This window comes from Anaerohalosphaeraceae bacterium (assembly GCA_035378985.1).
Taxonomy (GTDB): domain Bacteria; phylum Planctomycetota; class Phycisphaerae; order Sedimentisphaerales; family Anaerohalosphaeraceae; genus JAHDQI01.
On the sequence record DAOSUR010000008.1, the window covers coordinates 1 to 57,671 of the forward strand.

Genomic DNA, 57,671 nt, shown 5'->3' on the forward strand with positions numbered 1-57,671 from the left:
AGAGCTCAATCAGGGCATCACAAATCGTCACCGGCATTTGGCCCATCTCCATCAGTCGGGCCGTCTCTGCCAGTACACCTGGCGCGCTGCGGGAGGCAATCTGTTCCGCCAGTTTCAGCAGGTGCCGGCGGTCCGGCCGCCCCATGCACTCCATCAGCATTGCCGCCGTCAGCGGCCGCTGACCGACGCTGAGCAGCTGATCCAGCAGACTAAGCGCATCCCGCATCGAACCGTTGGCCAGCCGTGCCAGATGAACCAGCAAATCTTCTTCGTACTCGACCTGCTCCTGCTGTAGGATTTTGCGAAGCTGCGCCGTGATGGTCTGGGCGTTCATCGCCGCAAAATCAAACCGCTGACAGCGGGACTGAATCGTCGGCAGAACCTTATTGGGCTCTGTCGTGGCAAAAATGAATTTTACATAGTCCGGCGGTTCTTCCAGAATCTTCAGCAGCGCGTTAAAGGCATTGGATGTGAGCATGTGCACTTCATCGATGATGTAGATTTTGAAGCGCGCCCGGGCCGGCCGGTAAATGGCGTTGGCAATCAGCTCCCGAACATGCTCGACCTTGTTGTTGGAGGCCCCGTCAATCTCAATCACATCGATATCATCGCCGGTATGGATTGACCGGCAGCTGTCGCACTCCAGACACGGGTGAACCGTCGGCTCCTTGGATTTCAGGCAATTCAGCGATTTGGCCAGGATGCGGGCCATCGTGGTTTTGCCCACCCCCCGGGTGCCGGTAAACAGATACGCATGGGCCACCCGCCCGGACAAGATGGCGTTTTTGAGGGTTTGCGCAACGGCTTCCTGCCCGACTACATCGTCAAAGGTCTGCGAACGGTACCGTCTTGCCAAAACCGTATAAGCCATACAATTGATTAATGATTATGGATTATTGTTTCTTCGACTGACTGGTTTTCCTGGAGGCGATGAAAATGGCGGTCAATTCGCCTGCTTCTTTTAAGAGCGCCTCACATTTCTTCAGAGGTATTATACCTTCTTCAATTAGAAATTCTATCCAAAAAGCTGTTTCATCCGTTTCTTCGATGACAATACCGAGTTTTGAGGAAAAGGCCGCTTTGGAAGGTGCTGCACAAACCGCCCTATAATTGGCTGCAACAGATGTACTGGAGCGGATAAGTTGTTTTTGGACATGCCGACAAAGAGAAGTATCTGGAAGCGAAGAGGCCAATTGTACACAGCGATGGGCAAACTGTTTGGTCCGTCTCTTTAATTCTCCCGCATCCATTCACGCTCCAGCTCCCCCCAATATTCAATAAACACTAATCACTAATCAATAAAAAAGGTGGCCGGGTTTGCCATACACAGCCCCGCTGCCGCTTAGGGCTGCTCGGTTCCCCGCCTGACCCGGTTCACGCGCGGTGCTTGCATGGGACCCGACCACAAAAAAACATTTTTGGAAGAGCCCCTTCCTGGTTCAAGGGCCCTTCTACTATAAAGACCCGACAGCAAAATTTCCACAAAAAACAAGTTTCCCGGAACACTTTTCCGGACTACAATATCCTTATTCGGAAGCTGATGGGCAGGGAGGTTGAAAAAACCCCGGAAAACTGGAGGTGTTTTGGTATGAAAGTTCGAATTGAAGACAATTGCACGGCGTGCGGTTTGTGTGTCAATACCTGTCCGGAAGTCTTCACAATGGGACAGGACAAGGCGGAAGTCCTGGTCGAGACAGTGCCGCCGATGTATGAAGAGGCGGTCGAGCAGGCCGCCGACGAGTGTCCCGTCGAAGCCATCATTGTCGAATAATCTCCGCTTTCAGGCCGACAATTCTCTGGAACGCCGGGCCGCCGCCAAAAGGGCCTGCCGCACCATCGGACCGAAAGAATACTCCCCGAAAACCTTCAGGGCCGCTTCCGTTGTCCCTCCCGGTGAAGTCACCTTTTTTCGCAGGATATCCGGTGTTTCCCCCCGGCCGGCGGCCTCCTCCGCCAGAAGTGCCGCCCCTTTGGCTGTCTGAAGAACAAGGGTTCGGGCGGTCGCCTCATCCAGCCCCAGCTCCGCAGCGGCCTTGAGCATCTCCTCCATCAGCAGGAAAAAGTACGCCGGCCCCGACCCGCTGACCGCCGTGACGGCATCGAGCAGCTCCTCGTATTCCGCCACAACCGTTTTGCCGACCGATTCAAATATCCGCAGGACATCCTGCATCTGCTGCGGCGAAGCTCCGGCATTGTACAGGGCGCTGGCGCCTGCCGAGACCATCGCGGGGGTATTGGGCATCACCCGGATAATCGGATTCTGAGACAGAAACGAGCGGATTTTGGCCGTTCGAACTCCGGCGGCAATCGAAATCACAAGCGCTCCGCGGCGGATACTGCCGGCGATTTCCTCCAGAACAGCGGCCATCTGCTGGGGTTTGACGGCCAAAATGACAATGTCGGCCTGTCCGGCCGCCGCACGATTGTCCGCTGCGGTATGAACACCATATGTCCGGCGGAGAAACTCCAACCGTTCTGCAAGGACATCCGAGACCCAAATCTGCTCCGGCTGATAAAGCCCCTGCTGCAAAAGCCCTTTCAGAAGGGCCTGTGCCATATTTCCGCCGCCGATAAATCCGAGTATTTTATTCTCCATTGTGTCGGCCTTTCTGAATACGGACCATTTTTTGGGCTATTGTATGCATCAGCCGGTCAGCAAGTCAAACTGTTCCGGACTAAGCGTCCGCCGGAGCTTCTGGAGTGCCTGAAGTTCAATCTGGCGGACCCGCTCCTTGCTCAGCCCCAGCACATCCCCGATTTCTTTGAGCGTCTTGGGCTTGGGGGGAATGACTCCCTCACTGAGGGGAAAACGATTCATCACGACAAAGCGTTCGCGTTCATCCAGCTCCCGTTCAATAATATCCAGCAGACTGCGCTGGGCCTGTTCGACGGCCCCAAAATCCGGCGCAGCCTTCCCTTCCGACGGCTGGGCCACGCGGGACAAATCCGACCCCCCGGCCCGGTCCGGACGGGCGGTCTCAGCGGGGATGCGGCGGGCAAAATCCTTGGCAATCGCCAGAGCCGCATACGTGCTGAAACGATAGCCCTTGGTGTAATCAAATTTTTCCAGAGCCGCAATCAGCGACAGATTCCCCTCTCCGACCAAATCCCCGACGGAAGCCCCGAACTGACTGTGTCTGCCCGCCACACGAATCACCAGCGGCATATTCACCTGCAGGAGGAAATGCTGCGTCTGCTCCGCCATTGCCAGATAGGTTTCAATTCGGCGCAGCTGCCGGCTGGACGGATGAGCCGGCTGAATCTGCGACCGTTCCGTGAATGCCAGGTATTTCAAATAATTGTATCGTCGAAACAGCGCCGTCTCCTCCGCACGGCTGAGCACCGAAGGAGGGGCCGCCGAAAGGTCTTTCAAGAGAACATCCGTCGATTCAACGATTGCGCGGTACGCATCCGGAGCGTGAAAGTCCGGGCTGTCCACATACTCCAGTTTCAGCCCGAGCAGTTCTTTGGCCCGCTGCTGATTAATGATTCGATGAACAGAGCTGCAGCTTAACCCAAACCGCTCCATCAGCTGCCGAACCGGCGTCTTCTGCTTATAAAGTTTGTACAGGGCGGCACGGTCTTTGGGACTCAGACGGCCGAACGGTCGGGCAAATACGGCCTTTTCCGGAAACTGCCGGTCATGTTCAGCCAGAATTAACCGCACCGTCTCCCGGGCCCGACCGAGACGTCGGGCAACCTCCTGCAAAATCGGCTCTTTCGCACGGGTCGGCCTGGCCTTCTGCAGCTGGGCCGCCATCTCAATCACAGTTTGCTTTTCTTTCTCACTAAGACGGGAAAATCCTTTTGCCCTGGCAAGCCGCTCCGGATGAGAGGAAACAAACTGATTGACAGCAGACTCCAGAAATGCCAGTCTTCTGCGCCCGTCCGGAAAAAGGCAGTGTTTACCCAGAAGCCCCTGCTTCTGCCAGCGCCGAACCGTTTTGCCGGAGACGGAAAACCGCTGGGCCAATTGAGAAACGGTATAGAGCGGCTCGTTTTGTTCGGCAGCGGACAGCTCCATCCGGCGGCTCAGCTGCATCGAAAAAACCCGCAGGTCATCCAGAAGCCGACGTCCGGGAATCAAAAGGTCCGCAAGAGCCCCATGAACTCGTCGTCCCCTAAGTCGAAAAACAATGAAATCGAATGGATACTCTTTACGCGGGTCCAAAAGTAGAAGAAGTTTTTCTATATTATCCAGAATTTTTTTCTGTTCCTGGCGGGAAACCTTCTGAAAAGGTTCCAACAATTGACGCAGGGCTGGGTGTTGAATCTGTATTGCCATAAAGGGATTATGGAGTCTGAAAAGGAACAAGGCAAGGGGTTTCCTCAGCAAGCGACACGAAAACCTTAAGCTGTTTTTAATTGACCGAAAAAACAAAGTTGATAAGATGAGGCGGCTTTTGATTTGGTCTTTGAGGTCAGTGATAACGGGGATTCATGAGCGACTATATCGTTTTAGTCAAACAAGTACCGGATGTTTCTCAGATTACGGACAATGCCTTTGACCCCAATACAGGCAATCTCATCCGAACCCGCCTGCCGAGTGTAATTAATGAATTAGATGCCCAAGCCCTTGCCTTTGCCCGCCGAATGGCTTTCCTGGCCGGTGACCAAAACGCCCGGATTATCGCCCTGACAATGGGTCCCCCAATGGCCGCAGAGGTCCTTCGCTACTGTCTGGCCCGCTGTGCCGATACCGCTATCCTCCTGACGGACAAGGCATTAGGCGGGGCTGACACCTGGGCCACAGCCAACCCGCTGGCCTGGGCCATCCGAAAAATCGCCAAAGAAATGTTTCAGGACTCGCCGGACTACTATATCGTAGCCGGTATGCAGTCCGTGGACGGCGATACAGCCCAGGTTCCTCCCCAAATTGCCGAAGAAATGAATATCCCCTGTGTTTCTTATATTACCGATGCTCACTTTCAGCAGGGGCGGTTCACTTTTACACGAATCATCTCCGGCGGCAGCCAAATCGTTCAGCTGCGGCGGATGCCGGCGGTTTTGACAGTCGCCAAATACGAATATCCCCTGTTCGCCTCCTTCCAAAGAACCCGTCAGGCCTCCAAAATCCCTCTGATTCAATGGGATGCCCGAACCATTCAGGCCAAGGCCGTCGGTGTGGAGGGCTCAAAAACCCGGGTGATTCGGGTCTTCCCGCCCGGAAAGACAACCCGCAAATGTCAGCCGGTTCATTCCGCCAAAGAACTCGCCCAGGTCATTGCCCAATCCCTGCGGCAGGCCTCCGCCGGCGAACAGGCCCAGGAAAAAGGCCGGCCGGTCTATCTTCTGCCCGCCAGACGAAAAAGCCCCTTTGACCGCTCCTTCGAAGGAACCGTCAAGGAATTGGAAGACTTCCAGGTCCTCTCCCAAATCCTTCAGGAAATGAAGATTACCCGCCCGGAAGAAATCACAGACCAGGTCTGCGAAAGAATCCTTCAGGACCCCCGCGTAGATTTTCACAAAAAAGCCCTCGAGGATATGCTGGAGGGATATCGTCAGACCGAACCGACCTACAAAGGAGAGGTCTGGGTGGTTGCCGAGCAGGACGAAAACGGCATCCATCCGGCGGTTTTCGAACTGCTGGGCAAGGCCCGCGAACTGGCGGATTCTCTGGAGGTCCAGACCGGCGTCGTGCTGGCCGGCAAATCCGTCCGGGCTTTGGCCGATTCGCTGATTGCCGCCGGTGCGGACAAGGTCTATCTGCTCGAACACCCTCTTCTGGAACCCTTTGACCCCTTTGTCTGGCGAAAGGCCGTCGCGGACGTCTGGGAGAAATACCGCCCGCAGATTGTCCTGTTTGCCGCCACCCCGCAGGGGCGGGTGCTGGCCCCGATGGTTTCCTACCGAACCGGCTGCGGGCTTACGGCCGACTGCACCGGTCTGGATATCCGCGACAGCAGCCGCAAAAAACAAATCGCCATCCTTTTCCAGACGCGTCCGGCCCTCGGGGGCAATGTGATGGCAACTATCTGCACGAAGGATTCCCCCTGCCAGATGGCCACTGCCCGCCCGGGTGTAATGCAGCGGCTCAAAGACAATCCTTCCCGCAAAGGAATCATCCTCCCTCATCCGCCGGCCCTGACAACGGAAGACCTTTCCCTGGAGGTTCTGCGGACGGAAAAAGGCACCGGAAAGGTGCATTTCGACAGCGACTGCATCGTCAGCGGCGGCAAGGGAATGCAGAACCGGGACAACTACGACCGGCTTCTGAATACACTTTGTACAGCCATTCGTGAACGCTTCGGTGTATCCGTAGAAAAAGGGGCTTCCCGCACAGCAGTTGAACAGGGTTTTGCCGAGCGGATTTATCAGGTCGGCCAGACCGGTACGGCCGTCGGTCCAAAACTGTATATCGCCGTCGGCATCTCCGGAGCCATTCAGCATATGATCGGCATCGCCAATACCGAAACAATCGTGGCGATTAATACAGACCCGCACGCACCGATTTTCAAGCAGTGCGATTATTACCTTATCGGCAGCGCTGAACAAGTGATCCCTCAACTGGCGGAAGAATTGAGGACAATGGGATGAGCACACCGCAGGCAAATCCTGTTTCGGTTTTGATTATCGGGGCCGGACCGGCGGGCCTGTCGGCGGCCATTCATCTGAAAAAGAACCATCCGCAACTGGATGTGGTTGTCATTGACAAGGCCGCCGGGCCGGGCCATCACAATCTGTCCGGCGCCGTGGCAGAATCCGCAGCCCTCGAGCGGCTGCTGAACCCGATTGACCCAAACTGGCAAACCTCCGAACAGGCCAAAAAAGTGCTCATCGGGCAGGTTCAGCAGGATGACCTGCTCTTTATGGCCGGACAATGCGCCGCATTCAAAATCCTGCCCGCCGTGTATCTGGCCAAAACCCTGGGGCTGGGATTCGGCCAGCTGAGCCATCGCGGAGACTGGATTTGTTCACTGAGCCGCCTGACCGTTTGGCTGTGCGAATTGGCGCAAAAGGCGGGCGTCGAGGTCCTGCACGGCTTTGCCGCCGGCGAAATCCTCTGGAACGAGCAAACCCATCTGGCCGAGGGCATTCGGCTGGTGGATCAGGGACTCGACAAAGAAGGACATCCGCAGCCCAACTTCCTGCCCGGGGAAATCATCCCGGCCCGGATGATCCTGATTGCCGAAGGTTGCGACGGACAAATCGCCGAGCAATTCATCCAAAAGGCCGGACTGCGGCGGCAATGCCCCCAGCTGTTTTCGCTGGGTGTTAAGGAATTGATTAAGGTCTCGCCGCAACAGTACGAGGCATTCGGCTCAGGGCGCGTCGTTCATGCGATGGGCTATCCGCTCTGGACACCGCTGATCGGCCCGGGGATGTTCGGCGGCGGGATTATGTATCCGATGGGAGCCGAACAGATTGCCGTCGGGATGATTGTCGGGCTGGACTATCCGTATTACGATTTTAATCCGCAGGACGCCCTGACGCTCTTTAAGGAGCACCGGTGGGTGCGGCGGTTTATCGAGGGCGGCAAGGTCGTCGAAGGCGGCGCCAAAATGATACCCGAAGGCGGCTTTTATGCCCTGCCGCGCTGCCCGCAGACCGGCTCCATCGGCAAAAGCAACGTCTGCCTTCTGGGCGACAGTGCGGGGTTCGTGAATATGCTCAAAATCAAGGGCATTCACAACGCCGTCTATTCGGGTCTGGCCGCCGCGGAAGCCGTCGGGGCCAATCTGGACACACCGGCGGCCGTCGCCCGATGCTACACACGGCTGCTGGAGGAAAACGGCGTCTTAAAAGAAATGGCCTCCGCCAAAAACTTCCGCCAGACCGTCGCCAAATTCGGCCCGCTGCAGGGGCTGCCTTTGTCCGTTCTGGGAGACTGGCTGCCCCGATTTTCCGTTGAACCCGACTGGCAGGCCATGCGCCGGCGGCGCTATCGGCTCAAACCGCCTGTGCGGTTTGACAAAGACACCTTCACGGCTGTCGCCGGCACGGCTCATCGGGAGGAACAGCCCTGCCACCTGACGATACGCGATGCGGCCGTGTGCAAAGAGAAATGTCAGCCGACTTTTGAAGCCCCCTGCATCACCTTCTGTCCGGCGGGCGTGTATGAATCCATTCAGGGCATCGTCAAACCGGCTAATCCTTCCAATTGTCTGCACTGCAAAACCTGTCAGAGGAAATGCCCGTTTGACAATATCCGCTGGCGGTGTCCGGAACCGACCGGCGGCCCGAAATACAAAACGATGTAGTCGGATGTTCGACCCCTGTCAGGGCCAAAACGCCGCCGCCGCAATCAAAAGCCAAATCAGAACCCCCATCAGGATTTTCAGGAACGCCCCAGCCGCCGTGCCCAGACCGGCTCCGATGCCGGACTGGATGGAAATCTGTCGGGGCTTTCCGGAACGGCGTTCGAACGCCCAGGCGGCCAGACCCGCCCCGATGCAGCCGCCCAGCAGCGTGCCCGCAAAAGGAACGGGAATGAAAATCGTGCCCAACACCGCCCCCGCCATCGCTCCGCCGACAGCTGCCAACGAGGCCTTCCAGCCCGCCCCGGCTCTTCTCGCCCCTGCCAGACCCGCCCAAAACTCGGCCAGCTCTCCCAACAGGGCCAGCACAGCCGCTGCCGCCAGTGTCCAAACGGAAAAAATTCCGCGTTCCGCCTGCCACCAGGCAAACCCCGCCGTCGTCAGCACCATCAGCCAGTTGCCCGGCAGATAAAAAAAGCCCAGCACCAGCCAGAAGGCGTTCACCAAAATCAGCAATACCAGATAGACATAAATCATAACGGTGGATTGACCTTTTTTCCGTACACGATTACGCTGACTATCAGCATACGATAAAAAGAGCGATAGAGGAAACAAAAACCGATGAAAAGCCGGTTGGCCGAAAAAGCGAAGATTCTTCAGGACAATCTGGGCCGCTGCACGCTTTGTCCTCGCCGCTGCGGCGTCAACCGATTGGCCGGTCAGAAAGGGTATTGCGGGACTGGGGCCCGGCCGGTTATCAGCAGTTTCGGGCCGCATTTCGGTGAAGAAAGCGTGCTCGTCGGACACGGCGGCTCCGGCACGGTCTTTTTTACCAGCTGCAATCTGCGGTGTGTCTATTGTCAAAATTATGACATCAGTCAGCTGCATCAGGGCGAAGAAATCACCATCGAGGAACTGGCAGAGATTTTTCTGCGGCTGCAGGCAAGAGGGTGTGTCAATATCAATCTGGTAACGCCCACGCATCAGATTGCGGCGATTGTGCCCGCCCTCCTGAAGGCCAAAGACGAGGGACTGCATCTTCCGATTGTTTACAACACCGGCGGATACGACCTGCCGGAAACGCTGGCGATGCTCGACGGTCTGATTGATATCTATATGCCCGATATGAAATATGCAGATTCCTCGACTGCTGCACGCTATTCAGATGCACCGGATTATCCCCAGGTTAACCAGGCGGCCGTCCGCCAAATGCACCGGCAGGTCGGCGATTTGGTCATCGAAAACGGGCTGGCTGTGCGGGGCCTGCTCATTCGGCACCTGGTCCTGCCCGGCGGTCTGGCCGGCAGTGAACAGATTTTTGACTTTCTGGCCGAGCACATTTCCCCCCATACAGCCGTCAACGTAATGGACCAATATCACCCCTGCTTCCGGGCCGATGAGTATCCGCCGCTGAACCGCCGCCCGACAAAACCCGAATACGAAACCGCCCTCGCCTGCGCCAGCCGAAAAGGCCTGCGGCTCATTCAATAAATCCTTTTTACCGCATCTAATTGATTGCTTTGAAGGGCTTCTTGCCCTATACTTAGTTTTCCGACAAAACAGAGCGTCATTCCCGCGCAGGCGGGAATCCAGTACTTCTGCTGAAGTTTTGTGGGATGTTTTCGTATATTTGGCGGAGAAACACGATGGATTTTGTAAAGATGCATGGGCTGGGCAACGACTACGTGTATGTGGACTGCTTTCGGCAGCGGGTGGACAATCCGAGTCAGCTGGCGGTGCAAATCAGCGACCGCCACTTCGGCGTCGGCTCCGACGGGCTGATTCTCGTGTGTCCCTCGGAAAGGGCGGATGTCCGGATGCGGATGTTCAACGCCGACGGCTCCGAAGCCCAGATGTGCGGCAACGGTATTCGCTGTCTGGCCAAATATTTTTACGAAACCTATCACCCCCATACAGCCGACCACGAAATGTCGGTCCCCGGCCAGCGAACCTTTCCGGCGATGCTTCGCGTTGAGACCGGACGCGGCATCCTGACTGTCGGCCTCGAACTGGATGAACACAACAAGGTCAGCCGCGTGTGCGTCAATATGGGCCAGCCGATCCTGAAGGCCCGCGAGATACCGGTGGCACTCGACGCCGAACAGGTCGTCAACGTCCGGATGCCGGTACACGGACAGGAACTGTCGATGACCTGCGTGTCGATGGGCAATCCGCACGCCGTCTTTTTCTGTGAAGACCTCGATGCCATCGACCTGCCGCTGATCGGCCCGCTGATTGAACATCACGAATTGTTTCCGCAGCGGGTCAACGTGCATTTTGTCAAAAGCGACAATCCGAACGAGTTCACCATGCGGACCTGGGAGCGGGGCAGCGGCATCACACTGGCCTGCGGCACCGGCGCCTGTGCTTCGCTGGTAGCAGGCGTTTTAATCGGACGCTGTCAGCGGCTGGTTCGGGCCCATCTGCCCGGCGGCGACCTGGACCTGAACTGGTGCGAAACGGACAACTGCGTCTATATGACCGGCCCGGCTGTGGAGGTCTTCCGCGGCGTCTGGCCCGACTGAAAGCATCGAATAACACTTTGCCGAAAGATTTTGGATTCCCGCCTGCGCGGGAATGACAAAAAACACGCTTTCAGAGGTGACAAGGCAATAGAAAGGAAGGCACGTCCATCGCAAGGAACTCGGCAGGCTGCAGAAAACAACTGTGCATTTTTCAGGTACACAAAATACCCATCTCCGGTCAGCCCAGAATAACCCGGACCTCATTGCGGTCTTTCATCTGCTCGGGGCGAATCAGATTGCCGTCAACAGTCTGGCCGTTCACAATCAGCTGTTTGACCCCTTTTTGGACCCCCTTGTCATTTCGGATTTCTATGTCGAACCATTTCTTGCGGAAACGCCGGCGAAGGCGAATTTCTTTCCAGTCGGCAGGCACACACGGGTCCAGACGCAGCCCGTCATAATCCGGCTGCACGCCTAAAATATACTGAACCGCCGCATAATAGGACCAGGCCGCCGCCCCCGTCAGCCACGGCAGACGCGAAGCCCCGAAGCGAGGGCTGTACTTGCTGTGCGTAAACTGACAATAGACATAGGGTTCAATCTGGCGAATGTCCGCCCGGCTGTTATACACCGCGGGCAGATAGGCCCGAAAATAGCGATAGGCCTTTTCGCCGCGGCCCAGCATCGCCTCGGCAATCACCGCCCAGCCCTGTGTATGCGAAAAAATGGAGGCATTCTCCTTCATCCCCTGATTAAAGAGAGAGGCCTTGATGATGTGATGATCCGTTTTTTCATAGGGCGGGTCGCAAATCATCAGGCCGTACTCCGTCGCCAGATGCCGGCCGACCTCTTCCATCACCGCCAGCGCCCGCGGCCCCTGCAAATATCCGCTCAGGACCGCCCAGGTCTGCGGGTTGAGCCAGATGCGGCCCTCCTCATTCTCCTGCGAACCGAATTTCATCCCATCCCATCGATACGCCCGCAGGAACCAGCGCCCGTCCCAGGCATGCCGTTCGATGTTCTTATCCAGCCGCGTTAAGTGCCCCTGTGCCCAGCCGGCCTCATCCCGGCGTCCGAGCCGTTCACAGATTTCGATATACGTCTTCAGCGCATACCGCAGCTGAAAGGCCGCAAAGACGCTTTCGCCCTTGTGTCCGAGCTGCAGGCAGTCATTCCAGTCCGCCGACAGGCCGCACGGCAGCCCGTGCGCCCCGCTGCGCTCCAGCGAAAATTCAATCGCCCGCTTCAGATGCCCCAGCACAGTATCCTCCCCCCGGTCGGCATACGGCAGAACCTTGTCATAAAACGCCAAATCGCCTGTTTCCTTGACAAACGCCGGCACGGTGCAGAACAGCCACAGGCAGTCATCCGAACGGTATTCCTCCTCTTTCGGAGGGCACTCCTCTCCCGGGCGATGAGCAAACGGCTTGACCAGCGGCATCGCCCCGCCGGTGGAAACCTGACCGGTGAGCATCAGTTCCAGCCGCCCGCGCGCCTCCTCCGGAATCAAATGCATCACCCCCAGCAAATCCTGCACGGTATCGCGATAGCCCAGCCCATCCCGCTCGCCGCAGTAAACCAGACTGGCCGCCCGCGACCAGGCATACGTAATCAGGCAGTTGTAGGGGCTCCACATATTCAGCATGCTGTTCAGGTCCGCATCCGGAGTCTGGACCGTCAGGCCCTTCAGCCGGCTGTGCCAGTACTGTTTGAGCTGCTCAAAGGCCTGATGAACCTTCCGCAGATCGCTGTATTCCTGCACGGTTTTGCGTCCCTCGACGGCGGCCTTGCCGATGCCCAGAAAAACAGCCAGCTCCTGCGGCTGCCCCGGCTCCAGAACGACATCCATCTGCAGCACCCCGCAGCCGTTGTCGCCCCAGGCCAGTGACTGCGTGCATCGGCCCTGCTCGACAACCAGCGGATTGCGGTACGTGCGGTACGGCCCCAAAAAGACATCGCGGTCCGTATCAAACCCGGTAATCTCCGCACCGACCGCTGCTAAAAATGTATGACGGTTGCCGTCGTGATGCGGCAGACTGCCCGTACTGTCCGGCAGCAGCACATTGATGCCGTGGTCGATGATGTTGTCCACGACCTGCATCCGCACAATAAACTGCGTGTATTGCAGATTGATAAAGTCCTGCCAGACATGCCAGTTGTTGGCGTACTCGACAAACGTAAACAGCCGCAGCCGCCGGCGGACCTTGTCCAGATTCGTCACCTTCAAAAGCCAGCACTCCAGATGCCTGCCCAGCGGAACAAAATAGGTCGTCTCCGTGCGGATTCGGCCGTACTCTGACTCGATAATCGTATAGGCGGTGCCGTGCCGGCAGACGGATTGGTACTGCTCGAGGGGCTTGCCGACCGGCTGCCAGGAGGCCGACCAGTAGTCCCCGCTGTCCATATCGCGCAGATAAAGGTAGCGTCCGGGCTGATCCATCGGAATCGCATTAAAGCGAAGCCGCAGGAAGCGGCCCTGGGCGGCCGAATGAAAAAAACTGTAGCCGCCGGCGTTGTTGGTGATGATGGCCCCGTATTCGGTCGAGCCCAGATAATTGCTCCACGAACGGGGCGTGTCCGGACGGGTGATGACATATTCTTTCCGCTCGTCGTCAAAGTATCCGTACCGCATATCTCCTCCGCAAACCGTTTATACCCTGCCGCGCCGCGCCTCCAGCGCCGCCCGGATTTCCGCGCATTTCTCCCGCGACAGCGGCACCTGCAGCACAAAGAAAATCACCCCGAGCAGGCCGAGAATCGGTATCAGCGCCAGCATCGCCCGAATCCAGAAAATGGTCTGGGGACTCTGCACATCCACCCGGCGGTCAAAGCCGGCCCAGTCCAGAATCAGTCCAGAGACAAAATATCCGCCGGCATTGCCCAGTTTGAGCAGATAGGAACCGCAGGCGGTAAAAGACCCCTCCCGCCGCGTCCCCGTCTGCCATTCGTCATAATCAATCACGTCCGCCCCGATCGAACCATGCAGCATCCACAAGCCCGCCGCGGCCATTCCCATCAGTCCCGCCGCCAGGGTCTGAAGCCAGGGAACCAGCGGCGTGTACAAAAACCACGAGCCGCCGTAGCCGAAAATCCCGATGGCCGCCGCAGCCGCAACAGCCCTGCGCTTCTCCGTCCAGTACGCAATCCGATTCAGCACCGGACCGCCCAGCAGTCCCCCGACCATAAAGGCAATGCCGTTCCAGAAGTTCCAGTTGTCCCCTTCAATTGTATTGCCCCGGCAGACATAATAGACTGTGGCATAATACCCCAGCGCCCCGACCATGCTGGTTCCGAGGGTAAAGGATGCGCCGAATCCCATCATCAGCCGGAAAGGACGGCATTTGAGCGTTTCATAAAAGGAACTCCGCAGAGGAATCCGCCGTGCGGTTTTGACCACCACCTTCTCGTAATACCGCTCCGGCACCCGCAGGAAAATCACAAGGGCAAACAGGGCCATCAGCGTACCCAGAATCGCCGTATAGACCTGCATCCCCAGCAGCGTATTCTTTTTGTTCACCTCCGGCAGCAGAAACCACGACAGATTCGTAAAGCGAAGGGCATAAAAATTGCCGACTTCGAAGATTTTCTGCATCACACTCCGATAGGTCATCACGGAGGTGCGCTCTTCATAATCCGGCGTCATTTCCGCCCCCAGACTGTTGTAAGGAACGGAAAACGCACTGACAATCGGAATATAAATCAGCGAAGAAAGCATCATATACCAGAACACCGCCGACAGCCCCAGAATCGTGACTTGCGACCAGGAAGGGGAAACCCAAAACAGCGCCGGCAGTCCCAGCCCGCTTGCAATTCCCGCAATCAAAATAAAGGGCCGACGCCGTCCGTGCCGGCTGCGCAGATTGTCCGAAAGCCACCCGGCCAGCGGGTCCGAAACGGCATCATAAATCCGAATCAGTGTCAGCGCCAGTCCGACCAGCCAGGGGGGCACCCCCAAATAGATATTGAACACTGCATAGGCCACCGCCGGATAGAGCCAAAACCCCCACATATCCAGGGCCGTACCCAGTCCATAGCAGACTTTGGTCAGGACCGGCAGCCGGTCTCGTTCGGGTTTGTGCGGACTGGCTTCCAACAGGGTCTCCAAAACCGCATCAGACAGCATTAAAAGACTTCGGAATTGTTCCGGATATAGTCAATCAGCTCATCGACCTGCGCAAAGGCAATCGCCGTGCAGGTATCGGCGGCTCCGTAGTAAATGGCGATACGTCCGGTGTCGGCATCATACAGATTGGCACAGGGGAAAACCACATTCGGCACAAAGCCTACCGTTTCATAGGGCTTCTCCGGCGTAAGCAGATAATCGCGCGTGCGGTAGAGCACTTTGCCCGGGTCGTTGAGATCCAGAATCGCCGCCCCAAAACTGTACACAAAGCCGTTGCAGGTATTCGAGACGCCGTGATAGAACAGCAGCCAGCCGGCCGTCGTCTCAATCGGCACCGGGCCGGCACCGATTTTGGTGTTCTGCCACCAGCCCTGACCGCCCCGCCCCATCACCCAGCGGTGACGGCCCCAATGAATCAAATCCGGGCTTTCGCTGAGGAAAATATCGCCGAACGGCGTATGCCCGCTGTCGCTCGGACGGCTCAGCAGCAGGTATTTGCCGCTGACCTTGCGCGGGAACAGCACTCCGTTGCGGTTGTACGGCATCAGCGGATTGGGCATCCGGATAAATGTCTTGAAATCCTTCGTGCGTCCCAGCCCGATAGACGGCCCGTGCATATCATCGCACCAGACAATATAGTACGTGTCCTCAATCTGCACAAACCGCGGGTCATAGCCGAAACTCAGCGGGCTGGGTTTGCCCTCTTCATCCACCCAGTCAATCGGGGCCGGACCAATCGTCCAGCGGATTCCGTCCGGACTGCGTCCGAAGAACAGCGTGGCCCGTCCGTTCCGCTGGTCGCCGCGAAACACGCCGACAAACTCATTCTGATACGGCAGAACCGCACTGTTGAAAATCCGCGCAGCCCGCGGAATCGGATTCCAGTTCAAAATAGGATTGCCGCTGTAGCGCCATACAACATCCCGGCACCCTTTCGGCTTGTCTTCCCAAGGGATGTTCGGCAAAGCAGAGCCGAGAATTGTTTTTTTCATACCGCTGTGTCCCTTTCCCATACCAAAGATGCCTGTATTAATTTTCTACAGAAACCAAAGACATTTCCTGCCGTCTTCGCTCCTGAAGTTCAAGACCGATTTGCTGAAGTGTCTGCTCATCCAGATTGTAAAAACACATAATCACGATGGAAATCAGGCCCGCCAGACCGGGGATGATGCTCATCAGCAGACGAAACCCGAAGATGACCCGTTCCGGCTGTTCCATATCGGGCTGATACCCAAACCAATGAAGCAGCCAGCCGGTCAGAAGAGCCCCGAAGGCCCAGGCGAATTTCTGCGCCATCGTCGAGGCGGAAAAGACCAGCCCCGTGGCCCGACGCCCGTTCTTCCATTCCGAATAATCCGCCGCATCGGCATACATCGCCCAAATCAGAGGCGTTAGGGGCCCGCCTGCAAACGAACCGACAAACTGCGCCGCCAGAATCAGGAAAAGATGCTTGGGCGTATAAACGAAAAAAGAAATCGTTAATACATTGGCAAGGAGGAACAAAACAATGAATGCTTTTTTCTTGCCGAGCAGACGGGCAAACCCGCTCACGGCCGCCACACCGGCCAGACTGCCGACCATTCCGACCGTATTGAAAAACGAAATCCATTTTTCATACTTGCCGGGAGCGATGTAATACTTGAAATAATAGTTGATAACCCCCAGCCGTATCGAAACCCACAGAAGCATCATAAGCGTGGCAAAAAGCAGAAGCAGCCACGGACCGTTGGTCAGGAGGTCCTGAATATCCTGCCGGATGGACGTTTTCTGGGAAGCCGGCGGCGAAACCCTCTCCCGTGTGGACAGAAACGTAACAACAAAGAACACAACGGCCGCCGCTCCGAAGATGCGCATCGCAATCTTCCAGCCGTCGGGAGAACTGCCGGAACCGCCGATCCATTTGACCATCGGCATCAAAAATGCAGACACCACCAAAGCAGCCCCGTAAGCCCCAAAATACTTAAAGGAAGACAGCACGACTCGTTCCGACGAATCAGGCGTCAGCACCCCCAGCATCGCCGAATAGGGAATATTAATGACGGTATAAAGCATCATAAAAAGGTTAAAGGTGACATAGGCATAAATGAGTTTGGCAGTCGGGCCCCAGGAAGGAGTTGTAAAAGTCAGAACAGCCGCGGCGGCCAGCGGAACAGCCGTCCAGAGCAGATACGGTCTGAATTTGCCCCAGCGGCTGGACGTGCGGTCTGCAATCAGCCCTACCAGAGGATCATTGATACCATCCCACAGACGCGACAGATAAATCATTGTACCCGCCGCAGCGGCACTGAGGCCGAACACATCTGTATAAAAGAAAAGCAGATGCAGAGAAATGGTCTGCCAGAACAAAACCGAGGCAAAATCCCCGCAGGCATAGCCGATTTTTTCCCAAAAACTCAATTTTCTGCTCGGCTCATCCATTTAGTCGCTCCACCTTCTGATTCCCGACAGATCTTGGCTTCTTATTCCGGCAGGGCAAAAAAACTCCCTGAACGGGTTATCCAACTCCATCAAACCCCTGCTTGTCAAGGAAAAATTTTTTAGCAAAAACCCTATGCAAATATTTTCGAAAATGAAGAAACAGATTTAAGACATTCAGGATGTGCTAATGGTTTTATCGTCTAAAAAACAGGAAAAGACCCTTGTGGAACTTTTGGGGTTACCGTTCGGGTCTCTTCCTTGGAGGGGAGAAAACATTTTATCAGTTCATAGATTTATACGTAATATTACCGAAGCGGGTCTTCCATTACAACCTTTTTTTAAAAATTTTTATATATTTCATAAGTATTTTTGCACAAATTGGTTACATCCCATTATGAGAAATTATTTAAAATTCACATCGGTATATATACTGATGTCACTCTAAAGATTTCTCTATATTAACCAACACCTTTCCCAGAAATTCGGCTTACAAAACAGTTGATTAGCCCCTTCCTTGCTTTTATGATACCCCCCCAGAAATGTATCGGAACGGAGTGATGAACGATTATGGACGATAAAGGGTTTACTCACCTTCACTTACATACACAATACTCCCTGCTCGACGGTGCCATTCAGCCCGATGCTCTTTTTGAAAAATGCCGTCAAATGGGGATGGATACCGTCGCCATTACCGACCATGGCAACCTTTTCGGGGTTCTCGATTTCTACCTTCAGGCCCAGAAATACAGCATCAAGCCCATTTTGGGAATGGAGGCCTACATCGCCCCCGGCTCCCGCTTTGAGCGTCAGAAAGGCGGCGGCGTCAAAGACAATACCTATCACCTGCTCCTGCTGGCTGAAAATCTTAAAGGATACCAGAACCTTCTGCAGTTGAGCAGCATCGGCTATACAGAAGGGTTTTACTACCGCCCGCGAATCGACAAAGAGGTCCTGGCCCAGTTCAGCGAAGGGTTGATCTGCACCAGCGCCTGCATTGCCGGCGAAATCCCCACAGCCCTCGTCCGCGAAGACCGACAGACAGCTCGCCGAGCTGCCGAAGAATACCTGAAAATATTCGGCCCCGAACGATTCTTCATCGAAATCCAGCAGCACGAAAATGATGAACATCCGCACCTCCTGCCGGCCCTGGCTGACTTGGCCAAGGAGCTTGGAATCGGACTAGTTGCCACCAACGACGTTCACTTCCTGAACGCCGATGATTATGAGGCCCATATGGTCCTGTGCTGCATCAACACCGGCAAAAAAATTACCGATGTGGACAAGATGGAGTACCCGCCGGATGTCTATTTAAAAAGCCCTCAGGAAATGAGAACCCTCTTTGCGGCCTATCCGGAGGCCTGCGACAACACACTGGCGATTGCCGGCCGCTGTCAGGTCGAACTGAACCTGAAAACACGCCATGCCCCGCGTTATCACACTCCGGCGGGCAAAACCCCCGAACAAATGCTCACGGAACTGGTGCTCGAAGGGGCCAAAAAACGCTACGGACACATCACCCAGCCGATCCAGGACCGAATCAACTGGGAGCTGGAAGTCATTAAAAGCAAAGGGTTTGCCAGCTACTTCCTGATTGTCTGGGACTTCTGCAATTACGCCAAAGAACAAAACATCCCCGTCGGGGCACGCGGCAGTGCCGTCGGAACCATCGTCGGATACTGTCTGGGCATCTGCAACATCGACCCGCTCCGCTATGACCTGCTGTTTGAGCGGTTTATGGACCCCGAACGCAACGAGATGCCCGATATCGATATCGACATCTGCCAGGACGGCCGGGAAAAAATCCTCAATTACGTCCGGCAGAAATACGGGCACATCGCACAAATCATTACGTTCGGAACGATGAAGGCCCGTGCGGTCATCCGAGATGTCTGCCGGGTGCTGGATGTGCCGCTGGCGGAGGCCGACCGTCTGGCCAAACTGGTTCCGTCGGAACTGAAGATGACCCTCGATAAGGCCCTCGAGGCCGAACCGGACTTAAAAAAGGCCTACGAAACCGATGAAAAAACCCGCCGGGTGATTAACATCGGAAGAAAACTGGAAGGCCTGGCTCGCCACGCCTCCGTCCACGCCTGCGGAGTCGTCATCGCCGATGAACCCCTGACCCGCTTTCTGCCGCTGTACAAGCAGGCCGGCTCCGAAGAACTCATTACCCAGTTTGAAGGACCCTTTGTCGAAAAGGCCGGCCTGATGAAGATGGATTTTCTGGGCCTCAAGACCCTCAGCATCATCCAGCGAACCGTCGATTTGATTCAGGAAATCCACGGCAAAACCATCGACATCGAAGCCATCGATATTATGGATCAGCGGGTCTATCGGGAAATCTTCAGTGCCGGCAGAACCAAAGGCATCTTCCAGTTTGAATCCAGCGGAATGCAGGAAATGCTTCGCAAACTCCGGCCCGACCGGCTGGAAGACCTTATCGCCGCCAACGCCCTCTATCGGCCCGGACCGCTGGCCCTGATTCCGGAGTTCATCGAGCGCAAACACGGCGCCCGCTGGTCGGCCCCCCACCCGATTATGGAGGAAATCCTCGCCGAGACCTTCGGCATCATCGTCTATCAGGAACAGGTGATGCGCATCTGCAATCGGCTCGGCGATATTCCCCTCCGCGAGGCCTATACGCTGATTAAGGCCATCAGCAAGAAAAAAGAAGACGTCATCCAGGCCGAACAAAAACGCTTCATCGACGGCTGCATCCGCAAAGGACTTCAGCCCGAACAGGCCGAGGAAATCTTTGCCCTGATTCGCCGGTTTGCCGACTACGGCTTTAACAAAAGCCACGCCACCCGCTATTCCTTCGTCGCCTATCAGACGGCCTGGCTGAAGACCTATTACCCCGTGGAGTTTATGGCGTCCCTGCTCACCTATGAAATGGGCGATACCGACAAAGTGGTGGAATACATCGGCGAATGCCGAGACATGGGCATCGAAGTCCTGCCGCCGGATATCAACGAAAGCTTCGTGGACTTTACGGTGATTTACGACGAGCAGAAAAAGAAGGGTCTGATTCGCTTCGGTCTGGCGGCCGTCAAAGGCGTCGGTTCCAAAGCCGTCGAACAGATTATCGCCGCACGCGAGCGTGTCAGAGGGTTCCGCAGTCTTTTCCATTTCTGCGAAAGCGTGGACCTGCACACCGTCAACAAACAGGTGCTCGAAGCCCTCATCAAGGCCGGCGCCTTTGACTCTCTCGGAGGCAGCCGTGCTCAGATGGCCGCCGCCCTCGAAAAAGCGATGCAGTGCGGCGCCGCCTTCCAGGCCGACCGCCAGAAAGGACAAATGAATTTCTTCCTGAACGGCCCCCTGGCCGCCGAAGAAGCCAAAACCGAACCGATGCACCTGCCCGATGTGCCCGCCTGGTCCGAACAGCAGATGCTGGCCTACGAAAAGGAAGTTCTCGGCTTCTATGTAACCAGCAACCCGCTCAGCAAGCACGCGCAGATTATCGAGCTGTATTCCACCTCCAACACCGCCAAGCTCCGCCTGCTGCGACAGGAGCAGGAGGTCATTGTCGGGGGAATGATTACCAAAATCCGCTATACCATTACGAAAAACGGCAAAAATGCCGGCGCGAAAATGGCCGTCGCCGAACTGGAGGACCTTCAGGGCAAATGTGAAGTGGTACTTTTTCCAAAAACTCTCGAAAAATGCGGCCATCTCCTTCAGCCCGATCGAATCGTCTTTGTGCGGGGAACAGCCCAGACTCTCCGCGAAATCCCCAATATCCGCTGTGACGAACTGATTGAACTGGAAGAAGCAGGACGCCGATTCAGCGCCAGGGTGAAACTGGAACTGGACGCACAAACCGTCGATAAAACCCTGCTGGAAAAAATCCGCCAAATCTGCCTGCACAACCGCGGCAAAAGTCCGATTGAGCTGACCATTTATACCCCGAAACGGTTCCGGATTACAGCCAAAGCGGATTCCAGCCTGTCCATCCGCGCCGACCTCGAATCCCATCGGAAGCTGGAAGCCCTCCTCGGCCGCGGCAAAGTGCATTTTACGGCCTGAGCCAATCCCGACTTTTTGGGTAGCACGAAAACATTTTTTTCTTATAATAAAAACGACAAGGGAAAGCCCGTTTTCCCCCTCGGCAAAAAACAGAAAAGCGTTCGATATTGAATGCCTCAAAAGGTAATGAAAATCCTGATGGTCCGCTGGCCGGAAGCCCTTATGCTCACCGGCCTGTTCGGAGGTCTGTCCTGTCTGGCGGCACGGATGAATCAGGAGGCCGTCCCGCAGGGTCTGCTGGCCCAGATGCCTCTTTGGGCGGGCTTTCTCCTCGGTGTCGGATTGATGATTCTGATTATTTTGATTGGAATGCTCTTTACGGGCTTTCTCCGCTCGACCGTTCTGGCCCCTCTGTCAGCTCGGCATCCCCTCGAGCTGCTTCAAATCGGGCGACCGTTTTTCTGGAAATTGTTCCTGCCCTACCTGGTCTTCGAACTGGCATGGTCCTTTTTGTCCATTCTGCTGATGATGCTTCTGCATGCCTTACTCTACAGAAAACTTCCCACAGAGCCGACACCGGAATGGCTCCTGCGGGTCTGCCAGCTGATTGTTCTGTGTATCCTTATCAAACCGTTTCTGATGCTGCCGACCCTGATTCTTCTGGAAAATCGGCCGGTCACGGAAACCCTGGCGGTCATCCGTCGAGTTCCGCTGACCGCCGTAAAACCCCTGATGAAGGTCCTCGAACAGGGTCTGGTGGTTATGGCAGCTTTTTTGCTTTTGCTGTTTGTGATTCCGTTTCCCAAACCCTTGTTTTGGGTTCGCAGCGGTCTTTTGAATACAGCGGGCGGTGCGGTCCTTCTGGTTTGTTTCCTCACCGCCCTTCAGGAATTTGGACAATACTTCGGCCCCCATTCTGAGGAGAAGCAATGACGGCACACACCCCGGGACGTTTTTTGGTGCTGGATGGAACCGACGGCTGTGGAAAGTCGACACAGATTCCCCTGCTGCGGAAGGTCTTTGAACAGCGGGGATTCTCTGTGGTTCAGACCTACGACCCGGGCGGAACGGACATCGGCGAGCAAATCCGAAAACTCCTCAAGTACGATGCCAAAGGCAAAATGGATGTGCACACGGAGACGATGCTGTTTATGGCCTCGCGGGCTCAGCTGGTCAGCGAAGTCATCCGCCCGGCCCTGTCCGAAGGCAAAATTGTTCTCTGCGACCGCTTCGTATCCTCGACCTGCGCCTATCAGGGAGCCGGCGGCTATCCCGTGGAGGAGATTATCAATTTAGCCCGTTATGCCATCGGACAAACCTGGCCGGATTTAACCATTATTTTAGACCTGCCGGCAGAAAAAGGACGGCACCGCACAGGCATACGCAACGGACAAAATCACTCCAATTCCTCCGCTCATCCCGCCGAAGACCGATTCGACTCCAGAAGCCTGGACTATTACCAGCGGGTTCGCCAAGGCTTTCTATCCCTGCCCCAATACTATCCGACTCCAGTCGAGATTGTGAACACGGACGGCCTGTCCATCGAAGAAGTCCATCAGAGAATCGCGGCACTTTTGGAAGAACGGAACTGGTTCTGATGCAGATGCGGGACATTCACAGTCAGGATAAAGCCGTGACGGCCCTCCAGCAGGCCTATGCGGAAGGGCGAATCCCGCACGCCTATCTGTTCGTCGGTCCGGACGGAGTCGGCAAATACACCACGGCAGAGGCCTTCGCCCGCCTCCTGCTTTGCCGGTCCCCCATCCAAACCCCCGCCCGCAGCGGCCCCGTCAAGACGGACAGCTGCGGCCGGTGCCCTTCCTGTCAACTGATGGACGCGGGAAATCATCCCGACTTTGTTCTGATTTATAAAGAACTGCTCCAATATACCAAAGATGGGGAAGACGGCGCGGCACCAGTGGAAATGCCGATTGATGTCGTCCGCGAATTTTTCATCGAGCGGGCGGCCCGAAAACCCGTCATGGGGCCTTATACGGTTTTTGTGATGGAGGAGGCGGAGAAGGTCAATGTCTCCAGTCAAAATGCGATGCTGAAGATTCTGGAAGAGCCGCCTTCGTTCTGCATCATCATCCTCTTGTGCAGCCGGCTGGAGGAGATGCTCCCCACCACCCGCTCCCGCTGCCGGATTCTTTCCTTCGGACCGGTCAGTGAAACCATCATCGTCAAGGAGCTGACGCGAAAAGGAATCGACGCCTCGCAAGCCCTTTTTTGGGCGCGCTTCAGCGAAGGCCGTTTGGGAGAAGCCCTGCGCTGGGCCCAACTCAAAGAGAGCGAAAAACCCGTTGATGCCTACGAAATCAAAAAAGAGCTGGCCGAGCGTCTCAGCCGCCTGGAACCGTCCGAGCTGATCGACACGGCCGGATGGCTTATCCAATCCGCCAAAGCCGTCGGTGATGCCTGGGCTCGACAAAAGCCTAATGTCAGTGCCAAAGACCTCTTTCGCACAGCTGAAAAAGGACTCCTGCGGATGGTCCTGACCCTCTTGGCCGACCTGATGAAGATACCCTATTCAGAGGAATCTTCTCTTGTTTACTCGGATCAAATTGAACTTGTCAGAGAATTCAGCAAAAAAATAAACGCAGAAGAGGCCGCAGAAAAGATAATCAATATCCAGAAACTCCTCGGCTGGGTGGATGCAAACGTCAACGAAAAACTGATTTTCGAGCGGCTCTTGTTAACCTGGACCTTCTCTGATATACTGCCGGTTCGGTCGGACGATTGAACCGACCTCAAAAAGGCCCTCGGAGTATGCCTTTCCATGACACAGGATGAGAGCGCAAAAACAAAAGCGCAAAAACATAACAGCAAATTGATGCTCGTTCGGTATGGGAAAATGGGGCTTTTGGGCTGGTTCGAGCACAATGAACCCCAAATTCCCAAGAACAAGCAATATGTTATCGTCAAAACCGACCGCGGCCTCGAATTAGGCCAGTTGGTAGGTCCCTATAACTACAAAGCGGGAAACTACCGTTTTACCCCGGAGCAGGTCGAGGCGTATTATACCCAGGGCAATAAGGATATCTCTATCACCACAGGGGGACGGTTTGTCCGTTTTGCCACCCACGAGGATATCCGGGAACAGGAACACCTGGAGGCATCCGCCATCGAAGAGGCCAAATGCTGCCAGCGGTTTGCCGATGAGCTCGGCCTGAATATGAAGATTATCGAGGCAGAACATCTTTTCGGGGGTGAGCGCATTCTTTTTTACTTCACCAGCGACGGCAGAGTAGACTTCCGTGAATTGGTGAAAAAACTCGCTCGCGAATACCAGACCCGAATCGAACTTCGCCAAATCGGCTCCCGCGATGAGGCCCGGCTGGTCAGCGATTACGAAAGCTGCGGGCTCGAATGCTGCTGCAAGCGGTTTTTGAAGATTCTGGACCCTGTCAATATGCGGATGGCCAAACTCCAGAAAGCCACCCTCGACCCGTCCAAAATCAGCGGCCACTGCGGGCGTCTGAAGTGCTGTTTGCGGTATGAAGACTACACGTATCGGGAGTTAAAAAGCAAGCTGCCGCCCCGCAATACCCAAGTTCAGACCCCCAAGGGCGTCGGTATCGTCGTAGATTTTCAGGTATTGACTCAGTTGGTTGTCGTCCAGACTCCAGACGGCGAAAAGCAGGCCTGGCCGCTGGAGGAAATTCAAATCCTGTCCGACAAGCCGACGACAGCAACTCCGCCGGCAGAAAGTTCGGCATCGGAAGAACCTGAAGCCTCTGCTTCGCCTCAAGAACAGGAAGAAGTCTCTTTCTCCGACGAAAACTCCGTTCAGTCAGAAACGGTCGAACCAGCCATCCCCGAAGCCCTCGCAGAGGAGGTTGCCGAAGAAATTGAGGAAGTGATTGACCAAATCGAAGAAAACCCCCTCGAGGATGCCGCGGACGAGCCGGAGGAGGAATCCATTCCTTCCAACGGTGAGGAAAACAACAGCAAACCCGACACTCCCGCCGCCACAGAAGTCCAGCCCGGACAGGACAAACCGTTTCCGAGAAAAAAACGGCGCAAAAACCGGCGACGACGCAATCGAAACAATCGGAATGGTTCCGCTCAGGCGGAGTATCGTTCGCCCAACTCAAATTCTTCAAATGGGAACCCAGCAGTATGACACGCAAACTGATTGTCACCTCGGCGCTGCCGTATGCCAACGGTCCGATTCATATCGGCCATCTGGTTGAATACATCCAGACCGACATCTGGGTCCGATACCAGAAGGCCTGCGGAAATGAATGCTATTACTTCTGTGCAGATGACACCCACGGCACCCCGATTATGATTCGGGCACGCTCTGAAGGAATCCCGCCGGAAAAACTGATTGAGCGGATGCATAAGGAACACCTGCGGGATTTTACCGGCTTTCAAATCCGGTTCGACAATTACTACAGCACCCATTCAGAAGAAAACCGCCAGCTGAGCGAGCGCATTTATCAGGGGGCTCTCCGCGCGGGTTCGATTATCAAAAAGACGATTCAGCAGGCCTACGATGAACAGGAAAAGATGTGGCTGCCCGACCGCTACATCAAAGGCACCTGCCCCCGATGCAAGGCCGAGGGCCAGTACGGCGACTCCTGCGACGCCTGCGGAGCCCATTATCAGACCACCGAACTGATTAATCCGGTCAGCGTCATCAGCGGAAAACCGCCGGTCCTGAAGGAAAGCGTGCACTACTTTTTCCGGCTGAGCGACTATGAAACTGCCCTCAAAGACCTGTTCGCCAAAGGATACGTCCAGGACTCCGTCCGCAACAAACTGGATGAGTGGTTTGCGGCAGGGCTGAAAGACTGGGACATCTCGCGCGACGGCCCCTACTTCGGCTTTAAGATTCCCGGCGAGCAGGACAAATACTTTTATGTCTGGCTGGACGCCCCCATCGGCTATATGGCCTCCTGCAAAAACTTCTGCGACCGTAACGGAATGGACTTCGAGCAGGTCTGGAACAGCGGCGAGTATGAAATCTGCCATTTTATCGGCAAGGATATTATGTATTTTCACGCCCTGTTCTGGCCGGCTTTGCTGATGAGCGCCTCCCTGCGCGTGCCGACCAAACTGTTTGTGCACGGCTTTCTGACCGTCAACGGCCAGAAAATGAGCAAAAGCAAGGGCACCTTTATCACCGCCGAAACTTATCTGAAGCACCTGGACCCGCAGTATCTCCGCTACTATTACGCCTCCAAGCTCACCGGTGATGTGAGCGACATTGACTTAAATCTGGAGGACTTCCTCAGCCGCGTCAATGCAGACCTGGTCGGCAAACTGGCCAATCTGGCCAGCCGATGCGTCCCGATGCTCACCCAGAAGCTGGGTGGCCGGCTCGGCCGACTCGATGAAAAAGGAAACGCCCTGCTGGAGCAGATGCAGACGGCCTGCGAAAAAATCAAGGCTGATTATGAAGCCCTCAATTACGCCTCTGCGGTGAGAACGATCGCCTCGCTGGCCGACATCTGCAACCGCTTTGTCGAGGAGGCCCAGCCCTGGGTAACCCTCAAAACCGAGCCGGAGAAGACCCGGACCGACCTGACGGCCGTCCTGAATGCCGTCAAGGTGCTGACAATTTATTTAAAACCGATTCTGCCGGTCTTTGCCGAAAAAATCGAAGCCGTTTTGGATATTCCGCCTCTGACATTTGCCCAGGTCCAACAGCGGCTTGAAAACAAACCGATTCGTCCTTATATCCGTCTGGTAGAACGTATAGAAAAAGAAAAGGTGGACGCTATGCTCGAAGAAAGCAGACAGGAAACGGCCCCGGCGGCACCGGCTCAGCCGGCCCAGCTGGAAGAACCGCTCGCCCCGGAATGCACAATTGAAGATTTTGCGAAAGTGGACCTGCGGATTGCCCGAATCACTCGTGCCGAGCGGGTCGAAGGAGCGGACAAACTGCTCGCCCTCGAACTGGATTTGGGGGCCCTGAAAAAGAATGTCTTTGCCGGCATTGCCAAGGCCTACAAACCGGAAGATCTGGTCGGCCGGCTGGTCGTCTGCGTGGCCAATCTGAAACCGCGAAAGATGAAATTCGGCGTCTCCGACGGGATGGTCTGCGCCGCCGGCTCCGGCGGGGATCAGATTTTCCTCCTGACGGTGGACCCCGGCGCCAAACCCGGCCAGCGCGTCCACTAAAGTCTTTGGTTTGCCTGCAGGAGAGGGAACCGCGAAAACTCTATGAAAAAATCGATCGAAGAAATTGCACGGCAGGACGGTCGATACGACCCGAAGGCCCTGAAGTTTGTTTTTGAAGGACTGGCGGAGACAATCGACAAGATTCGAAAAGACGAAGGAGACCCGGCCCACCCCCGCCACATCACCGGACAGGAGCTGGCCTGGGGGCTGGCGGATTTGGCGCGACAGCGGTGGGGACGGCTGGCGGAGATGGTGCTCAACCAGTGGGGCGTTCGAACCACCCGGGACTTCGGCGAGATTGTGTATCTGATGATTGCCAACGACTGGATGACCTGTCAGGAAAGCGACAGCATCGATGATTTCAACAATGTCTTCGACTTCAAAACGGTCTTCGAAGACCATTACTCATTTGACAGCCGCTGAGCCGAATCCAGCATCTGAAGACACCGCTGGAGCACCGTCTGAAGAGTATCCTCCGGTCCGATGTCAATCCAGCGCACCCCGCAGAAGGTCTTAAACCAGGTCCGCTGGGCCTTGGCCAGCCGGCGCGTATTGATTTTGATTTGCTCAATCGTCTCCTCCAGAGGCCGCTTGCCTTCGAGGTGCTCAATCATCTCCGCATAGCCGATGGCCGCCCGGGCCTGCGGACTCATCGGACGGGACTCATTCAGCAGCCCTCGCACCTCTTCAAGAAAGCCCTCGTCCATCATTTTTTTGACCCGCTGATTGATGCGTCGGCTTTCGAGCTCCTTGGGCCGGCGCAGTCCGATAACCGTCCAGCCCTCCGGCTCCCGGCGGGTCCACTGCCGTTGGAACGAGCTGATGGGCCTGCCGGTCAGCCGATAGACCTCCAGCGCCCGTATGATGCGTTTTTGGTCGTTCGGATGAATCCGCCCGGCGGCCTCAGGGTCCACCTGAACCAATTCCTGATGAAGGGCCTGAAGCCCCTTTTGCTCAATTTCCCGCCGAATTTGTTCCCGCAGAGCGGCATCCGTTCCCGGCCCTTCAAACAGCCCATACAGCAGGGCCTTGATATACATCGCCGTGCCCCCCACCGCAATGACGGGCTTTTGGGCCTTTGCAATCTCCTCGATTGCCTGATGTGCCATATCCAGAAACTGGTCCACACTGAAGGACTCCCACGGCTCGACCACATCCACCAAGTAGTACGGCAGCTGTTTTCTCTTTTCCAGAGGCGGTTTGGCCGTCCCGATGTCCATCCGGCGATAAACCTTCATTGAATCGATGCTGATAATCCCCCCGCCGAGCGTGCGGGCCAGCTCAAAGGCAAGGGCTCCTTTGCCGGAGGCCGTCACCCCCAAAATCAGTATCTTTTTTTGTCCGGAATCCACCGCTGCTCCCAAACGGCCGTATCGTTTTTTCTATCCTATTTTTGATTAAGATTTGTTATAATATCCTTTTTTCAGAAAGAATCCAGTTTGGGCATATAATGGACGTGCAGAATCTTGAAAAATCCGTCTCCGAAATACCCTTTTCGGAGGAATTGACTGCCTGTGCCGAGGCGACCAACCGAACCCTTCGCCGGCTCCTGGACGGTCAGAAAGACATTCCGCCTCGCCTGAAGGAGGCGATGATTTATACCGTGCTCAGTCCGGGCAAACGAATCCGCGCGGCCTTGGTTCAGTGGTGCTGCCGTGTTATATCCGGACAAGTCAATGAAAATGCCCTGAACGCCGCCGCCGCTGTGGAGATGGTGCATACCTATTCACTGATTCACGACGACCTGCCGGCTATGGATGATGATGATTTTCGTCGGGGCCGGCCCAGCTGCCATAAGCAGTTCGACGAAGCCACGGCGATTCTGGCCGGCGACGCCCTGCTGACCTTCGCATTTGAAGTGCTCGCCGCAGAAATCACTCCTCCTCAAACCGCCGTGCAGATGGTGCGGATATTGGCCGAGGCCGCCGGCCCGGCCGGAATGATTGCCGGACAAATCAAAGACCTCCAAAGCCAGGGCGTTGAGGGAACTTTGTCTGAGCTCCAATCCATCCACATCTGCAAAACAGGACGGATGTTTGCCGCCTCTGCGGAATTCGGTGCCGTCGCAGGCCGCGCCTCCGAGAAACACCAAAAAGCCCTGGCCCGATTCGGACTGGATATCGGGCTTGGGTTTCAGATTGCCGATGACCTGCTGGATGTCTCGGCAACCAGTGAACAGCTGGGCAAAACCGCCGGCAAGGACAGCCGGCAGAAAAAACTCACCTATCCGTCTCTGGTCGGAATCGAAAAGGCCCGTCAGATTGCCGAACAAATCACGCAGCGGGCCCTGGAGGATTTATCCTGTTTCGGCTCCGAAGCGGACATCCTGCGGCGGCTGGCCGTCGAACTCTTGAATCGAAAAAGGTAAGCTATGAGCTTCATCGAAGATCCAACGAAACAGACTGCATCCATCATAGAGCGTATCCGTCAGCCGGCGGACCTGCGGATCCTTTCCACCGCCGAACTGGAACAGCTGGCCGCGGAAATCCGCCAGCTTATTACCGAAGCCGTCAGCCGCCGCGGGGGTCATTTGGCCAGCAATCTGGGCGTTGTGGAACTGACCATCGCTCTGCACTATGTCTTTGACTTTTACAAAGACCGGCTGCTCTGGGATGTCGGCCATCAGTGTTATGCCCACAAAATCCTTACCGGACGGAAAGACCGCCTGCTTCAGCTGCGTCAGGAAAACGGTCTGAGCGGGTTTCCTTCTCCCGAAGAAAGTCCGGCGGATGTATTCAGCGTTGGCCATGCCGGCACGTCCATCGCCACCGCTATTGGAATGGCCCTGGGGGCCCAGCACAACAAAACCGAAGAGAAAATCGTGGCCTTCGTCGGGGATGCCAGCATCGTCAACGGTCTTTCGTTTGAGGCCCTCAACAACCTCGGACTGGTCAAGCGGCAGCTGCTGATTGTCCTGAACGACAATTCAATGGCCATCGACACCACCCAGGGTTCGCTGGCCTCTCTGCTCTCGCGGGTGCGGCTCAGCCATACCTACGAAGACATCCGCCAGACAACTGCGATGATCTTAAACCACCTGCCGGTCATCGGAAAGCCGATGGAAGAGGCTCTTCAGAATCTGAAAAAAACCATCCGGATGGCTATCTCTCCCAGCCGACTTTTTGAAAGTCTGAACATTCATTATTTCGGCCCGGTGGACGGACACGATATCGGCTCTCTGATTCAGATTTTCAAGGGTCTGGCCGAGCTGGACCGCCCGGCCATCCTTCACGTGTTCACCAGGAAAGGCAAGGGGTTTACCCCGGCGGACAAAAACCCCCGCCGCTTTCACAGCACCGGTCCCTTTGTGATGAACGGGGAATCCGTGTCCCCCAGCCCGCAGGGCCGCACGTTTACCGATGCTTTCAGTGACGCCCTGCTGAAGGCGGCTCAGAACAATCCGCAAATTATTGCCATCACGGCTGCTATGTCCGACGGCACAGGGCTTTCAAAATTCCGTCAGCAGTTCCCGGATCGCTACTATGACGTGGGAATTGCCGAAAGCGCCGCCGTGGACATCGCCGCCGGTCTGGCCAAACAGGGCCTTCAGCCGGTTGTGTGCATTTATTCAACTTTTTTGCAGCGAAGTTTTGACCAGATCTTTCAGGAAGTCTCGCTTCAGAATCTGCCGGTGGTTTTCTGTATCGACCGGGCCGGGGCCGTCGGAGATGACGGACCGACCCATCACGGCTTGTGGGACATCGGGTATCTGCGGATGCTGCCGAATCTGATTCTGGTCTCCCCCGCCAACGAAAAGGAAATGGAAGGGGCTCTGCACTACGCCTTCCAGCAAAAGCAGCCCGTGGCCATTCGCTATCCCCGGGATCTGGTACCCGTCTGTCCCCCCGCCTGCGAAATCGGAGAGGAGCCGTTCCGGACGGGCCGCAGTGTTTGGGTCCGCCGAGCCGAATCGGAGTGGGTCATCGCGGCCCTGGGACCTTTGACAGCCGAGGCGCTCCAGGCCGCAGAAGAACTGGCACAGGAGGGAATCGAAGTATCCGTCATCAATGCCCGTTTCGCCAAACCGATTGACCCGGCTCTGGTTGAGCTCTTTGCCCAGGGTAAAACGGTGATTGTGCTCGAAGACCACAGTCGTGCAGGCGGATTCGGGGAAGCCCTGCTGGCGGAAGCCGCCCAAAGGGCCTTTGTCGAAAGACGTCCGGACATCCATACCGCTATCGGAAAAGCCGTCCTGCTGGCCGGACCGGACGACCAATATATCCCTGTCGCCAAAAGGCAAACCCAGATGAAATGGATGGGGCTGACGGCGGAAAGCATTGCTGAAACCATAAGAAAACTGGCTTCCGCGGACCTGTCTGTCCGATGCAAGGAAGAATCGATACGGAGCAGAAGACAATGAAACCTCTTTCCCTGATTCTGTTCGGCGATGCCCGCAAGGCCTATGCCAAAGAGGCCCTCGAGCGATTTCTTGCCTTTGCGCAGGGTCGTGCCCGGATTTTGGCCAACTGTATGGAGAATGCATGCTCGCTGGATGTTCTCAAACAGGCCGACTATGCGGTGGTCTTCGGCGGTGACGGAACCCTTCTGTCCGCCGCCCGGCAGCTGTGCCAATCCAAGATTCCGGTTATCGGCGTCAATGTCGGCAAACTCGGTTTTCTGGCGGAATTCAGCATTGAGGAACTCATTGACCAGTTCGACCAAATCGCTGACGGCCAGGCGGCCATCGAAGAGCGAATGGTTCTGCAGTGTTCCCTGCACCGTCGACATCAGGAGATTTTTTCCTCCACGGCGGTCAATGACGTGGTGATTACCGCCGGTTCGCCGTTCAGCATGATTGAGCTGCAGATTTTCATCGAAGGCCAGTCTTTGGCCGGGTGCATCGGGGACGGTGTTATCGTGTCCACTCCGACCGGCTCAACGGCATATAACCTCTCCGCCGGAGGTCCGATTCTGGCGGCCAATCTGTCGGCGTTTGTTCTGACTCCGATTTGTCCTCATTCGCTCAGCTTTCGTCCGGTTGTCATTGCGGCGGATCGTCGCGTCGAGATCTCCCCGCTTCGGGTCAATCAGCAAACCTCTCTGCTTCTGGACGGCCAGGTACAAAGCCAATTGGAAAAAGAGGATGTGATTCGAATCCAAAAGCACGAGGGGCGATTCCTTGTGGTGAATAACCCGCTTCGCACCCAATGGGACACGCTGGCTTCCAAACTTCATTGGGCCCGCAAGCCGGGATATACCCTATCCAATGAACCCAAACCAGACGGAAAAAGTAAAAGATAAAGAGGCCTTTCTATGAACGGAAAAATCTTTCTTGCTTCAGCGGTCTTTTCTGCGGCAATATCAGCAGCGTGGGCTGCAGAAGCCCCGGGGGCCCGTTCCCCAATCGGTTCTCCCACTCAGGTTCCCAGTGCGAACCGAACGGCGGCTATTCCCAGCCAGCCCAACCTGTATGGGTATGTAGGCAATCTGACTATGACCGGCAACATCGGCGGCGGACGGCATTTCCGCGGCTTCGTCCCATACAGCTCCAGCGATTACATCGACCGACGGCTTTTAGACCCGCAGTCGAGGGCTGTCAGTTCTTTTTTAAGACGCTCCGCACAGGCCGAAGCGTTCTTCGACCCCCGGCAAACGGTAACCTCCCTTCAGCGTCCCGGCGGTTCCGGGTTGGGGACACCGACCATTCCGCCGCAAGTACGCGTGACGGCTTCCAAACAATGGCTCGAATCCTTTGATATTGCCGATGTCATCCGTCCGCCGCAGCAGCGGCCTTTAGCCCCTTCCACCCAGACCCTCGAATCCATCCTGCAGCAGCATCTGACTCAAAAAACAGCCGAAAAAAGCAGGAAAATCGTCCCCCTTGACCCGCTGCAGACCGTTCCGCCCGGAATGGACCTTTCGAAACTCTCTTCAGAAGCAAAACCGGCCCCGCTTCTGACAGACAAAACGGTACGAAAGCCCGAATCGGAAGAATCCACCTCTTCATCCCAAAGCATTTATGCTCAGATACGGCGGCAGCTGGGACTGAGCAGAGACAACGAGCAGCCCGAAAAAGAAACCCGGTTAACCGCTGAAGAGCCGGCCGCTCCCGAAGAAAAAACCAAACCGCAGCCCTCTTCTTCCCGCTCCGGTCTGCGGATGCGTCCGGAGGATTTCGTCAAACCGGAAGACGGAAGGGCCTTGCGGAAAGACTATCCGGACTTCGAACACCTGGCTGCGGCAAGGGCTGAAGATTATCTGTTTTTGGGCGAGGAATTCCTCAAAAACGGCCAATATTACAAGGCCGCAGACGCCTTTGAACTGGCTTCCGTCTGGGACAGGAAGAACCCTCTTCTGGTACTGGCCCGCTCTCACGCCCTGTTTGCGGCGGGGGAATACATGAGCAGCGCCTTTTATCTGAGCCAGGCCATCGAGATGGAGCCGAAGGTTCTCGAAAGCCGTTTCGACTGGGCCTCCCTGCTGGACAGCCGCGATGCCTTCGAACACCGGCTCACAGAACTGTCCACCTGGCAGCAGCGGAGCAACTCGGCGGAATTGGCCCTGCTGATGGGTTATATCCTCTTTCAGGACGGCAAACTGACTCGCGCACGGATTTCCGCAGAATATGCTGAAGATATGATGCCGGACAGTCAGGCGGCCAAGCTTCTTGTCCAGGCCGTTCAGGCGGCAATCCAATCCGCCCCCTCTCCTGCAGCCCCCTAAACCGGAAGCGATATGATTGCCCATGCTCCCCAGGACGGTTTGGAGGCGCATCAGCTGCTGGGACCGAACGGCTGGGTCGCCTGCTGCAGTGCCGATTATGAATATCGGCCCCAGCAGATTGCCATGGCCTCCAAAGTCATCGAGGCACTCCGCCAGAAATACATCCTTGTGGCGGAGGCGGGCACAGGTGTCGGCAAAAGTTTTGCCTATCTGGCCGCCGCTCTCGACCAGGCCTTTCGCAAGAACGGGCGGGTACTCATCAGCACATACACCATCCATCTCCAGCAGCAGCTGATGGAGAAAGACATTCCCTTTCTGCAGCAGGCCGTCCCGCAGCCCTTTACGGCCTGTCTGGCCAAAGGCCGAAACCACTATCTGTGCCTGCGGCGGCTCCGCTATGCCCAAAACCGCCGACAAGCCCTCTTTGAAGACCGCGGCAGCGAATTGTCCATCCTGAGCGAATGGGCGCAGAAGACGCAGGACGGCTCCCTGAGCGACTTAAAAACCAGCCCTTCCCCGCAGCTCTGGCAGACCGTTCAGAGCGAACACGGCATCTGCCGGGGGCGAAAGTGCCCTTCTTTTCGGGAATGTTTCTACTGGCGGGCCAGACGAAAACTGGAAACCGCCGACATCATCGTCGCCAACCACGCCCTCCTGTTCAGTGATTTGGTTCTCAGACAGAGCGGAGCGAGCATTCTGCCTCCCTATCGATTTGTCATCCTCGACGAAGCCCACAATCTCGAACACGTTGCGGAAGAACATTTCGGCATCGAGCTGAGCCCCTCCTCCATCCGGCACCTGCTGGATACGCTCTGCCACCCTCGACATCACAAGGGACTTTTGGACAGCAGCGCCGCCCACCAAAAGGCCCGGCAGCTTGTCAACCAGTGCCGTCGAGAAGCAGACCTGTTCTTTGCACAGATTCAGGCCTGGTACGAGCAGACTGCCGAAGAAACCGGCGGCCGATGCACCCCGGACTTTGTCAGCGATAACCTCACCGAACCGCTCCGTCAGCTTCGGCTCGAGCTGAACCGGCTGGTCAAAGAAGAAGAAAACGAAGACCAGCAGCTGGAGTTCCAGCGGATTATCGACCGCTGCCAGGAAACCGAACAGGAGTTAAAAATCTTTCTGTCCCAGTCCCAGGAAGGATTTATGTACTGGGTGGAAGAAGAAGCCGGCCCGCGAAAAACAGTGGTTCTGCGCAGCGCTCCTCTGGATGTGGGGCCGTATGTCAAAGCGTGCCTCTTCGACGTGTTTGACTCCGTTGTGCTCACCAGCGCCACCCTCAGCAGCGGACAATCCGAAAACGGCTTTGACTTTTTCACCCGACGAATCGGACTGGAAAACTATCAGTCTGTTCAGGTCGGCTCTCCCTTTGATTACAGCCGTCAGGTGCGTCTGTATCTGGAAGCCAACATGCCCGACCCGAACAGCGAGGCCTTTCAGGAAAAAGCTGCCCGGGCCATCCAAAAATATCTCCTCAAAACCGAAGGCCGTGCCTTTATCCTTTTTACCAGCCACACGATGCTTCGGCAGATGGCCGGCTGCCTGGCCGGCTGGCTGGCCGAACAAAAAATGACCGCCCTGATTCAGGGCGAGGGACAGGACCGAGCCGCCCTGCTGGCCCAGTTCAAAACCCTCCCCCGCTGTGTTCTGTTCGGCACCGACAGCTTCTGGCAGGGTGTCGATGTGCCGGGTGAACAGCTGTCCAATGTGATTATCGTCCGGCTGCCGTTTGCCGTCCCCGGACACCCCCTCATCCAGGGCCGAATTGAGCAAATCCGGGCCCAGGGAGGCAACCCGTTTTATGAATACCAGGTTCCGATGGCCATCCTGAAATTCAAACAGGGCTTCGGACGCCTGATTCGCCGGAAAACCGATCAGGGCATCGTCGCCGTATTAGACAGCCGAATCCTTCAAAAAAAGTACGGAAAACAGTTCCTTCAAGCCCTGCCGGAATGTCCTATCTTTATTGAAGAGTAATTTTGTCCCCTTATCGCATTTTTCTTTTACTTAATTCAGTCTCTCATCCTTTTTGCCGATAAACAGCAAAGGCCTAAACTGTCATTTCCGGCAAGACGAAAATCCGGAAAAATGGGGCAGATAGGAATACTATGAAGAACTATACGGAATCATTGATTGTGGATGATTGGCGTCGCATTTGGGGTGCCTATCAGAAACACCTTACCCTTTTTATTCTCGCTCTGGCCGTTGATACCGTCAGCACAATCTATTTTATGACTTCCTCCGGGCCGGAACAGGAGTTTCACCCGCTGGTTCGGATGGCCGCATTCGCCTACGGACCTATCGCAGGTCCTGTTTTAGCCGCCGCCTATAAACTAATTGCTGCCTTGATTGTTGTGCTGTACTGGCACAAATTCGCCGCCCCTATTTTGACCACAGCGGCAGTGTTTTACCTGTTTGCGGCTTTTTATAACTATTTTGCGATTGAGTTGTATCTAAAAGGGCTTATGCCCTGGCTTCCATTTTAGCCGCAGAAAAGCCTCCGGCCCGCTCCGAACGGTGACTGCACCCCAAGTCCAGTTCTTCGAACAATTCCATATCCGGCGCTGTCAGCGTTTCCAGAGAATGATAAGAAATCAGCAGATGGGGCTTGAGGCGAACGGCATCCGAAAAAGAATCCGCCACATAGCGGCACTGCAGAAGAATCGGTTCGGATGAATACTCCGGAAAGTCCCACGTTACCTCCCACCAGGTACGCTGGTGCTTCTGAGCCCATTCCGCCAAAACCTCCTCATCATAAACCCCTTCCAATACAGAAAAATACCCCGCCGGAATCCGAATCTGACGCCAAATTCCAGAAGCGGGGGATGTCTTCAGCAGAATGGGCCAAAGCTCCTCAAACACCATCAGAAGGGATTGTCTGTTCATACGACCTCCATCATCACAATTTCTTCCTCCGAAGCCGCCCGGCAGGATAAAAGAAAAATATTGTGAAAAGATTGACCGCAGGTGTTTTTTTGATTATTTCAGGAGCCGTTCAGGCGAGAAATGGAAAAATTCTATAACCCCCTTCATTAGAAGAACTTCCAAACGTCCCCGAGAGGAGTCGAACCTCTAACCTTTGGCTCCGGAGGCCAACGCTCTATCCATTGAGCTACGGGGACTTACTTCCTACAAATACGACAAAAACCTCCGCAAGTCAAGAACCAAAACCCCATTCCGATACTTTCCGGACTTTTTCCCCGGATTGACAGCCGCCCGGATTCCGGTAAGATGCCCTTTTCCTAAAACGGCGAACCCTATGAGATATTTGATTGATTTGGCTTACATTCTTGCACTGCTCGGATACAGTCCGAAGATTGTCTATCGGATGCTGAAGGAAAACCGCTACAGATCCGGCTGGGACCAGCGTCTCGGCAAGATTCAGCGGCGGTTTCCGGAGCGTCCGTGCCTTTGGATTCACGCCGTCAGTGTAGGAGAGGTCAATGCCGCCCGCACCCTCATCGACAAACTCCTTCGGCAGATGCCCGAATATGAAATCGTTCTGACCTCCACCACCGACACCGGTCTTCAGCGTGCCCGTTCGCTGTATGAGAAAACCCTGACGGTCTCCTATTTTCCGTTCGACTTTTCCTGGATTATGAAACGGGCCTTCCGGCAAATCAACCCCAAAGCAATTCTGCTGATGGAGCTGGAGGTCTGGCCGAATTTAACCATACTGGCGTCTGAGCAAAAGATTCCGGTGATTGTGGTCAACGGACGGCTCAGCGACAAAAGTTTCCCCCGCTATCTGAAAATCCGTCCCTTTGTCCGGCGCACCTTCAGCCGTCTTGCTATGGTACTGGCTCAAACGGAGGAATACGCCCACCGCTTTATTGCATTGGGCTGCCCGCCCGAACGGGTCCGTATCACCAGCTCGCTTAAATACGACACCGCGCGAACGGAACCCGACGCACCCGCCGTACAGAAACTTGCCGAACAGCTCCATCTGGGCCCGGAACCGCTGTGGGTTGTCGGCGGGACCGGTCCGGGCGAAGAGCAAATCGCCCTCGAAATCTTCAGCCGGCTTAAAAAAGAATCGCCGCTCGAATCGCTCCGAATGGCCGTCATTCCGCGAAAACCCGAACGCTTTGAAGAGGTGGCCGACCTGATTCGAGGTTCCGGCTTTCCCTGGGTGCGGTACAGCCGGCTCAAAGAGCAAAATACCGCCGCGGAGGGAAAACCGGACATCATCCTCGGCGATACGATGGGCGATTTAAACAACTTTTATGCCCTCGCGACTGTTGTTTTCGTCGGACGTACGCTGGTGCCGATGGGCGGCTCGGATATGATGGAATCGGCCGCACTGGGCAAGTGCACCCTCTTTGGTCCGCACACGTTCAATTTCAAGCAGACTGTACAGGAGCTGCTGGCCGGACAAGGCGCCATCGAAGTCGCCGATAAAGAACAGCTTTTTGAGATGACTCGCAAGTGCCTTCTCGACAGAGATTTCGCCCGCCGAATTGCTGAAAACGGACGAAACATCATCCTTCGCAGCAAAGGGGCCACGCAGAAAACGCTTCAGGCCCTTCGTGAAGTGCTCAGCGGCGGAGGTGTTTGACGGCTGCGGCCAGATGCTCCGGCGTCGTCCCGCAGCAGCCGCCTACAATCGCCGCCCCGGCCTGATGAATCCGCTCCAACCCGCAGGCAAACTCCTCCGGTGCAAGGTCATAGACCGCCCGCTCCCCCTCCAGACGCGGCTTGCCGGCATTGGGTTCGGCCAGCAAGAGAACCTTCTTGCCCGCCAAAGCCCCGGCAAACTCCTGCGCCAGACGAACATAGGAATCCATATCGAGTGTGCCGCAGTTAAAGCCGACAGCCGCAATCCCCAGCCCCGCCAGCCGACCGACGGCCTGCTGCGGCGAAACCCCCATCATTGTCCGAAAACTCTCTTTGGCCGGGTCAAACGCCAGCGAAACCAAAATCGGCAAATCCGCACAAACCGACCGAACGGCCTCTATCGCAACCTCAATCTCCTCCAGAGCCGTCATCGTTTCAATCAGAAAGCCGTCCACGCCGCCGTCCAGAAGCCCCCGAATCTGCCGCACAAAAGCAGCTTTCAGGTCTTCCGTTTTGAGCGTTCCGATGGGCTCCAGAAAATCCCCGCACGGGCCGATATCGCCGAGCACATACCGGTCCGGCCCGGCCTCCCGGCGTGCCAGGCGGGCGCCCGCCTCATTCAGCTGTTCCGTCCGGGCATCGACCCTGTGCCGCCGCAGCGAAAGCGAATTGCCCCCGAAGGTATTGGTCAGCACAGCATCACAGCCGGCTTCCAGATATGCTCGATGAACCTCTGCTACAATCTGGGGCCGTTCCGCATTCAGCCGCTCGACGCACTGTCCCTGCTGAACACCGCGGGCAAACAGCTGGGTGCCCATCGCCCCGTCCAGGAAAAACACGCCGTCCTGAAGCCGTTGGAATAATGGTTTTCTGATAGCCGTTCTCCTGAATAGAGTCTCTGTTTCTTTTTTGCTTCCTCTACAGGAAAAGTGTCATTTCGTCAAATAAAAAAGGCCCGCCGAATCGACGGGCCTTTTCGAAAAAACGATTCGTCACAAAACCGCTGTTAATTGCACGCTTCCAGCGTGTTGTCGCACACCAGCCAGTTGTTGACAATCAAGGTTTGCAGGTCCGTCAGGTCCACAATGCAGTCCTGATTGACATCCGCGGCATTGTACGGCTGATTGTAGAAGACGTGGCTGGCCGCACAAGAGGTAGCCCCAACCACCACCCGGACTGTATCCGTCACGCTTTCTATGCCGTCGCTGACCGTCAGCCGGAAGGTATAGTCACCGGTCTCCGTGAAGCTTATCGTCGTGCCGGCCGTATTGGGACTGTTGATGACGGCAGTGGTCGGTCCGGCCGTCTGCTCCCACAAATAGCTCAATTGCCCGGGCGGAATCGGAAGCCCGTCATCCTGAGCCGTACCGGTCAGTGTAGCCGAGGCCGCCCCGTCCACCAGCCAGGTCGCCTGATCGGCCCCTGCCGACACATTATACGGCGGCTGGTTGTCGTTCGTATAGAATGACCACATCTCTCCTTCAATCTTTCCCTTGGTCTGGTCATAGCAGTCCACCACCCAGTAATACCGCGTGAAATTGCTCAGCGGTACAAAGCGCGGGAAATTGGCCGCCGTCAATGCCACGCTGGAGGCATTGGGGGCCAGGGTCATTTTGTCCATCAGAAGCCGGTTCGGGTCCCGACCGAAATAGACTTCACAGGTAATCGGCTGACCCGGCACATTCGGCTCCGGATTCGTCCAGGATAAAACCGACAAACTCGACTCGACATCCGCATCATCCGCCGGCACCGGAGCATGCGCTTTGAGCAGATTCAGCCCCAACGGATACGTAAGGGTAAGAACCGGCTCCAGGGGCTGGCCCACATTCCACAAATAAGTCGTGCTTCCGGCGGTAAAAATAAAGGTAATCTTTCCGTCTGTATCCGTATTCAGGAAGTTCGTCAGCGCTGCCCGACTTCCTTCCGGAGTTTCAGACATTACATTTAAAACGGGAACCGGTATTGTTGCTGAATAAAGATTAGTCGTTAAGGAAGAAATCAGAGCCGTGCCGTGATTGATATCATTGCCTGGAGCGTTATTCCATGTCAGCTGCGAAGCAACCCAATTCTCAAGATTTGCGCTATCATTCAGGCCGCTGACCACATAACTTTTGGAACCTGTTTCGCTCTTAGCCCCGTAAAACGTCAGCTTGGCATCCAGAATGTTGCCCTGAATGCTCGGATTCTGAGCATACAGTTCTGTAAGATCAAACTGCAGCCAGGACTTTTTGCAGTCATTCCCCGATGCACTGCGGGTCATCAGCTGGGTAGTATTGCCCATCACAGTATCCGGGGTTCGCCAATCTGTCGCTTTGCCCTGAAACCCCCTAACCTCAACAATCCCTACCGCCCACACGGAGCCCGCCAGGGTCAAGGTGAGAAACAGCATTATCCGGAAAAAAGACGCTTTTTTCATGTTTTATCTCCTCATCGAATGAATCTGGATTTCAAACAGAGCCGGTGCGGGGCACATACCCGAACCGTTTCCTGCGAAAGCCGACGAATTGATCCTTTTCTTCGATTCACAATTCCAGACCCTTAGTTGCACCCGACCAGCTGGTCTGTGCAGTTCTGCCAGTTCTTGCTGAGCAGCTGGGCAAAGTCCTCCAGGTCCACAATGCAGTCCTGATTGAAATCACCGACCATATACGGCTGTCCCGTGGACAGATGCGAGGCCTGGCAGCTGGTTTCCCCAACCACCACTTTCACCGTATCATAGGTCTGCTTCTCACCGTCATTGGCGGTCAATCGGAATTCATACACACCAGGCGCTGTGATTTCCACCGAAGCATCCTCTGCATTATCCGGATTGATGCTGACCGTCGGGCCGCTCACCTGCGTCCACTGGACTGTATAGGCCCCCGGAGGAACAGGCAGCCCGTCATCCGAAGTGGTTCCGTCCAGAGCAATCACTTTCGGCAGTCCCCATGCAATTTGATCCGGCCCGGCATTGACAGTCGGTGCCGTGTTATCATTTACATAGAAGGACCAAATCAGACCCTCGAGCACCCCTTCACGGGTTGTATCATGCACATCCACAATCCAATAATACCGCTGGCGGTTCTGCAAGGGGGCAAAATGCGGGAAGTTCGCCGCATTGACAGCGGCAATATTCACACCCGGTCCCAGCGTCACCTTATCCATCAGAAGCCGGTTGGGCTCCGTGCCCAGATACACATCGCAGGTGATGGTCCCGCTCGGAAGATTCGGCTCCGGATTGGTCCACTGCAGAAACGCCAAGCTGGTCTGAACCGTCTGGTCCTGGTACGGTATCGGCCAGTCCGCCCCAAGCGGAGGCAAAAGAATGGTCAGTGTCGGACGGTAGGCAACCGTCGCATGATCATGGGTGGCAAAATTGATTAGGCCGGTGGCCCCATGAAGAACAAACTGCACGATTCCGTCACTGTCTTCCTGAATCGCAGGCATCGCATCAAATGTAAACGAATCTCCTACAACACAGCCGGAAGAATAATCTACAACTGCAAGAAAAGCGGCCTTGGCTGGATCCAGATTGGCTCGAAGATCAGTAACGGTAAAACTTGGATCGGCCGGAGTCTGCCCGTCATTGCTGGGGATATTCCCGGGGGCGTTATTCCATGTTAATGTCGTTTCCGTCCAGCCGATATTATCCAGACAGCTGTCCTTGACGTAGGACAGCTGGGTCGTTCCGGTCTTGTCGGTAATTGAAGTGATCTTCAGAATCGCCGCTCGAAGAGAACTCGATTCCTCCGGCTCCAGACTGCTCAGGTCAAATTTAATCCAGGATTTTGCCGCCTTCTCATCACTTCGGACGGAAAGTTTGGAGCTGTCTGTCCTGTTGTCATTCATCCGAGGATTTACTCCGTCGAAGAGTTCCGTTCGGCAGCTTTGAACCGCCGGAAAGACATGCTCTATGCCCACCAAAGGGCCGCCGTAAGCCGCCGGAATCTTTTCAATCTTGATGCTGTTGTAATCGACAATATCCGCCGTCCCCGTGTAGGTTGACAGACGGAAGAACAGCTGGTCAAACGACGTGTAAATCGGAAGACTGCCCAAACCGTTATCAATCAGGGTGTTCGAAGCTATCACAGTACTGCCTTGCAGAAATGTAAACGTCACCTTCATTTCCGCTTCAGCTGTTCGCTCAAGTACCAGATTCATTGTATATTGCGTATTGAGACTCAAATTAGCCGCCTGCCCGGAACCGGTATTCCAGGTATAGGTCCCCGTAGAACTCAGCAGCCCATCTGTTCCTGTGACATTCGTCCGTTTACTGACCTGAATCGTCCCGGCCGTTGAATCCGGACTAAGCGTAAACATCACGGCATACCCCCGCGAGTCATACCAGCGTCCCCCGCCGTTATCCGAGTTGGTATCCTGCAGAAGCTGAGCGTCCGTCGGGTCATAGAATAGTCCCAGTCGGAAGTTTTTGGATGTCGTGCTGTACATTGCACCGCGAGGGGTGAACTTAATCTCAGCTGCAAGCTTTTCTCCTACCCCCAGCGACACAGGGGAACCGTTCGGAGCAAAATATGTCCACATCTTGGAACTGGTGTTTCCGATCGCCAGCTGATTGACGGCCAAAGAGCCGCTGCTGACCGTTAGATTGGCCGGATGCGAAAACCACACGGCCGACTGTGTCGGCAGGCTGGTTTCTGTACGGCTTCCGTCGGCAAATGTGTCATAAAGCAGAACCTCCGCCGAACAGACAGCCCCCAGTACAAAAACCGCAGCAAAAAAGGTGTACCGAAGTGTCCTTGTCATTGTGCATCTCCTCGTCTTATGAATCCCTGATTTGTTACCTCCGCAGACCCGAACTGCGGAGCCGCCTTGGATAGAAAAACTCATCTAATTATCTTCGGTAAAATGGACAATTCAGACAAGTCAATCTTGCGCCAAAACAAAAGCAATTTTGCGCAAAAACACGGCTCTGCTTTTTCCTCTCCCGCATGCTAATACTGAAAATACGGTTTTTGCGGCTTCGTCACCCTTTGGGAAAATCCAAATCTTGTTCAAAAAACCGGCCCCCGCCGTTGGGCGATGGGGCCGGTGTTGTTGTATGTCAGACGGTTCGCTTCCGGAGGATTTCAGCAACTCCTGCGGAACGTCAGCAGACCACCCAACCCGAGCAAAGCCAGTGTTGCCGGTTCCGGAATATACTCAATCTTGATACTCTGAAAATTCACAACTTCCGCCGTACCCTGATTGTTGGACAGCCGCAAGAGCAGGAAGTCAAAGTTCGTATAAAGCGGCTGGCCGCCCAGACCGTTATCCGTCAGAGAGGCCGTAACCAACGCATTTTGCCCTTGTGAAAATGCAAACGATACCAGCATTTCACTGGCAGACTGATAATCCAGCATCAGGGTCAACGTATAAACAGTGTTCAGAGACAAGCCGGTGGCTTTCGTAAGGCTGTTGCTGCCCCACGTATAGGCCGCATCAGTACCCAGAAGAGTATATCCTCCTGTCAAGTTTGTTCGCTTGCCGACTCTGGCATAGGCGGCATCCGCTACACCCATGCTGAACTGGGCTGCATAACCTGTTGCATCCTGCCAACCGTTGCTGATTCCGCTGTCGCCGACACTGTCCTGAGCATACTGAGCATCATTATAGAACAGGCCGAAACGGAAATTACGGCTGGTTGAGTCAATAAATGCTACTTCCGGAATGATATCAATTGTTGCAATGAGTTTCTGGCCGACTCCCAGCGAAATCGGTGAACCCGCCGGAGCAAAATAGGTGTGCATCCGTCGGCTGCTTGAGGCCATATCCAGACGCACATTTCCCGGCGTGGTCGTCACATCCGCCGGAGAAGAAGCCCAAAAGCCCGACTCATACGGCAGGTTCGTGTCTGTACGATCTCCATCAGAGAATGTATCATGGAGAATTACAGCGGCCTGACCGAGGGTGCCGGCAGCCAATACCAGCAGTAAAAGAAATGCTTTCTTCATCTTTCCTTACTCCTTTCCAAAAAGTGTTTTTGGAATTCGTAAAAAACTTACACCAAAACCCCTACTCCGAGGATTTCTCCTCACCCATACACACACATCACACACACTCCACCACATTTTGAATTATCTGAAAAAGTGGGATATCTGAACAAGGCAATCTTGCGCATAAATAAAAGCAAATTCGCGCAACACCCTGTTTTCAAAAGAGTTTGGAAAAAACATCAGCGTCCGACCAGCACAAATTCGCATGCAGAACTCAATCGGTAAACCGTCCGATAATTCTCCTCGGACGGTCGGGAAAAAAGCCGTTGAGCCCGTACAGGGTCCACCTCGAAAAGCCCGACCCCCCGCAGCTCCAGCCGCAGCGATGCATCCGCACGCCCCCCGGAAAAATGCTGTGCCTCTATGACGCTCGGCACCGAAAAGCCCTGTTCTGTCGGGACATAATCATCCATTTGAATCCGGACATTTTGCCGCCCCTGTGAGTCAGCGGATTCAATCGAAATCACCTGATAATCGCAAGCCCTTATCCAGATTTTCCGAACAAGTACCCCATTCGGGTCCGTCAAAGTCAAAACATCGAATCCGTTATGCCAGTCCAGGGTCCAATTTGTATCAACCTGAACAACCCCGAGGGCTTCAATTACATTCCACGGGTTAAACTGAATCATTTCCCTGCACTGCTCGGCGGCCTGCCGGGTCCCCCACCAGTAGGTATCAATCTCCGGCTTGACCATCATCCAGAAGGCCTCCGCGTTGGTGCCGAAGCGAATTTCACCGAACTTGTCGCCCCGGACAAATAAACAATCCGGCGGGACATACCGGAACTGCGCATCAAATGTTTCTTTGCGAACCTTCCCCTCTGAATCCGTCCACTCGAGAAAACAGCGGGCTGAGGCCTTCAGCGGATGAAGATTAGCCCGTTTGAGCGCAAGGACCTTCACGGCCTCCTCAATCGTCCCCTTGCCCCGACAGGGCCGAACTTGCGCCGGCGGCATCGACGAAGGGGAGGCACAGCCGGCCTGAAAGACCGCCCAGACGCCCAGCAAAATCAATCCGTTTCGAAGCACGCTTTACCCTAATCCAGTTCCGTCTGAAGAATCTGCCCCATCTGCTCAGAGAGCTGCTGAATCTGTTCATCCGTCAGGTTCGGATTGACAACCTCTTCCAGCCGCTCCTGACCGACCACCCGAACCGTCCAGATTTCCCGTCCTTCCTCTTTCCGGCTGGCCTCATACTTCAGCCGTTTCTTGCGCATCAGAATCAGCATCAGAACAAAACGGAAGTTCAGTTTCTCCGGCTCCGTTTCCGAGGCCAGACGGTCAAAAAACGCCAGCAGCATCTCCGGCTCAATAAACATCTGCTGCTTTTTTTTCTGGGGGTTTGGCATGCGGGTTTTCCAGAAACAATACACCGCCGGCCGATTCGCCTCCCAGTATTCCCGGCAGAAATCCCGCCGTTCAAATCCCTCCGGCGTTTCCACCAGTGCGGCATAATACTCCTCTTCCGGCGCAAACTCCCGGCCTGTCACCCAACAGCGTCCAAGCGGTTTTTTAATCTCCCATTCCGACATTCTGACCTTCGTTTGTTTCCTCGGTTGTCATCTGTTCCTGCTCAAAAGCAAGAAACGGAGCCATTTTTGAGACGGTTTTCGGGCCGATTCCTGATACGTTTTCCAAATCCTCCGGCCTCTCAAAACTCCTTCCGTCTGTCTGCTGCCGATACCGAAGCATCTGCAGGGCCCGCACCGGTCCAATCCCCTCCAGCCGCATCAGGCTGCCCATTGAAGCCGTATTCGGATTCACCGTACCCGCAAGACCCGCTCCCGCCTTTCCCTCCTGCTGTCGAAAACACATCCATCCCCAAAACAGCCCGGAAACAATACACAGCCCCACAACCGCCTGCACCCCTCGAATGCCCTTTTCAAGACCGATGCCGGTGCCTGCATCCGGAGAACCGTTCGAATCATCGGCTGCCATACACAAAACCTGTCTTACCGCTTTTCAATTAATTTCTGAAATTTAACAATGCTCAGGAGTGCCTTCTTGGGATTCAGATGTTCATCCAAAAGTCCCTGTCCAGCCAGCGCATTGTGATTTCCGTCGGCCAAAGCCCCGTATGTAACCGTATTGATAAACGAGCGGCTCAGCGCGGCTTTGTAGAAACTTTCAATCCACTGGGCCTGAATCTCCTCCGTCCACGGTTTGTGCCAATAGCCGCACAGCTGCGGGTCTCCCTGGGGCATCGAAATCCGATCCGGAACAGCCACACTTGTAATATGCACCGGCTTGGCCACCTGGGCAAAGAAATCCAGACGCGAGGAAATCTGCATCATATCCCGGACATGCATCCCCGGCAGATTAGCCCCGAACTGCAGCTGCAGGCCGACGGCGTCAAAGTTAATTCCGCTCTGGATAATCATATCCGTATAAACAAGAGGCGGAATGGTTGTGCGGTCGGTGGCGTAATATTCTCCCCACGGAAAAACGATTTCGATGATTTTCCGCGACTTGGTATCCGCCGTCTTGGCCGCCAGGCAGGCCGTCCGCGTCATTTCGATCACCTGCTCAAAGGTAAAGCCGAAACAATTCCACGCGTGCATTCCGGAAATCACCCGCCAGGCATGAACGTATTTGGCATAACGCGATACCGTTCGGGCCACAAACTCATACGCCGCCTCCCGGATTTTTTCAAACTCTCTGCCCTCCGCAGACAGCCACGCAGGCACACTGCCGGGATGAAAACGAAGCAAGGGACCTGCACAGAGGGCCAGGCGGCGGCCCGCCAGCAATTCCATACAGCGGTCTATCGCCTCAAAATCATAGTGTCCGGGTTCCGTCTCAATTTGCCCCCATTCCATCGGAATCGTCACAAACCCGAAAATCTCCAGCAGCCATTTCCGATAAGTCGCATCCTCTATTCGGTTCAAATCAATCCCCACTCCGAGAGAATGACGTCCGAGCCCCCGATGCCGGCAGCGCAATGCCAAAAGCTGGTCGGCATGACGGGCCGCAAGCTGCTCGGAAAACTGAAGCCCCTTTTCCAGGGATTGGTCTGCCAGGACAGAGGCCTTCGCGGGATCCGCAATATGAAGGAGAGACTGGATAAACAAATCCTGCGCTTCATGGGCCAAATCGGCAAAGCGGGTATCCTCCTCAAACAAAGCCCAATCCTCGCGCTTCAGCGTAATCTGCATCAGGCGGGCCCGCGCCAGCTCTATATTCAAATTGTAGGGCTCCTGCCGGTCCGGAAGTCGAGTGGTCGACAAAAGCAGTCGCCCTGCCCCTTTGACAGGCCAAAGCAGCGCCACCCCGGCCGAATCCGGACTCCTCTTGGTACATTCCAGCAGACCGTCCTTGTAGTCCATCTGAACCTGATAAAGCGGAATCTGGTCCGCTCCAAACATATAAGCAGCCGCCAGAGAAAAATCCTCCGCCGGCTTACCGTCCTGAAACACCTGAAACTTCAAATATCCGCTCCCAATTGGAAAAACATTCATTAAACTTTTAAATCCAGCGCTTTGGGGATTATAGCAAAACCCCGTTGGGATGCAATTGATTCCTTCTCGAGAGGTCTATCTAGATAAAACAAAAAAACCGCGGTCGAAATCCCGCGGTTTGGAAACGTCAAAAAAAACATCCGCTTAAAACTGCCAGTTTGCAGGGTAGTGGATATATTGCGTCTTGATATTGAATCGACGGCTCAGCGCCTCCACCAGTGCCGCCGTTCGACGCAGCTGATAAGCCGTCACAGGGCTGTCATACAAATCCGCCACCACACAGATTCGAATGATTCCATTGGTGGTCTTCTGCTGAACCCAGCTGTCTGTACACTGAATCTGCCCGTCTCCGGCCCCCTTGCCGTTGCCGACAAGAAAATGAAAATCGGCCCGTGCGGTCCCGCGAAGGGAGGAAATCATCGCCACATCGCCCGCATTTCCGGAATTCGTCCGGCTGTAATAGACCTCGATTCGATTCCACTCAGCAGGCCGTGCTGTTATCGGACGAAATGCCGCCTTCTCAATGGGATCCAATCGTAAATAACTGGCCAGACTGTAGGCCCCGGTCATAGGCGTCTTCTGGTCGAGGGCCATCAGAAGCAAACCGGCAATAGTCATTGAAGCAACCAGTGAGACCCATACGAAGAACGTGCGATTCCGACGATTCATGCCCATCCCTGTGCGCTCATTCCAAGATTTCCATCTCATAACATCCTGCCTATTGTACCAGTTATTTCGGCGCTTCAAACAAAAATCCTGAAACTTTTTCACCTCATCTCACAAAATATAAAAAATAAAATGTGTGCAAGATTCATAAAATACCATTCAAATCATCCGTACGCTCTGTAGCGAATCCGCCGAGGAAAGGTTGTAGGGTTTGTAGGGGATAAATCAAGAAAAAAACGGCAGCAGGTTTGGAAATTGCTTGACGCATCCTTCTCTATTTTCATAGTATAGGACTTGCGCAAACAGGAGGATGGATGCATGGAAGAGATAGAAAGGATTCGCCGACTCGCAGAGGAGGTGTTAACCTTTCAGGGGCCCTCGGGACAATCGGAGCGTTGGCTTTGGGAGAAAGCCGCACGGATCGCACGGAATGCGGAACTGATCACCAAATTACCCGAATTAACAAAAAAGGGCGAATCCTTCGACATCTTCTCCCTCTTGGCCGCTGCATATCTATGTGATGCAGGATACAGACTTTACAGTCAGGTCAAAGGCCAAACCTTGACAGAGGCGGTGGTAGAACTCCGAGGGAGGCAATTACGAGAATACTCCATTCAACTGGTCAAAGAGAAAGAAACGGCCTCCCTGTTTAAGGGCAAAACAGACCATATATGTCGCATAATAGACGAGGTCGAAAACCGTTCTACCCAGCTGACTGAAGCCAAAATTCTTTCCGATGCCCGTTTGCTCGATGAGATTGGAGCCATCGGACTTTTTCAGGAAATCCGCCGATATTTTCTTCAGGGCAAAGGAGCCGGGGCCCTGCTGGATGGATGGGACCGCAGGGTGGAATACCGCTACTGGGAAGCACGTCTTAAAGACGGTTTTCACTACCAAACCGTCCGTCAAATCGCTCAAAGCCGATTTGCGGCGATGGAACAATACATCCGTCAGCTCCGCAAAGAATACCTCGGCCAGGACTTTCAAAACATAGAACTTGAATCCTTCAATACAATCTCCTAATATTCTCAAAAACAGCAAAAAACTTCCGAACAGAAAAGGAAATTTCCGATGAAAGAGCGGTCGATTACCGCGATTTTCCCGGGTTCTTTTGACCCTATCACCAACGGCCATCTGGATGTGATTCGCCGGGGATACAAACTGTTTGACCGACTGATTGTGGCAGTCGGACAAAACCCCGGAAAAGAGGAATTGTTCACCAAAGCCGAACGCGTGGAAATGATACGCGCTCTTGTAGGGGATTTGCCCGGCGTAACCGTGGAAAGTTATGATACCCTCACCGTGGAATTTGCCGCCCACAGGGGAGCCCAGGTTATGCTGCGGGGGCTGCGAAACCTCACGGATGTCGAATATGAATTCCAACTGGCCATGACCAACCGAAAAATCGCCGGCATCGAAACCGTCTTTATCATGACCAGTGAAGAATACGGCTATGTCAATTCCACGATGGTGCGCCAGCTGGCCCTGCTGGGCGGGGATGTTTCCGGGCTGATTCCCCCCTCCGTCTATCAGCGGCTCCGGCAGAAATTAGCCGTTCGAAAACCCGCCAAACAAAATGACGTGCCGGAATAGGGCATCCTCCCTGTAAAGTGAAAAATTACACGGCCCGTTCCGGAAAAATGGACTTGTATTCTTTTTCCAACTGCAGCAGATGCCGCATTTCCTCCTGACTTAATTGAAAGAAAATATCTGCGATTTCCGGTTTGTCGGCTTTCCCCATCCATTCCGCAAACAGATGAAACGATTCTCGCTGTCGTTGAATCGCCAGCTCAAACGCATCCTGAATAAGCATCCGTTTGGCCAGAAACTTCCACTCCGGCCATTCTTCTTTTTCCAGTTGTGAAACGTCCGGCTCCGAAACCGTCAAACCGATTTTGTACAGCTCCATTTCAATTTTTCTTCGCTGCCGTTCTTCGGCCTGTGCCAGTGCCAGGAAAATGGCCTGAGCAGCGGTATTTTCCACACTATCCGCCAAACGCCGGTAGATTTTCTCTGAAAAAATCACGCGAGCCAGAGCAAATTTCAGGATATCTTCAATGGTATGAAACTCAATCATGACATTTCTCACCAAAAACGAGTGAGAATACAAGCCAAAATACTTTCCTTCCTAACTACTCTCCCGCTGCACACAAAGTTCTTTCTTTCACTATATCTGAAAATTTTGGTTTGAAAAGCAGGATTTTCCCTGAAAATACATCCAGAAAAAAAAGGAATCCGAGACAGGAAAATTACGCAAACCACAGGTCTGGCCGACTGAGGGCATATTTCAAATCGATGTATCGATAGGGCAAATCATACTGAACGCAGATTTCTTTAAACCGCCGGATGGCTTCTTCGCTGAGCTGATGCTGCCGCCGCGGGTCCGATGTGCACGTAAAAATCCGGCAGGCGGCAAACCGGTACGGATAAACACCGCACCGCCCGTTTTCCCGATACGGACAAACCCCATCCGTCATCACCCGAAAATCCAGGGGCAGATGATGAAGAAAATAGAGCATCTCCGGCGTCGTGATGTACAAACGATGCCCGTAGCTTTCAAAATCACAGCAGGTCCCGCAGACCCGACACACAGGATTCAGGGCCCCAATCGCCCCCGCCAGCCAATCATAGACCTGCTGAACACGGGCAAGAATCTCATTCAGGACATCCGTCGGCATCCGGTTTTGCGGTTCGCTGGGATTCAATCTGCTCCAAACTCCAAAAAGTACCCTGATTGATTCCGGGGCATTTCTGACCCGTCGCTTCCCACGCCTGGGGCGTGCGAAGGTTTTCATTCCAGAACGGCCAGGTTCGACACTGAAGCGGCCGCACCGGATAAATTGCACAGCCGCGCCGGCCGCCGCCGAAATCCGTCAGAAAAATGCAGTCTTTGGTTCGCGGATGCTCGATGAGACTGAGCCGAAAACCCACACGACGGACATATTTTTCCCGAAAGACCTCCGAAGGGATTTTCAGGTAATCCGCCGCCCGCTGAAGTTCTTTTCGGGTCAGCCAGATATATCCTTCCTGCGGCCCTGCACAGCACCATCCGCAGCCGACGCACGCAAAAAACAACCCCTTTGCGTACCACTTGCCCGCCCGAATGTCCATCAATCCCATTTCAGAACAGCTCCGGTATCGGCGCTTGTGGCCATCGCGGCGTATTTGGCCAGACAGCCGCTGGTAATCCGCGGCGGACGCGGCTTCCACTGCGCCTTCCGCCGATTCAGTTCATCCGCACTCAAACGAACCGCAAGGGTTCCGGCCGGAATATCAATATCAATAATATCGCCGTTCTGAACCAGCGCAATCGGCCCGCCGACCGCTGCTTCCGGACTGATATGACCGATGCAGGCCCCGCGTGTGCCGCCGGAAAACCGCCCGTCCGTAATCAGCGCCACGGAATCCCCCAGCCCCGCCCCCATAATATAACTGGTGGGACTGAGCATTTCCTGCATCCCCGGTCCGCCCTTGGGCCCTTCGTACCGGATGACCACCACATCGCCGGGCTTGACTTTGCCGCCTAAAATGCCTTCGCAGGCCTCTTCCTGACTTTCAAAGATGACCGCCGGCCCGCTGTGGCGAAGCATCTTCTCCGACACACCCGCCGTCTTAACCACACAGCCGTTGGGGGCCAGATTCCCGCGAAGGATCGCCAGTCCCCCCGTCTTCGAGTAGGCGTTCTCGAGCGGACGGATACACTCCGGGTTCAAAATCTTGGCCTTTCGAATCCGCTCCCCAAGTGTCACCCCCGACACCGTCATACATTCCGGATGCAGCAGCCCGTCAATCCGGCTGATTTCCTTCAGAATCGCGCTGATTCCGCCGGCCGCATCCACATCTTCCATATGCCAATGGCTGGAGGGAGAAACCTTGCAGATATTCGGACACCGTTCACTGATGCGGTTGATTCTGTCCAAATCATAAGAGATGCCCGCCTCATTGGCTATGGCCATCGTGTGCAGAACCGTATTGGTGGACCCGCCCATGGCCATATCACAAATAAAGGCATTATCGATAGACTTTTCAGTAATAATATCCCGCGGCCGCAGATTCTCCCGCACCAGTTCAACGATTCTCTGTCCGGCCGTGCGGTAGAGCTTCTGGCGGCGCCGGTCCACCGCCGGAATCGTGCCGTTGCCCGGCAGGGCCATTCCTATCGCCTCGCAAAGGCAGTTCATACTGTTGGCCGTGAACATCCCCGAACAGCTTCCCTGAGTCGGGCAGCCCGAACATTCCAACTCATACAGCTGTTGTTCGCTGATTTTGCCGGCGTTAAACTGGGCAACCCCTTCGAAAATGCTGATTAAATCCGTCGTCTTTCCGTCCTTCGTCTTGCCGGCCAGCATCGGTCCGCCGGAGACAAACAGCGTCGGGATATTCACCCGCACAGCCGCCATCAGCATTCCCGGAATAATCTTATCGCAGTTCGGGATGCAGACCATTCCATCAAAACAATGGGCTCGAAGCATTGCCTCCACAGCATCCGCAATAATCTCTCGGGAAGCCAGGGAATACTTCATTCCCGTATGTCCCATGGCGATGCCGTCGCAGATTGCAATCGTGTTAAACTCAAACGGCACCCCGCCGGCCTGCCGAATGGCTTTCTTCACCGCTTTGGCAACCTCATGAAGATGAATATGCCCCGGCACAACATCGCAGTAGCTGTTTGCCACCGCAATAAACGGCTTGTTGATATCTTCATCCTTCAGCCCGCAAGCCCGCAAGAGCCCCCGGTGCGGAGCCCGCTGAAATCCCTGTTTAATCTGGTCGCTGTTCATACGCTTCTCCAAAATAGCGGTCCGGTTTTCATTCAATAAAAAACTGCATTATAACGAAAAAAAACAGCTGACCATAATAGAAATTTTAGGAACTCAACCACCACAAAACCAAAATGTGGATGTCAAAAACCCTGATTTTGCCGCCCTTTGAGAATTTTCAGTTGTCAACTGTCTTTTGAATCCCTATAATCCCTGTTCCATAGGAACAAACAAAAAAAGATAAGGATATCCATCAAATTTGAAGGGAGAGTCCCATGCGTCGTTCGGTCATGATGAGTTTGACTGTGCTTGCCTTCGTCGTCTCCGCTTTCCTGATGCCCGGCTGCAAAGGCCCCTCAAAACGAATTTCCTTCCAGGCGGCCCAGCGGTTTGCACCGCAAACCACAGATACCTACGAAGTCACAATGACCACCACCAAGGACTTCAAGTTTGAGCAGCCCGCTTTGGATAAGCTGCGTCAGGAGGAAACCACCACCTCCGTCCGAATGACGTTCGAACAGCGGATTGAGAAGGTGGACGAAACCGGCGCCGCAGAAGCTGTTATTACCATTCGGGACTTGGCCTGCCGCGTCGTGAAACAGAATGAAGTGCAGATTAATTTCGACAGCCGACGGCAGGAAGACCAGTCCAATCCGCTGGCCAAACTGCTGGGGCAATCCTATACGGTTCGGCTGACCCCCGACGGCAAGGCCGAAGCCCTCGATGTGAGCACCGTCAAGACGGCCGACATCCCCGGGCAGGAAGGCCGTCTGGCTTCCCGGCTTTTTGCCAAAGAAGAGGTTGCCAAGCGGCATGAAATCCTCTCGCTTCCGGATGCAGGCACCCCCGTCAAGGTCGGCACCTCCTGGGAACGCACGGTCCCATCGCCGCAGGGGCTGCTCTCCAGCAAAAACTTCCGCAAAGTCTATACTATCAAAAATGTGGAACAGACGGACAACGGAAAGGTTGCCGCCATTGAAATGAACGCCTCCGAAAGCGCCGCCGCTCCTGATGCCGCCGGCCAGGGCAGCATGGGCATCTTCGCCAAAATGCTCGACAATGAAATTCAGTACACCGGAAAAATGACGATGAACCTGGACAGCGGAAAAGTTCTCGAATACGGCGAAACTCTGATCAGCACCTACACCGCTCAGGAAATGAATCCGAAGGCCAAGCCCGAACAGGGACCGGATACCCTGGTGATTCGCTTTATCCAGAGCATCGAACGAAAACTTATCCAGTAATCTTTGGCCGCCGAAATGAACCTCTTGTCCTCCATCAGACCAATCAGCCGGGCGGCACGGGGAGTTGTCTGTCTGACCGCCGGTCTTCTCTGCGGATGCGGAACCCTTCCGAAGGGGGAGTATATGGCGCTGGATTTCGAGGCATCCCCCTCTGTCCGCTACCGGTTTGTCTCTTCCCGGGAAGTCCGAATTGAGCTGACCAGCAGCTCCGCCGGCAAAAAAGAAGACTCTAAGCTGGCCAATGAGTCGATTGAAATGGTCTTTGGCATCCGGCCGCTGGAGGCAAACCCCTACGGCCTTTCAACTGTGGAGTTTACCTGTGAATCCGTAGAGACCAAACGAACCACCTTTTCAGGAAAACCGGCCCCCGCCGATGCGATGCAGCATCTTCGTGGACGAACCTACACGCTGCAGGTCAGCCCGACCGGGCAGATTGAACTGACCGATTCCTTCCGGAACCTGCTTCGCGAAATCGGCCAAAAGAGTTTTGTTGAAAAGGGGGATTCCGCCCAGCGCATCAAAGACCCCGATATGATTCTGGACTGGCTGTTCTTCCAGTACACGCTGTGGGACCTGACGGCCTCCAATCCCAAGCCGCTTCGGGGCATCGCCCCCGGCTCCAGCTGGCAGAGCGAACAGTTCCTGCCCTGGCCTGTTCCGATTCAGAACCTGCCCAGCCGCATCATCACCTACACCGTCGAGAACATCGAAGACCGGCAGGGAGCAAAACTGGCTTCGGTCAGCACACGCTACCAGCTTCGCGAAAAGCCGCTGCTGAATTTCCCCCTGCCGTATGAAGGCAGCTATCAGATTCGCGGCTCGCTGTTTTCCGTTCTTCGCAGTTATCGCCACGAATCCCTGGAAGGCACAGGTCAGCTGGTTTTCAATCTCACGGACGGCCGGCTCGAATCCGCACAGGATGACTACACGCTTATTACGGCCGCAGACTTCATTCTCCCGCTGGGAGACAGTCTGCCGAAACTGACGGTTCGCCAGCATATCCGAATCGAACGTCTTTCAGACGACAACCCGCAAAACACGGCACAGACGGAAAAAAATGGCAGCGGACAGTAAGAACCTCTGGGCCCCGTGGCGGATGCCCTACATTCAGGGCCTGCCCGAAAAAAGCCCCTGTTTTCTGTGCGACTATATCCGCACCCCGCAGCAGGACCGGGACAATCTGGTTCTGTGGCGAACCGGGCGATGCATCGTCGTCTTTAACCGCTTTCCCTACAACAACGGCCATCTGCTGATTGCCCCCCTGCGGCACATCGCGACGCTGGAGGAGGCGAACAACGATGAACTGCTCGAGATGATGAAACTGATTCGTGAAAGCCAGAAGGTGCTCTCGCTGGCGATTCATCCACACGGCTTCAATATCGGAATGAACTTCGGACGCTGTGCCGGAGCGGGGCTGCCGGAGCATATGCATATCCATATCGTCCCCCGCTGGGACGGAGACACCAATTTTATGTCCGTCTGCAGCTCCACGAAGGTCATCAGCCAGAGCCTGTCCGAACTGTATGAGGAACTGACCCGCCTGTCGCGGGACCATCATCTGCCGAATCTGTAAATGAGAACGCCGCCTGCACCGTATGCCGTCACGCCGCAAAACAGCCGCGGACGCCGGGTTCCGCAGCCGCCCCACCCCTACCGCGGCCCCTTCGAGCGGGACCGTGACCGGATTCTCCACAGTGCGGCCTTCCGCCGGCTTGAAGGCAAAACGCAGGTCTTCATGCCCGGTGTCAACGACCATTACCGCACGCGGATGACCCACAGCATCGAGGTCGCCCAAATCGGACGCACTATCGCCCGGGCCCTCGGCCTGAACGAGGATTTGACCGAGGCGGTCTGTCTGGCTCACGACATCGGCCACAGCCCCTTCGGCCACACCGGCGAGCGGGTCTTAAATGAACGAATGGCCTCCTTCGGCGGCTTTGAACACAATCGCCAGGCCCTGCGGATTGTTGATTTTCTCGAAACCCCCTATCCGGACTTTCGGGGACTGAATCTGATGTATGAAACCCGCCAGTCCCTCGCGGGCCATCAGGGGCCGTATGACCACGGCGTCTGTGCGGAATTTCCCGAACCGGTCTGCTGTCTGGAGGGGCAGACAGCCAATCTGGCCGACCGCATCGCCTACAACTGCCACGACCTGGAAGACGGCATCCGCGCCCGGCTGATCGAAGAAGAGCAGGCCTGCCGCTGTGCCCTGTTCCGAGACGCACAGGAGCAAATCCGGGCCGAGACAATCGACGATTTTGTCATCCGGCGAACCCGCACCGCTAAGGCCATTCTGGACCGGCTTGTCGGAGATGTGATTGAAACCAGCCGCCGGGCCCTTCAGGAAGCCCGCATCGGCTCCCTCGAAGAAGTCTATCAATACGGACAGCCGCTGATTCAGCTCCGCAAATCCACACAGGCCCAGCTGGAGGAATTGGAAGATTTTCTGATGCGGCGGCTGTATTCCCATCCACATCTGAAAGCGGTGGACAGTCAGATTGAACAATGGCTCAATGACCTGTTCGACCGGCTGTGCGGGCAGCCCGAACAGATGCCCCGCTACTTTCGAAACCTGATTGAAAGCGAAGGCCTTCAGCGGACGGTCTGCGATTACATCGCCGGTATGACCGACCGGTATGCCCTGTCCCTGCTGGAAAAAGTTTGAGCCCTCTGTTTTGAGAGAGCGTAGGAAAGTTATGAAAGAATGGTTTGCGACAAGTTTTGGACTCGGTCGGCTTCCCGCCGCTCCGGGCACCTTCGGCTCTCTGCCGCCGGTGATTCTCTATCAGGGATTCGGTTTTCTTTGGCCCGCCGCCAATGCTTATGCGATGGCGGCGGTAACCATCCTGTTCAGCTGGTTTTGTGTGCAGTTTGCGCCGGCGGTCATCCGCCGCACCGGACAAAGCGACCCGCGCGAGGTAGTCGCTGATGAAACGGCCGGCCAGGCCCTCACCCTGCTGGCGATTGCCCTGATGGGGCCCTCCCATATCTGCAATACGGCCGTGCTGGGTTTTGTCCTCTTTCGTCTTTTTGACATC

The 57,671-nt window shown here is 55.2% G+C and carries 51 protein-coding genes, 1 tRNA gene and 1 other RNA gene (1 of these 53 running past the window's edge); 27 read left to right on the forward strand and 26 right to left on the reverse strand.

The genetic code is table 11. The annotated features are described in order from the left end of the window. The 3 genes from dnaX to ffs all read right to left on the reverse strand — a co-directional run. On the reverse strand, positions 1-871 hold an 871-nt coding region (dnaX, locus tag PKY88_07135; protein ID HOQ04968.1), incomplete at its 3' end, for a DNA polymerase III subunit gamma/tau. 22 nt (positions 872-893) lie between these two features. Continuing rightward, positions 894-1,250 (reverse strand): four helix bundle protein, encoded by a 357-nt coding sequence (locus PKY88_07140; GenBank protein ID HOQ04969.1) that lies wholly within the window; start codon positions 1,248-1,250, stop codon positions 894-896. A gap of 56 nt (positions 1,251-1,306) precedes the next feature. Further along, positions 1,307-1,404: signal recognition particle sRNA small type (gene ffs / locus PKY88_07145), an RNA gene on the reverse strand. A gap of 184 nt (positions 1,405-1,588) precedes the next feature. Here ffs and PKY88_07150 point away from each other — a divergent pair. Further along, on the forward strand, positions 1,589-1,771 hold the full coding sequence (locus PKY88_07150) for a ferredoxin (GenBank protein HOQ04970.1): 183 nt from the start codon (positions 1,589-1,591) through the stop codon (positions 1,769-1,771). A gap of 9 nt (positions 1,772-1,780) precedes the next feature. Here the strand turns inward: PKY88_07150 and proC are convergent, their stop codons facing one another. Further along, positions 1,781-2,596 carry a pyrroline-5-carboxylate reductase gene (gene proC, locus PKY88_07155; GenBank protein HOQ04971.1) on the reverse strand — a complete coding sequence of 272 codons (816 nt, stop codon included), beginning with the start codon at positions 2,594-2,596 and terminating at the stop codon, positions 1,781-1,783. A gap of 48 nt (positions 2,597-2,644) precedes the next feature. Continuing rightward, entirely contained in the window at positions 2,645-4,087 is a 1,443-nt protein-coding gene (locus PKY88_07160) for a sigma-70 family RNA polymerase sigma factor (GenBank protein HOQ04972.1), read from the reverse strand. Between the two features lie 59 nt (positions 4,088-4,146). On the opposite strand from PKY88_07160, the gene PKY88_07165 reads away from it, so the two are divergent. From PKY88_07165 to PKY88_07175, 3 genes are all read left to right on the forward strand, one after another. Then, positions 4,147-4,287: a hypothetical protein gene (locus PKY88_07165; protein ID HOQ04973.1), complete on the forward strand. Its 141-nt coding sequence runs from the start codon at positions 4,147-4,149 to the stop codon at positions 4,285-4,287. A 153-nt stretch (positions 4,288-4,440) separates the two neighbouring features. Continuing rightward, positions 4,441-6,537, forward strand: a complete 2,097-nt coding sequence (locus PKY88_07170; GenBank protein HOQ04974.1) for an FAD-binding protein — start codon at positions 4,441-4,443, stop codon at positions 6,535-6,537. Further along, positions 6,534-8,201 (forward strand): electron-transfer flavoprotein:ubiquinone oxidoreductase, encoded by a 1,668-nt coding sequence (locus PKY88_07175; protein HOQ04975.1) that lies wholly within the window; start codon positions 6,534-6,536, stop codon positions 8,199-8,201. Before PKY88_07170 ends, PKY88_07175 begins: the two co-directional genes overlap by 4 nt. Before the next feature lie 18 nt (positions 8,202-8,219). Here PKY88_07175 and PKY88_07180 read toward each other — a convergent pair whose 3' ends face one another. Further along, positions 8,220-8,735 carry a DUF456 family protein gene (locus PKY88_07180; GenBank protein ID HOQ04976.1) on the reverse strand — a complete coding sequence of 172 codons (516 nt, stop codon included), beginning with the start codon at positions 8,733-8,735 and terminating at the stop codon, positions 8,220-8,222. An 84-nt stretch (positions 8,736-8,819) separates the two neighbouring features. On the opposite strand from PKY88_07180, the gene PKY88_07185 reads away from it, so the two are divergent. Both PKY88_07185 and dapF read left to right on the forward strand, forming a co-directional pair. After that, positions 8,820-9,689, forward strand: a complete 870-nt coding sequence (locus PKY88_07185; protein HOQ04977.1) for a radical SAM protein — start codon at positions 8,820-8,822, stop codon at positions 9,687-9,689. Positions 9,690-9,844: 155 nt separating this feature from the next. Next, positions 9,845-10,723 carry a diaminopimelate epimerase gene (gene dapF / locus PKY88_07190; GenBank protein HOQ04978.1) on the forward strand — a complete coding sequence of 293 codons (879 nt, stop codon included), beginning with the start codon at positions 9,845-9,847 and terminating at the stop codon, positions 10,721-10,723. A gap of 178 nt (positions 10,724-10,901) precedes the next feature. Here the strand turns inward: dapF and PKY88_07195 are convergent, their stop codons facing one another. The 4 genes from PKY88_07195 to PKY88_07210 are packed head-to-tail and all read right to left on the reverse strand — an operon-like array spanning position 10,902 to position 17,204. Further along, the gene (locus tag PKY88_07195; protein HOQ04979.1) at positions 10,902-13,295 is read right to left on the reverse strand and encodes a hypothetical protein; all 2,394 of its coding nucleotides are present in this window, start codon (positions 13,293-13,295) and stop codon (positions 10,902-10,904) included. An 18-nt stretch (positions 13,296-13,313) separates the two neighbouring features. Continuing rightward, complete coding sequence (locus tag PKY88_07200; protein ID HOQ04980.1) at positions 13,314-14,786, reverse strand: MFS transporter; 1,473 nt, start codon at positions 14,784-14,786, stop codon at positions 13,314-13,316. Continuing rightward, positions 14,786-15,778: a glycoside hydrolase family 130 protein gene (locus PKY88_07205; GenBank protein ID HOQ04981.1), complete on the reverse strand. Its 993-nt coding sequence runs from the start codon at positions 15,776-15,778 to the stop codon at positions 14,786-14,788. Before PKY88_07205 ends, PKY88_07200 begins: the two co-directional genes overlap by 1 nt. 37 nt (positions 15,779-15,815) lie before the next feature. Next, positions 15,816-17,204, reverse strand: coding sequence for an MFS transporter (locus tag PKY88_07210; protein HOQ04982.1), 1,389 nt, complete (start codon positions 17,202-17,204; stop codon positions 15,816-15,818). Between the two features lie 567 nt (positions 17,205-17,771). On the opposite strand from PKY88_07210, the gene PKY88_07215 reads away from it, so the two are divergent. From PKY88_07215 to PKY88_07245, 7 genes are all read left to right on the forward strand, one after another. Further along, positions 17,772-21,233 carry a DNA polymerase III subunit alpha gene (locus PKY88_07215; protein HOQ04983.1) on the forward strand — a complete coding sequence of 1,154 codons (3,462 nt, stop codon included), beginning with the start codon at positions 17,772-17,774 and terminating at the stop codon, positions 21,231-21,233. A 111-nt stretch (positions 21,234-21,344) separates the two neighbouring features. After that, positions 21,345-22,106: a hypothetical protein gene (locus tag PKY88_07220; GenBank protein ID HOQ04984.1), complete on the forward strand. Its 762-nt coding sequence runs from the start codon at positions 21,345-21,347 to the stop codon at positions 22,104-22,106. After that, positions 22,103-22,771, forward strand: coding sequence for a dTMP kinase (gene tmk, locus PKY88_07225; GenBank protein ID HOQ04985.1), 669 nt, complete (start codon positions 22,103-22,105; stop codon positions 22,769-22,771). The genes PKY88_07220 and tmk overlap by 4 nt, the downstream gene beginning before the upstream one ends. Then, complete coding sequence (locus tag PKY88_07230) at positions 22,771-23,916, forward strand: DNA polymerase III subunit delta' (protein ID HOQ04986.1); 1,146 nt, start codon at positions 22,771-22,773, stop codon at positions 23,914-23,916. Before tmk ends, PKY88_07230 begins: the two co-directional genes overlap by 1 nt. A gap of 36 nt (positions 23,917-23,952) precedes the next feature. Next, positions 23,953-25,299, forward strand: coding sequence for a regulatory iron-sulfur-containing complex subunit RicT (gene ricT, locus PKY88_07235; protein HOQ04987.1), 1,347 nt, complete (start codon positions 23,953-23,955; stop codon positions 25,297-25,299). Next, a complete protein-coding gene (gene metG / locus PKY88_07240; protein ID HOQ04988.1) occupies positions 25,296-27,305 on the forward strand; it encodes a methionine--tRNA ligase in 2,010 nt (669 codons plus the stop codon). Before ricT ends, metG begins: the two co-directional genes overlap by 4 nt. Before the next feature lie 42 nt (positions 27,306-27,347). Further along, positions 27,348-27,728, forward strand: coding sequence for a hypothetical protein (locus tag PKY88_07245; GenBank protein HOQ04989.1), 381 nt, complete (start codon positions 27,348-27,350; stop codon positions 27,726-27,728). On the opposite strand, the gene miaA is transcribed toward PKY88_07245, so the two are convergent. Next, positions 27,707-28,657 (reverse strand): tRNA (adenosine(37)-N6)-dimethylallyltransferase MiaA, encoded by a 951-nt coding sequence (gene miaA / locus PKY88_07250; protein ID HOQ04990.1) that lies wholly within the window; start codon positions 28,655-28,657, stop codon positions 27,707-27,709. The two genes, PKY88_07245 and miaA, sit on opposite strands and share 22 nt — an antisense overlap. 98 nt (positions 28,658-28,755) lie before the next feature. Between miaA and PKY88_07255 the strand changes: the two genes are divergently transcribed. The 6 genes from PKY88_07255 (at position 28,756) to PKY88_07280 (ending at position 36,460) form a co-directional block, all read left to right on the forward strand. Further along, positions 28,756-29,673, forward strand: coding sequence for a polyprenyl synthetase family protein (locus PKY88_07255; GenBank protein HOQ04991.1), 918 nt, complete (start codon positions 28,756-28,758; stop codon positions 29,671-29,673). Between the two features lie 3 nt (positions 29,674-29,676). After that, entirely contained in the window at positions 29,677-31,665 is a 1,989-nt protein-coding gene (dxs, locus tag PKY88_07260; protein ID HOQ04992.1) for a 1-deoxy-D-xylulose-5-phosphate synthase, read from the forward strand. After that, positions 31,662-32,546, forward strand: coding sequence for an NAD(+)/NADH kinase (locus PKY88_07265; GenBank protein ID HOQ04993.1), 885 nt, complete (start codon positions 31,662-31,664; stop codon positions 32,544-32,546). Before dxs ends, PKY88_07265 begins: the two co-directional genes overlap by 4 nt. 12 nt (positions 32,547-32,558) lie before the next feature. Continuing rightward, positions 32,559-33,968, forward strand: a complete 1,410-nt coding sequence (locus PKY88_07270; protein ID HOQ04994.1) for a hypothetical protein — start codon at positions 32,559-32,561, stop codon at positions 33,966-33,968. A gap of 12 nt (positions 33,969-33,980) precedes the next feature. Continuing rightward, positions 33,981-35,951: a helicase C-terminal domain-containing protein gene (locus PKY88_07275; GenBank protein ID HOQ04995.1), complete on the forward strand. Its 1,971-nt coding sequence runs from the start codon at positions 33,981-33,983 to the stop codon at positions 35,949-35,951. 131 nt (positions 35,952-36,082) lie between these two features. Further along, positions 36,083-36,460, forward strand: a complete 378-nt coding sequence (locus PKY88_07280) for a hypothetical protein (protein HOQ04996.1) — start codon at positions 36,083-36,085, stop codon at positions 36,458-36,460. Here PKY88_07280 and PKY88_07285 read toward each other — a convergent pair. Both PKY88_07285 and PKY88_07290 read right to left on the reverse strand, forming a co-directional pair. Next, entirely contained in the window at positions 36,438-36,860 is a 423-nt protein-coding gene (locus PKY88_07285; protein ID HOQ04997.1) for a hypothetical protein, read from the reverse strand. The genes PKY88_07280 and PKY88_07285 overlap by 23 nt on opposite strands. 163 nt (positions 36,861-37,023) lie before the next feature. Then, a tRNA-Arg gene (locus tag PKY88_07290) sits at positions 37,024-37,096 on the reverse strand. 137 nt (positions 37,097-37,233) lie between these two features. Here PKY88_07290 and PKY88_07295 point away from each other — a divergent pair. Next, complete coding sequence (locus PKY88_07295) at positions 37,234-38,532, forward strand: 3-deoxy-D-manno-octulosonic acid transferase (protein ID HOQ04998.1); 1,299 nt, start codon at positions 37,234-37,236, stop codon at positions 38,530-38,532. On the opposite strand, the gene PKY88_07300 is transcribed toward PKY88_07295, so the two are convergent. From PKY88_07300 to PKY88_07340, 9 genes are all read right to left on the reverse strand, one after another. Beyond that, a complete protein-coding gene (locus tag PKY88_07300; protein HOQ04999.1) occupies positions 38,513-39,370 on the reverse strand; it encodes a homocysteine S-methyltransferase family protein in 858 nt (285 codons plus the stop codon). The two genes, PKY88_07295 and PKY88_07300, sit on opposite strands and share 20 nt — an antisense overlap. A 167-nt stretch (positions 39,371-39,537) precedes the next feature. Next, positions 39,538-40,947, reverse strand: coding sequence for a hypothetical protein (locus PKY88_07305; protein ID HOQ05000.1), 1,410 nt, complete (start codon positions 40,945-40,947; stop codon positions 39,538-39,540). 122 nt (positions 40,948-41,069) lie between these two features. Beyond that, on the reverse strand, positions 41,070-43,274 hold the full coding sequence (locus PKY88_07310; protein HOQ05001.1) for a DNRLRE domain-containing protein: 2,205 nt from the start codon (positions 43,272-43,274) through the stop codon (positions 41,070-41,072). A gap of 323 nt (positions 43,275-43,597) precedes the next feature. Continuing rightward, complete coding sequence (locus PKY88_07315) at positions 43,598-44,461, reverse strand: PEP-CTERM sorting domain-containing protein (GenBank protein ID HOQ05002.1); 864 nt, start codon at positions 44,459-44,461, stop codon at positions 43,598-43,600. A gap of 221 nt (positions 44,462-44,682) precedes the next feature. Then, entirely contained in the window at positions 44,683-45,531 is an 849-nt protein-coding gene (locus PKY88_07320) for a hypothetical protein (GenBank protein ID HOQ05003.1), read from the reverse strand. An 8-nt stretch (positions 45,532-45,539) separates the two neighbouring features. After that, positions 45,540-46,034: a hypothetical protein gene (locus PKY88_07325; protein HOQ05004.1), complete on the reverse strand. Its 495-nt coding sequence runs from the start codon at positions 46,032-46,034 to the stop codon at positions 45,540-45,542. Next, positions 46,015-46,440 (reverse strand): helix-hairpin-helix domain-containing protein, encoded by a 426-nt coding sequence (locus tag PKY88_07330; GenBank protein ID HOQ05005.1) that lies wholly within the window; start codon positions 46,438-46,440, stop codon positions 46,015-46,017. Before PKY88_07330 ends, PKY88_07325 begins: the two co-directional genes overlap by 20 nt. Positions 46,441-46,454: 14 nt before the next feature. Continuing rightward, entirely contained in the window at positions 46,455-47,930 is a 1,476-nt protein-coding gene (locus tag PKY88_07335; GenBank protein ID HOQ05006.1) for an endo-1,4-beta-xylanase, read from the reverse strand. A 174-nt stretch (positions 47,931-48,104) separates the two neighbouring features. Continuing rightward, a complete protein-coding gene (locus PKY88_07340) occupies positions 48,105-48,668 on the reverse strand; it encodes a hypothetical protein (protein HOQ05007.1) in 564 nt (187 codons plus the stop codon). Positions 48,669-48,944: 276 nt separating this feature from the next. On the opposite strand from PKY88_07340, the gene PKY88_07345 reads away from it, so the two are divergent. Together PKY88_07345 and coaD are read left to right on the forward strand one after the other, a co-directional pair. Further along, entirely contained in the window at positions 48,945-49,649 is a 705-nt protein-coding gene (locus PKY88_07345) for a hypothetical protein (GenBank protein HOQ05008.1), read from the forward strand. A 48-nt stretch (positions 49,650-49,697) separates the two neighbouring features. Next, positions 49,698-50,219 carry a pantetheine-phosphate adenylyltransferase gene (coaD, locus tag PKY88_07350; GenBank protein HOQ05009.1) on the forward strand — a complete coding sequence of 174 codons (522 nt, stop codon included), beginning with the start codon at positions 49,698-49,700 and terminating at the stop codon, positions 50,217-50,219. A 25-nt stretch (positions 50,220-50,244) separates the two neighbouring features. On the opposite strand, the gene PKY88_07355 is transcribed toward coaD, so the two are convergent. The 4 genes from PKY88_07355 to ilvD form a co-directional block, all read right to left on the reverse strand. Beyond that, on the reverse strand, positions 50,245-50,703 hold the full coding sequence (locus tag PKY88_07355; GenBank protein HOQ05010.1) for a ferritin family protein: 459 nt from the start codon (positions 50,701-50,703) through the stop codon (positions 50,245-50,247). 172 nt (positions 50,704-50,875) lie between these two features. Beyond that, on the reverse strand, positions 50,876-51,304 hold the full coding sequence (locus PKY88_07360; GenBank protein HOQ05011.1) for a hypothetical protein: 429 nt from the start codon (positions 51,302-51,304) through the stop codon (positions 50,876-50,878). Continuing rightward, complete coding sequence (locus tag PKY88_07365) at positions 51,282-51,746, reverse strand: YkgJ family cysteine cluster protein (protein HOQ05012.1); 465 nt, start codon at positions 51,744-51,746, stop codon at positions 51,282-51,284. Before PKY88_07365 ends, PKY88_07360 begins: the two co-directional genes overlap by 23 nt. Beyond that, entirely contained in the window at positions 51,737-53,407 is a 1,671-nt protein-coding gene (gene ilvD, locus PKY88_07370) for a dihydroxy-acid dehydratase (protein HOQ05013.1), read from the reverse strand. The genes PKY88_07365 and ilvD overlap by 10 nt, the downstream gene beginning before the upstream one ends. A gap of 254 nt (positions 53,408-53,661) precedes the next feature. Here ilvD and PKY88_07375 point away from each other — a divergent pair, with 254 nt between their 5' ends. The 5 genes in view from PKY88_07375 to PKY88_07395 are tightly spaced (at most 31 nt apart) and all read left to right on the forward strand, a layout consistent with a single transcriptional unit that may run on beyond the window. Continuing rightward, the gene (locus PKY88_07375) at positions 53,662-54,630 is read left to right on the forward strand and encodes a hypothetical protein (protein ID HOQ05014.1); all 969 of its coding nucleotides are present in this window, start codon (positions 53,662-53,664) and stop codon (positions 54,628-54,630) included. A 15-nt stretch (positions 54,631-54,645) separates the two neighbouring features. Then, entirely contained in the window at positions 54,646-55,704 is a 1,059-nt protein-coding gene (locus PKY88_07380; protein ID HOQ05015.1) for a hypothetical protein, read from the forward strand. Next, positions 55,688-56,203 (forward strand): HIT domain-containing protein, encoded by a 516-nt coding sequence (locus tag PKY88_07385; GenBank protein HOQ05016.1) that lies wholly within the window; start codon positions 55,688-55,690, stop codon positions 56,201-56,203. Before PKY88_07380 ends, PKY88_07385 begins: the two co-directional genes overlap by 17 nt. Then, positions 56,204-57,298, forward strand: coding sequence for a dNTP triphosphohydrolase (gene dgt, locus PKY88_07390; protein HOQ05017.1), 1,095 nt, complete (start codon positions 56,204-56,206; stop codon positions 57,296-57,298). It abuts the gene before it with no gap. 31 nt (positions 57,299-57,329) lie between these two features. Next, positions 57,330-57,671, forward strand: the 5' portion of a protein-coding gene (locus PKY88_07395; protein HOQ05018.1) for a phosphatidylglycerophosphatase A. The gene runs 138 nt beyond the window's last position; the window shows 342 of its 480 coding nt (coding positions 1-342); it begins with the start codon at positions 57,330-57,332; the stop codon falls past the right edge of the window.

Excerpts from the sequence above, each read along its gene's own strand:
- PKY88_07140 (HOQ04969.1), bottom strand. The coding sequence starts at position 1,250 with ATGGATGCGGGAGAATTAAAGAGACGGACCAAACAGTTTGCCCATCGC.
- PKY88_07150 (HOQ04970.1), top strand. The coding sequence starts at position 1,589 with ATGAAAGTTCGAATTGAAGACAATTGCACGGCGTGCGGTTTGTGTGTC.
- proC (HOQ04971.1), bottom strand. The coding sequence starts at position 2,596 with ATGGAGAATAAAATACTCGGATTTATCGGCGGCGGAAATATGGCACAG.
- PKY88_07165 (HOQ04973.1), top strand. The coding sequence starts at position 4,147 with ATGGATACTCTTTACGCGGGTCCAAAAGTAGAAGAAGTTTTTCTATAT.
- PKY88_07170 (HOQ04974.1), top strand. The coding sequence starts at position 4,441 with ATGAGCGACTATATCGTTTTAGTCAAACAAGTACCGGATGTTTCTCAG.
- PKY88_07175 (HOQ04975.1), top strand. The coding sequence starts at position 6,534 with ATGAGCACACCGCAGGCAAATCCTGTTTCGGTTTTGATTATCGGGGCC.
- PKY88_07180 (HOQ04976.1), bottom strand. The coding sequence starts at position 8,735 with ATGATTTATGTCTATCTGGTATTGCTGATTTTGGTGAACGCCTTCTGG.
- PKY88_07185 (HOQ04977.1), top strand. The coding sequence starts at position 8,820 with ATGAAAAGCCGGTTGGCCGAAAAAGCGAAGATTCTTCAGGACAATCTG.
- dapF (HOQ04978.1), top strand. The coding sequence starts at position 9,845 with ATGGATTTTGTAAAGATGCATGGGCTGGGCAACGACTACGTGTATGTG.
- PKY88_07195 (HOQ04979.1), bottom strand. The coding sequence starts at position 13,295 with ATGCGGTACGGATACTTTGACGACGAGCGGAAAGAATATGTCATCACC.
- PKY88_07200 (HOQ04980.1), bottom strand. The coding sequence starts at position 14,786 with ATGCTGTCTGATGCGGTTTTGGAGACCCTGTTGGAAGCCAGTCCGCAC.
- PKY88_07205 (HOQ04981.1), bottom strand. The coding sequence starts at position 15,778 with ATGAAAAAAACAATTCTCGGCTCTGCTTTGCCGAACATCCCTTGGGAA.
- PKY88_07210 (HOQ04982.1), bottom strand. The coding sequence starts at position 17,204 with ATGGATGAGCCGAGCAGAAAATTGAGTTTTTGGGAAAAAATCGGCTAT.
- PKY88_07215 (HOQ04983.1), top strand. The coding sequence starts at position 17,772 with ATGGACGATAAAGGGTTTACTCACCTTCACTTACATACACAATACTCC.
- PKY88_07220 (HOQ04984.1), top strand. The coding sequence starts at position 21,345 with ATGCCTCAAAAGGTAATGAAAATCCTGATGGTCCGCTGGCCGGAAGCC.
- tmk (HOQ04985.1), top strand. The coding sequence starts at position 22,103 with ATGACGGCACACACCCCGGGACGTTTTTTGGTGCTGGATGGAACCGAC.
- PKY88_07230 (HOQ04986.1), top strand. The coding sequence starts at position 22,771 with ATGCAGATGCGGGACATTCACAGTCAGGATAAAGCCGTGACGGCCCTC.
- ricT (HOQ04987.1), top strand. The coding sequence starts at position 23,953 with ATGACACAGGATGAGAGCGCAAAAACAAAAGCGCAAAAACATAACAGC.
- metG (HOQ04988.1), top strand. The coding sequence starts at position 25,296 with ATGACACGCAAACTGATTGTCACCTCGGCGCTGCCGTATGCCAACGGT.
- PKY88_07245 (HOQ04989.1), top strand. The coding sequence starts at position 27,348 with ATGAAAAAATCGATCGAAGAAATTGCACGGCAGGACGGTCGATACGAC.
- PKY88_07255 (HOQ04991.1), top strand. The coding sequence starts at position 28,756 with ATGGACGTGCAGAATCTTGAAAAATCCGTCTCCGAAATACCCTTTTCG.
- dxs (HOQ04992.1), top strand. The coding sequence starts at position 29,677 with ATGAGCTTCATCGAAGATCCAACGAAACAGACTGCATCCATCATAGAG.
- PKY88_07265 (HOQ04993.1), top strand. The coding sequence starts at position 31,662 with ATGAAACCTCTTTCCCTGATTCTGTTCGGCGATGCCCGCAAGGCCTAT.
- PKY88_07270 (HOQ04994.1), top strand. The coding sequence starts at position 32,559 with ATGAACGGAAAAATCTTTCTTGCTTCAGCGGTCTTTTCTGCGGCAATA.
- PKY88_07275 (HOQ04995.1), top strand. The coding sequence starts at position 33,981 with ATGATTGCCCATGCTCCCCAGGACGGTTTGGAGGCGCATCAGCTGCTG.
- PKY88_07280 (HOQ04996.1), top strand. The coding sequence starts at position 36,083 with ATGAAGAACTATACGGAATCATTGATTGTGGATGATTGGCGTCGCATT.
- PKY88_07285 (HOQ04997.1), bottom strand. The coding sequence starts at position 36,860 with ATGAACAGACAATCCCTTCTGATGGTGTTTGAGGAGCTTTGGCCCATT.
- PKY88_07295 (HOQ04998.1), top strand. The coding sequence starts at position 37,234 with ATGAGATATTTGATTGATTTGGCTTACATTCTTGCACTGCTCGGATAC.
- PKY88_07305 (HOQ05000.1), bottom strand. The coding sequence starts at position 40,947 with ATGAAAAAAGCGTCTTTTTTCCGGATAATGCTGTTTCTCACCTTGACC.
- PKY88_07310 (HOQ05001.1), bottom strand. The coding sequence starts at position 43,274 with ATGACAAGGACACTTCGGTACACCTTTTTTGCTGCGGTTTTTGTACTG.
- PKY88_07315 (HOQ05002.1), bottom strand. The coding sequence starts at position 44,461 with ATGAAGAAAGCATTTCTTTTACTGCTGGTATTGGCTGCCGGCACCCTC.
- PKY88_07325 (HOQ05004.1), bottom strand. The coding sequence starts at position 46,034 with ATGTCGGAATGGGAGATTAAAAAACCGCTTGGACGCTGTTGGGTGACA.
- PKY88_07330 (HOQ05005.1), bottom strand. The coding sequence starts at position 46,440 with ATGGCAGCCGATGATTCGAACGGTTCTCCGGATGCAGGCACCGGCATC.
- PKY88_07340 (HOQ05007.1), bottom strand. The coding sequence starts at position 48,668 with ATGAGATGGAAATCTTGGAATGAGCGCACAGGGATGGGCATGAATCGT.
- PKY88_07345 (HOQ05008.1), top strand. The coding sequence starts at position 48,945 with ATGGAAGAGATAGAAAGGATTCGCCGACTCGCAGAGGAGGTGTTAACC.
- coaD (HOQ05009.1), top strand. The coding sequence starts at position 49,698 with ATGAAAGAGCGGTCGATTACCGCGATTTTCCCGGGTTCTTTTGACCCT.
- PKY88_07355 (HOQ05010.1), bottom strand. The coding sequence starts at position 50,703 with ATGATTGAGTTTCATACCATTGAAGATATCCTGAAATTTGCTCTGGCT.
- PKY88_07360 (HOQ05011.1), bottom strand. The coding sequence starts at position 51,304 with ATGCCGACGGATGTCCTGAATGAGATTCTTGCCCGTGTTCAGCAGGTC.
- PKY88_07365 (HOQ05012.1), bottom strand. The coding sequence starts at position 51,746 with ATGGGATTGATGGACATTCGGGCGGGCAAGTGGTACGCAAAGGGGTTG.
- ilvD (HOQ05013.1), bottom strand. The coding sequence starts at position 53,407 with ATGAACAGCGACCAGATTAAACAGGGATTTCAGCGGGCTCCGCACCGG.
- PKY88_07375 (HOQ05014.1), top strand. The coding sequence starts at position 53,662 with ATGCGTCGTTCGGTCATGATGAGTTTGACTGTGCTTGCCTTCGTCGTC.
- PKY88_07380 (HOQ05015.1), top strand. The coding sequence starts at position 54,646 with ATGAACCTCTTGTCCTCCATCAGACCAATCAGCCGGGCGGCACGGGGA.
- PKY88_07385 (HOQ05016.1), top strand. The coding sequence starts at position 55,688 with ATGGCAGCGGACAGTAAGAACCTCTGGGCCCCGTGGCGGATGCCCTAC.
- dgt (HOQ05017.1), top strand. The coding sequence starts at position 56,204 with ATGAGAACGCCGCCTGCACCGTATGCCGTCACGCCGCAAAACAGCCGC.